This window comes from Rhodobacter sp. SGA-6-6, assembly GCF_011043545.1.
In the GTDB taxonomy this organism is placed as follows: domain Bacteria; phylum Pseudomonadota; class Alphaproteobacteria; order Rhodobacterales; family Rhodobacteraceae; genus Pseudogemmobacter.
Genome location: NZ_JAAKGP010000004.1, coordinates 52,685 through 108,439, shown reverse-complemented (window position 1 = coordinate 108,439; position 55,755 = coordinate 52,685). Strand labels below are relative to the sequence as shown.

General features: G+C 70.2%; 49 protein-coding genes (2 of these 49 only partly in view). 33 read left to right on the top strand and 16 right to left on the bottom strand.

Annotated features, from left to right (window positions below):
• Together G5B31_RS09515 and G5B31_RS09510 are read right to left on the bottom strand one after the other, a co-directional pair.
• A protein-coding gene (locus tag G5B31_RS09515) for an NAD(P)/FAD-dependent oxidoreductase (protein WP_165016580.1) crosses the window boundary here: on the bottom strand, positions 1-865 show its 5' portion. 692 nt of this gene lie to the left of the window's left edge; the window shows 865 of its 1,557 coding nt (coding positions 1-865); it begins with the start codon at positions 863-865; the stop codon falls past the left edge of the window.
• Positions 866-869: 4 nt separating this feature from the next.
• Entirely contained in the window at positions 870-1,661 is a 792-nt protein-coding gene (locus G5B31_RS09510) for a cyclase family protein (RefSeq protein ID WP_165016577.1), read from the bottom strand.
• A gap of 192 nt (positions 1,662-1,853) precedes the next feature.
• On the opposite strand from G5B31_RS09510, the gene G5B31_RS09505 reads away from it, so the two are divergent.
• The 6 genes from G5B31_RS09505 to G5B31_RS09480 all read left to right on the top strand — a co-directional run bounded on the left by G5B31_RS09505 (position 1,854) and on the right by G5B31_RS09480 (position 8,599).
• A complete protein-coding gene (locus G5B31_RS09505) occupies positions 1,854-3,422 on the top strand; it encodes an NAD(P)/FAD-dependent oxidoreductase (RefSeq protein WP_165016574.1) in 1,569 nt (522 codons plus the stop codon).
• Between the two features lie 35 nt (positions 3,423-3,457).
• On the top strand, positions 3,458-4,978 hold the full coding sequence (locus G5B31_RS09500) for an ABC transporter substrate-binding protein (RefSeq protein ID WP_165016570.1): 1,521 nt from the start codon (positions 3,458-3,460) through the stop codon (positions 4,976-4,978).
• Between the two features lie 104 nt (positions 4,979-5,082).
• A complete protein-coding gene (locus G5B31_RS09495) occupies positions 5,083-6,093 on the top strand; it encodes an ABC transporter permease (protein ID WP_165016568.1) in 1,011 nt (336 codons plus the stop codon).
• Positions 6,094-6,103: 10 nt separating this feature from the next.
• Positions 6,104-6,937: an ABC transporter permease gene (locus G5B31_RS09490; RefSeq protein ID WP_240904359.1), complete on the top strand. Its 834-nt coding sequence runs from the start codon at positions 6,104-6,106 to the stop codon at positions 6,935-6,937.
• A complete protein-coding gene (locus G5B31_RS09485) occupies positions 6,934-7,806 on the top strand; it encodes an ABC transporter ATP-binding protein (RefSeq protein WP_165016564.1) in 873 nt (290 codons plus the stop codon). The genes G5B31_RS09490 and G5B31_RS09485 overlap by 4 nt, the downstream gene beginning before the upstream one ends.
• The gene (locus G5B31_RS09480) at positions 7,799-8,599 is read left to right on the top strand and encodes an ABC transporter ATP-binding protein (RefSeq protein WP_165016562.1); all 801 of its coding nucleotides are present in this window, start codon (positions 7,799-7,801) and stop codon (positions 8,597-8,599) included. Before G5B31_RS09485 ends, G5B31_RS09480 begins: the two co-directional genes overlap by 8 nt.
• Positions 8,600-8,603: 4 nt before the next feature.
• Here G5B31_RS09480 and G5B31_RS09475 read toward each other — a convergent pair whose 3' ends face one another.
• The 3 genes from G5B31_RS09475 to G5B31_RS09465 form a co-directional block, all read right to left on the bottom strand.
• Positions 8,604-9,821, bottom strand: a complete 1,218-nt coding sequence (locus G5B31_RS09475) for a winged helix-turn-helix domain-containing protein (protein ID WP_165016560.1) — start codon at positions 9,819-9,821, stop codon at positions 8,604-8,606.
• Between the two features lie 104 nt (positions 9,822-9,925).
• A complete protein-coding gene (gene rlmN, locus G5B31_RS09470) occupies positions 9,926-11,113 on the bottom strand; it encodes a 23S rRNA (adenine(2503)-C(2))-methyltransferase RlmN (protein ID WP_165016558.1) in 1,188 nt (395 codons plus the stop codon).
• A gap of 120 nt (positions 11,114-11,233) precedes the next feature.
• Positions 11,234-11,752 carry an invasion associated locus B family protein gene (locus G5B31_RS09465; protein WP_165016556.1) on the bottom strand — a complete coding sequence of 173 codons (519 nt, stop codon included), beginning with the start codon at positions 11,750-11,752 and terminating at the stop codon, positions 11,234-11,236.
• A gap of 182 nt (positions 11,753-11,934) precedes the next feature.
• Here G5B31_RS09465 and G5B31_RS09460 point away from each other — a divergent pair, with 182 nt between their 5' ends.
• A complete protein-coding gene (locus G5B31_RS09460; protein ID WP_165016554.1) occupies positions 11,935-12,939 on the top strand; it encodes an asparaginase in 1,005 nt (334 codons plus the stop codon).
• Positions 12,940-13,287: 348 nt separating this feature from the next.
• Positions 13,288-13,629: a DUF2794 domain-containing protein gene (locus tag G5B31_RS09455; RefSeq protein WP_394352126.1), complete on the top strand. Its 342-nt coding sequence runs from the start codon at positions 13,288-13,290 to the stop codon at positions 13,627-13,629.
• A gap of 56 nt (positions 13,630-13,685) precedes the next feature.
• On the opposite strand, the gene G5B31_RS09450 is transcribed toward G5B31_RS09455, so the two are convergent.
• From G5B31_RS09450 to G5B31_RS09440, 3 genes are all read right to left on the bottom strand, one after another.
• Complete coding sequence (locus tag G5B31_RS09450; protein WP_165016550.1) at positions 13,686-14,501, bottom strand: NlpC/P60 family protein; 816 nt, start codon at positions 14,499-14,501, stop codon at positions 13,686-13,688.
• Between the two features lie 2 nt (positions 14,502-14,503).
• Entirely contained in the window at positions 14,504-15,883 is a 1,380-nt protein-coding gene (locus tag G5B31_RS09445) for a M17 family metallopeptidase (RefSeq protein ID WP_165016548.1), read from the bottom strand.
• 140 nt (positions 15,884-16,023) lie between these two features.
• The gene (locus tag G5B31_RS09440; protein ID WP_165016546.1) at positions 16,024-16,404 is read right to left on the bottom strand and encodes a hypothetical protein; all 381 of its coding nucleotides are present in this window, start codon (positions 16,402-16,404) and stop codon (positions 16,024-16,026) included.
• A 152-nt stretch (positions 16,405-16,556) separates the two neighbouring features.
• On the opposite strand from G5B31_RS09440, the gene G5B31_RS09435 reads away from it, so the two are divergent.
• Complete coding sequence (locus G5B31_RS09435) at positions 16,557-17,204, top strand: carbonic anhydrase (RefSeq protein ID WP_165016544.1); 648 nt, start codon at positions 16,557-16,559, stop codon at positions 17,202-17,204.
• Positions 17,205-17,289: 85 nt separating this feature from the next.
• Complete coding sequence (locus G5B31_RS09430; RefSeq protein WP_165016542.1) at positions 17,290-17,916, top strand: hypothetical protein; 627 nt, start codon at positions 17,290-17,292, stop codon at positions 17,914-17,916.
• Between the two features lie 114 nt (positions 17,917-18,030).
• Here G5B31_RS09430 and mnmD read toward each other — a convergent pair whose 3' ends face one another.
• Entirely contained in the window at positions 18,031-18,702 is a 672-nt protein-coding gene (mnmD, locus tag G5B31_RS09425) for a tRNA (5-methylaminomethyl-2-thiouridine)(34)-methyltransferase MnmD (protein ID WP_165016540.1), read from the bottom strand.
• 43 nt (positions 18,703-18,745) lie between these two features.
• Between mnmD and G5B31_RS09420 the strand changes: the two genes are divergently transcribed.
• The 4 genes from G5B31_RS09420 to G5B31_RS09405 all read left to right on the top strand — a co-directional run bounded on the left by G5B31_RS09420 (position 18,746) and on the right by G5B31_RS09405 (position 22,410).
• The gene (locus tag G5B31_RS09420) at positions 18,746-19,789 is read left to right on the top strand and encodes an FAD-binding oxidoreductase (RefSeq protein ID WP_165016538.1); all 1,044 of its coding nucleotides are present in this window, start codon (positions 18,746-18,748) and stop codon (positions 19,787-19,789) included.
• A gap of 256 nt (positions 19,790-20,045) precedes the next feature.
• Positions 20,046-20,957 carry a 2-dehydro-3-deoxygalactonokinase gene (locus tag G5B31_RS09415; RefSeq protein WP_165016536.1) on the top strand — a complete coding sequence of 304 codons (912 nt, stop codon included), beginning with the start codon at positions 20,046-20,048 and terminating at the stop codon, positions 20,955-20,957.
• Complete coding sequence (locus tag G5B31_RS09410) at positions 20,954-21,559, top strand: 2-dehydro-3-deoxy-6-phosphogalactonate aldolase (RefSeq protein WP_165016534.1); 606 nt, start codon at positions 20,954-20,956, stop codon at positions 21,557-21,559. Before G5B31_RS09415 ends, G5B31_RS09410 begins: the two co-directional genes overlap by 4 nt.
• Positions 21,556-22,410 carry an SMP-30/gluconolactonase/LRE family protein gene (locus G5B31_RS09405; protein WP_165016532.1) on the top strand — a complete coding sequence of 285 codons (855 nt, stop codon included), beginning with the start codon at positions 21,556-21,558 and terminating at the stop codon, positions 22,408-22,410. Before G5B31_RS09410 ends, G5B31_RS09405 begins: the two co-directional genes overlap by 4 nt.
• A gap of 221 nt (positions 22,411-22,631) precedes the next feature.
• Here the strand turns inward: G5B31_RS09405 and G5B31_RS09400 are convergent, their stop codons facing one another.
• Complete coding sequence (locus tag G5B31_RS09400) at positions 22,632-24,242, bottom strand: alpha-amylase family glycosyl hydrolase (RefSeq protein WP_165016529.1); 1,611 nt, start codon at positions 24,240-24,242, stop codon at positions 22,632-22,634.
• A gap of 200 nt (positions 24,243-24,442) precedes the next feature.
• Here G5B31_RS09400 and G5B31_RS09395 point away from each other — a divergent pair, with 200 nt between their 5' ends.
• Together G5B31_RS09395 and G5B31_RS09390 are read left to right on the top strand one after the other, a co-directional pair.
• Entirely contained in the window at positions 24,443-25,681 is a 1,239-nt protein-coding gene (locus tag G5B31_RS09395) for an MFS transporter (protein WP_165016526.1), read from the top strand.
• A 326-nt stretch (positions 25,682-26,007) separates the two neighbouring features.
• Complete coding sequence (locus G5B31_RS09390; RefSeq protein WP_165016523.1) at positions 26,008-27,504, top strand: trimethylamine methyltransferase family protein; 1,497 nt, start codon at positions 26,008-26,010, stop codon at positions 27,502-27,504.
• Positions 27,505-27,821: 317 nt separating this feature from the next.
• Here G5B31_RS09390 and G5B31_RS09385 read toward each other — a convergent pair whose 3' ends face one another.
• The gene (locus G5B31_RS09385; RefSeq protein ID WP_165016520.1) at positions 27,822-28,868 is read right to left on the bottom strand and encodes a DUF4424 family protein; all 1,047 of its coding nucleotides are present in this window, start codon (positions 28,866-28,868) and stop codon (positions 27,822-27,824) included.
• Positions 28,869-29,021: 153 nt separating this feature from the next.
• Between G5B31_RS09385 and G5B31_RS09380 the strand changes: the two genes are divergently transcribed.
• The 4 genes from G5B31_RS09380 (at position 29,022) to G5B31_RS09365 (ending at position 33,981) form a co-directional block, all read left to right on the top strand.
• A complete protein-coding gene (locus tag G5B31_RS09380) occupies positions 29,022-30,194 on the top strand; it encodes an MFS transporter (protein WP_165016517.1) in 1,173 nt (390 codons plus the stop codon).
• Between the two features lie 94 nt (positions 30,195-30,288).
• Positions 30,289-31,311, top strand: a complete 1,023-nt coding sequence (locus G5B31_RS09375; protein WP_165016514.1) for an aspartate-semialdehyde dehydrogenase — start codon at positions 30,289-30,291, stop codon at positions 31,309-31,311.
• 159 nt (positions 31,312-31,470) lie between these two features.
• Entirely contained in the window at positions 31,471-32,259 is a 789-nt protein-coding gene (locus G5B31_RS09370) for an aldo/keto reductase (protein WP_346763904.1), read from the top strand.
• A 108-nt stretch (positions 32,260-32,367) separates the two neighbouring features.
• Positions 32,368-33,981, top strand: coding sequence for a DUF4139 domain-containing protein (locus G5B31_RS09365; RefSeq protein ID WP_165016505.1), 1,614 nt, complete (start codon positions 32,368-32,370; stop codon positions 33,979-33,981).
• 274 nt (positions 33,982-34,255) lie between these two features.
• Here the strand turns inward: G5B31_RS09365 and G5B31_RS09360 are convergent, their stop codons facing one another.
• Positions 34,256-34,891 carry a LysE family translocator gene (locus G5B31_RS09360; protein WP_165016502.1) on the bottom strand — a complete coding sequence of 212 codons (636 nt, stop codon included), beginning with the start codon at positions 34,889-34,891 and terminating at the stop codon, positions 34,256-34,258.
• Positions 34,892-34,999: 108 nt separating this feature from the next.
• On the opposite strand from G5B31_RS09360, the gene G5B31_RS09355 reads away from it, so the two are divergent.
• The 6 genes from G5B31_RS09355 to G5B31_RS09330 all read left to right on the top strand — a co-directional run bounded on the left by G5B31_RS09355 (position 35,000) and on the right by G5B31_RS09330 (position 41,646).
• The gene (locus G5B31_RS09355) at positions 35,000-35,884 is read left to right on the top strand and encodes a DMT family transporter (protein WP_165016499.1); all 885 of its coding nucleotides are present in this window, start codon (positions 35,000-35,002) and stop codon (positions 35,882-35,884) included.
• Positions 35,881-36,789: a DMT family transporter gene (locus tag G5B31_RS09350; RefSeq protein WP_165016496.1), complete on the top strand. Its 909-nt coding sequence runs from the start codon at positions 35,881-35,883 to the stop codon at positions 36,787-36,789. The genes G5B31_RS09355 and G5B31_RS09350 overlap by 4 nt, the downstream gene beginning before the upstream one ends.
• Positions 36,790-37,137: 348 nt before the next feature.
• Positions 37,138-38,661, top strand: a complete 1,524-nt coding sequence (gpmI, locus tag G5B31_RS09345; protein WP_165016493.1) for a 2,3-bisphosphoglycerate-independent phosphoglycerate mutase — start codon at positions 37,138-37,140, stop codon at positions 38,659-38,661.
• Positions 38,661-39,794 carry a peptidoglycan DD-metalloendopeptidase family protein gene (locus G5B31_RS09340; RefSeq protein WP_165017145.1) on the top strand — a complete coding sequence of 378 codons (1,134 nt, stop codon included), beginning with the start codon at positions 38,661-38,663 and terminating at the stop codon, positions 39,792-39,794. Before gpmI ends, G5B31_RS09340 begins: the two co-directional genes overlap by 1 nt.
• Positions 39,795-39,800: 6 nt before the next feature.
• A complete protein-coding gene (locus G5B31_RS09335; RefSeq protein WP_165016490.1) occupies positions 39,801-41,144 on the top strand; it encodes a S41 family peptidase in 1,344 nt (447 codons plus the stop codon).
• A 4-nt stretch (positions 41,145-41,148) separates the two neighbouring features.
• Complete coding sequence (locus G5B31_RS09330) at positions 41,149-41,646, top strand: RNA pyrophosphohydrolase (protein ID WP_165016487.1); 498 nt, start codon at positions 41,149-41,151, stop codon at positions 41,644-41,646.
• A 257-nt stretch (positions 41,647-41,903) separates the two neighbouring features.
• On the opposite strand, the gene G5B31_RS09325 is transcribed toward G5B31_RS09330, so the two are convergent.
• Positions 41,904-42,662 carry a DeoR/GlpR family DNA-binding transcription regulator gene (locus G5B31_RS09325; RefSeq protein ID WP_165016484.1) on the bottom strand — a complete coding sequence of 253 codons (759 nt, stop codon included), beginning with the start codon at positions 42,660-42,662 and terminating at the stop codon, positions 41,904-41,906.
• 180 nt (positions 42,663-42,842) lie between these two features.
• Between G5B31_RS09325 and G5B31_RS09320 the strand changes: the two genes are divergently transcribed.
• From G5B31_RS09320 to G5B31_RS09300, 5 genes are all read left to right on the top strand, one after another.
• A complete protein-coding gene (locus G5B31_RS09320; protein ID WP_165016481.1) occupies positions 42,843-43,781 on the top strand; it encodes an ABC transporter substrate-binding protein in 939 nt (312 codons plus the stop codon).
• 76 nt (positions 43,782-43,857) lie between these two features.
• Positions 43,858-44,868, top strand: coding sequence for a glycine betaine/L-proline ABC transporter ATP-binding protein (locus G5B31_RS09315; protein WP_165016478.1), 1,011 nt, complete (start codon positions 43,858-43,860; stop codon positions 44,866-44,868).
• Positions 44,865-46,820, top strand: a complete 1,956-nt coding sequence (locus G5B31_RS09310; RefSeq protein ID WP_240904358.1) for a proline/glycine betaine ABC transporter permease — start codon at positions 44,865-44,867, stop codon at positions 46,818-46,820. The genes G5B31_RS09315 and G5B31_RS09310 overlap by 4 nt, the downstream gene beginning before the upstream one ends.
• Positions 46,817-47,695: a phosphotransferase gene (locus tag G5B31_RS09305; protein ID WP_165016475.1), complete on the top strand. Its 879-nt coding sequence runs from the start codon at positions 46,817-46,819 to the stop codon at positions 47,693-47,695. The genes G5B31_RS09310 and G5B31_RS09305 overlap by 4 nt, the downstream gene beginning before the upstream one ends.
• Positions 47,688-50,129: an FAD-dependent oxidoreductase gene (locus tag G5B31_RS09300; RefSeq protein WP_165016472.1), complete on the top strand. Its 2,442-nt coding sequence runs from the start codon at positions 47,688-47,690 to the stop codon at positions 50,127-50,129. Before G5B31_RS09305 ends, G5B31_RS09300 begins: the two co-directional genes overlap by 8 nt.
• A gap of 54 nt (positions 50,130-50,183) precedes the next feature.
• Here the strand turns inward: G5B31_RS09300 and G5B31_RS09295 are convergent, their stop codons facing one another.
• A complete protein-coding gene (locus tag G5B31_RS09295) occupies positions 50,184-50,723 on the bottom strand; it encodes an NADPH-dependent FMN reductase (protein WP_165016469.1) in 540 nt (179 codons plus the stop codon).
• A 93-nt stretch (positions 50,724-50,816) separates the two neighbouring features.
• Here G5B31_RS09295 and G5B31_RS09290 point away from each other — a divergent pair, with 93 nt between their 5' ends.
• Complete coding sequence (locus G5B31_RS09290; protein ID WP_165016466.1) at positions 50,817-52,475, top strand: thiamine pyrophosphate-binding protein; 1,659 nt, start codon at positions 50,817-50,819, stop codon at positions 52,473-52,475.
• Here G5B31_RS09290 and G5B31_RS09285 read toward each other — a convergent pair.
• On the bottom strand, positions 52,462-53,175 hold the full coding sequence (locus G5B31_RS09285; RefSeq protein WP_165016463.1) for an LrgB family protein: 714 nt from the start codon (positions 53,173-53,175) through the stop codon (positions 52,462-52,464). The genes G5B31_RS09290 and G5B31_RS09285 overlap by 14 nt on opposite strands.
• On the bottom strand, positions 53,168-53,527 hold the full coding sequence (locus tag G5B31_RS09280; RefSeq protein ID WP_165016460.1) for a CidA/LrgA family protein: 360 nt from the start codon (positions 53,525-53,527) through the stop codon (positions 53,168-53,170). The genes G5B31_RS09285 and G5B31_RS09280 overlap by 8 nt, the downstream gene beginning before the upstream one ends.
• A gap of 290 nt (positions 53,528-53,817) precedes the next feature.
• Between G5B31_RS09280 and smc the strand changes: the two genes are divergently transcribed.
• Positions 53,818-55,755, top strand: the 5' portion of a protein-coding gene (smc, locus tag G5B31_RS09275; RefSeq protein WP_165016457.1) for a chromosome segregation protein SMC. The gene runs 1,518 nt beyond the window's last position; only the first 1,938 of its 3,456 coding nucleotides appear in the window; it begins with the start codon at positions 53,818-53,820; its stop codon lies beyond the right edge, outside the window.

The window sequence follows — 55,755 nt, the reverse complement described above, 5'->3', positions numbered from 1 at the left end:
GCGCGACCGAGGCGAGGACGGATTTCGTGGCGATCTCCTCGCCATTCGCCAGCCGGACGCCGGTCACCCGGCCATTGTGAACGGTTATCCGGTCCACATCCGCACCGCAGCGGACCTCGCCGCCCTTTTCGGCGATCAGCGCCGCGAAGGCGCGGGCGGCATGGCCCGAGCCGCCCTTGACGATGGGCGCGCCGGCGGCTTCCAGCGCGAAGGCGACGACGCGGCCCATGGCGCCGGAATAGGCGTCGCTGACCGTCAGCCCGCAATGCAGCGCCCAGGGGGCGAACAGGGCCTTGGTGGTGTCGCTGTCGAAGCGGCTGTCCAGCCAGCCGCGCATCGGGTCCAGCTGCTGGCCGAACCAGCCGGCAAGGCCCCGCAGGCCCCGCTTGCGGACCTGCCCGAACAGCAGTTTCGCCATCGGCCAGGACCACAGCCTTTGCCCCAGCAGCGCGAACAGGAACGGCGCATCCGCCGCCACCCTGTCGGCATCCGCGGCGAAGGCATCGCCGTCGCCCGGGGCCAGCGCGTTCAGCGCCGCCAGATTGGCCGCCCGGTCCATCGCCAGCACCGCGGCCTCGCCGCCCGGCCGCAGCACGGCGGTCGGGTGCGGCGTATGGCAGTAGTCGAAGCCGTGACGGGCCAGGTGGGGGCCGAGCGTGGCCCCCGCCGGAGAGGTCATGAACAGCACGAAGGTGGCCGCCATCACGTCATGCAGGTAGCCGGGGGCCAGTTCCTCGGTCCTCATGCAGCCGCCGGGGACGCTTTCGCGTTCCAGCACCAGCACCCGGTCGCCCTTCAGCGCCAGCAGGCTGGCCGCGACCAGCCCGTTGATGCCCGACCCGATGACGACGTGATCGACGGCCACGGCCTTACCCCCGCGGAACCAGCGCCAGCGCCCGGATGGGCGAGCCGGTGCCGTTCTTGATCTTCAAGGGCGCCGCGATCAGGATCGCGCCCTTGGCCGGCAGCTTGCCGAGGTTGGCCAGCGAGGCCAGACCGTAGCGGTTGTTCTTGTGCAAGAGGTTGTGCGCCGGGAAGGGCGGGGTCATGCCGCCGGCCTGCCCCGCGTCGGTGCCGATGCACTGGCTGCCCCAACCGACGATGCCTTTTCCGATCAGGTATTCGATCACCTCGGCGGTCGGCCCCGGGGTATGCGGGCCGGTGGCGTCGGCGTTCAGGAACAGGTTCTCGTCATGGGCGCGGCTGTCCCAGTCGGAGCGCAGGACGACCCACTCGCCGGCCTTGATCTCGCCGTGCCTGGCCTCCCAGGCCTTCACATGGTCGATGGTCAGCAGGAAGTCGGGGTTTTCCGAACATTCCTTCGAGAAATCCAGCACGTTGACCGGCGCGATCAGCCGCTGCACCGGCAGGGTGTCGGTATAGCCGTCGGCATAGTCCTTGCCGGTGATCCAGTGGTGCGGCGCGTCGAAATGGGTGCCCGAATGCTCGCCCAGTTCCAGCCAGTTCCAGGCCCAGAACGGCCCGTCCTGATCGTATTCGCTGATGCGGTGAATCTTGATCGGCGGGGTGTCCTTCGCCAGCTCCGGCGGCAGCTTCAGGAGCGGCGTCTCCGGGCCGAGGATGCCCGTGCAATCCACCACCTCGATCCCGCCCGAGGCGATCATCCCGGCAAGCTCAGTCAGCACATTCGCTGAAGTCATCTCTCTCTCCCTCTGCGGCCTTCGGCCTTTCTGCGATGCAGCGTGACGACGGAAGGAAGGCGCGGGGAGACGGAAGGAAGATGGCTGGCCCCTGCGGCGATCCGGCTGTCGTCTGCCAGAATCATGCTAGACAGATTTAGATGCATTTGCAATTATCATAACGTCAAGCGGGCAAGCCAGGCAGGGGTGGGGATGGCCGAGACCTTCGATGCGGTGCTGATCGGGGCAGGCCACAACGCGCTTGCCGCCGCGCTGTATCTTGCCGCCAGGGGCTGGAAGGTCGGGGTCTTCGAGCAGGCCGCTGTGGCCGGCGGGGCGGTGAAGACTGGCGAATACACCTTGCCCGGATACCGCCACGACTGGGCGGCGATGAACCTGTCGCTTTTCGCCGGATCGGCGTTTTTCAAGGCTTATGGCGCGGAACTGGCGGCGAAGGGCTGCGATTTCGTGCCGGTGTCGCGCCCCTTCGCCTCGGCCTTTCCCGATGGCTCCTGGGTCGGGGTATCGACCGACCTGGCCGAGACCAGGGCCGCCATCGCCGCGCATTCGGCGCAGGATGCCGCGACATGGGTGTCGCTGCTGGCCGGCTTCCCGGCGCGGGCCGAATCGCTGTTCGGGCTTCTGGGCAGCCCGATGCGGTTTCGTGCAGTTGCATCTTTCATGTTCAAAACACTTCGCAGCCGCGGCATTTCGGGCAGCCTCGATCTGGCGCAGTTCCTGCTGCAGTCGCCGCGCCGTTTCCTGACCGGGACCTTCGAGTCGCCGAAGGTGCAGGCGATGCTGGGTGCCTGGGGGCTGCATCTGGACTTCGCGCCCGACATCGCCGGCGGCGGGCTGTTTCCCTATCTGGAGGGCATGGCGGGCCAAGCCTTCGGCATGGCGCTCGGCAAGGGCGGGGCGGATACCATCGTCAAGGCGCTGGTGGCGGCCATCGAGGCGCGCGGTGCCGTGGTGGAGATCGGGGTGGCCGTCACCCGCATCCTGCATGACGGCACCCGTGCCACCGGGATCGAGCTGGCGGACGGCCGGCAGGTGACGGCCGCGAGGGCGGTGATCGCCGGCGTCGCGCCCTCGGGCCTGTTGCGGTTGACCGGGGAGACCAAGCCTGCCTTCGATCAGGCGATGCGCGGCTACGTCCATGCGCCGGGGACGATGATGATCCATCTGGCGATGGAGGGCCTGCCGGACTGGACCGCCGGAGCGCAGTTGCAGCGCTATGCCTATGTCCATCTGGCCCCGAGCCTGGACCAGATGGCGAAGACCTACCAGCAGGCGGTGGCGGGGCTGTTGCCGGACGAGCCGGTTCTGGTCGTCGGCCAGCCGACCGGGCAGGACCCTTCCCGCGCGCCGGAGGGCAAGCACGTGCTGTGGGTGCAGGTGCGGATGGCGCCCGGCGCGATCAGGGGCGATGCCGCCGGGCAGATCGCCGCGACCGACTGGGCCGAAGCGGCGGAGCCCTTCGCGGAACGCGCGCTGGACATCCTGGAGCGCTATGCGCCCGGCACGCGGGCGAAGATTCTCGGCAAGCGGATCGTCTCGCCGGCGGAGCTGGAGGCCGACAACCCCAACCTCGTCGGCGGCGACCAGGTCTGCGGCAGCCATCACCTGAGCCAGAACTTCCTCTTCCGCCCGGCGCGGGGCCATGCCGACGGCTCCACCGCGCTGCAGAACCTGCACCTGACCGGGGCGGCCGTCTGGCCCGGGGCAGGCACCGGGGCCGGGCCGGGATGGATGCTGGCGCAAAGGCTCGCCGGCAAGTGAACAAAGACAAAAGAACCACCAACAGGGAAACGACCATGAACCTCAACCGCAGAACGATGCTGAAACTGTCAGTGGCCGGCACCGCGCTTGGCGCCTTCGGCCTGCCGGCGCTGGCGCAACAGATCGACGAGCTGGTGATCGCCTACAACGTCACCCTGCCCAGCTGGGACCCGACCGTCGGGCCGAGCGCGGTGAACCCGACGATCCAGGGCATCTACCAGTCGGTCTTCGACCAGTTCATCCTGCAGCAGCCCGACCTGAAGCCCGCCCCCGGCCTGCTGACCGAATGGGGCTGGAACGAGGATTACACCCAGGTCTGGATGACCGTCCGCGAGGGCGTGAAATGGCATGACGGATCGGACTTCACCGCTGAGGACGTGGCCTGGAACCTGGCCCGGGTGGCCAACCCGGAAACCGGCAGCCCGATCCAGTTCGTCTGGGGCACGCTGGCCAACCACCGGGTCGAGGGCAACAAGGTCATCGCCGATGTGGTGCAGTTCGACCCGACCATCTTCAAATGGATGTATTTCCTGACCGGCTACGTCCTGCCGAAGGCCTATTACGAGAAGGTCGGCGCCGAGGGCTTCGAGGCCGCTCCCATCGGCACCGGCCCCTATATGGTGGAGAAGTTCGAGCGCAACGCCTTCGTCCGGCTGAAGGCGAACGAGAATTACTGGGGCGGCGCGCCCGAGTTCAAGACGGTGACGATCAAGTTCGTCACCGACGCCGCGGCCCGGGTGGCCGAGGTGGAATCGGGCAACTCCCACGTCACGCTGGAGGTGCCGTATGAGGAATACGACCGGCTGAAGGCCACGCTGACCGGGGTGGCGGCGCCGGTCTCGGACATCGGCATGATCTTCCTGAACGACATCGAAGTGATGACCGATCCGAACGTGCGCAAGGCTGCGGCCCATGCCATCGACAAGCAGACCATCATCGACCGGCTGCTGTCGGGCTACGGGGTGAAGATCGACACGCTGGAGACGCCGGAATACGACGCCTACGACCCGTCGATCACGGTGGACTACAACCCCGAGAAGGCGGTGGAGCTGCTGGCGGCCTCGGGCTACTCGGTCGACAATCCGGTGAAGTTCAAGATCCAGACCACCAAGGGCTTCAAGCCCAAGGATTACGAGATGGTGCAGGCCATCGTCGGCCTGTGGCGCAAGGTCGGGATCGAGGCCGAAATCGAGGTCTACGAGATCGCCAAGCACTACGAGTTGCGCGCGGCCGACCAGCTGGCCCCGGCGGCCTTCTACAACTGGGGCAACTCGGTCGCCGATCCGACCACCTCGACCGGGTTTGCGATGTATGGGCCGTCGCCGCACTCGGTCTGGGACGGGCAGGAGCTGATCGACATGATCAACCCGCTCTGGGGCGAGAAGGACGAGGCCAAGCGGATCGAGGGCTGGAAGGCGGTCAGCAAGTATATCGCCGATGAGGCGCTGGTGATCCCGCTCTTGCAATACGTGCAGCCGATCCTGTCGGCGAAGGGCGTGGTGGTGACGCCCCATGCCTCGGGTGCGCTGTTGCCGCATCTGATGAAGCGGGCGTAAGGGTGGAAAGCGCCGGGGGGACTTCGCGTCCCCCCGGACCCCCCCTGCGGGATACTTGTGGACAGATGAAAGGCGGGGCCCTTGCCCTGTCCTGATGGGGCGTGATGCAGCTTTTGCGGGCGGTTCTTCTGCGGCTGGCGACCACGGCGGTGACGCTGCTGGGGGTGGCGGTCATCGTCTTCGTGGTGATCCGGGTGGTGCCCGGCAACCCGATCGCGATGATGCTGCCCCCCGGCGCGACCGAGGCCGATGTGGCGCGGCTGACGGCGCAATACGGGTTGGACAAGTCGCTGCCGGAGCAGTTCCTGATCTGGGCCGGCGGCGTCTTGCGCGGCGATTTCGGCCTGTCGATCACCGCGCGCCAGCCGGTGCTGGACCTGGTGCTGGGGCGGCTGCCCGCCACGCTGGAGCTGTCGGTGATGGCCTTGGTGATCGCCTGCCTGCTGGGCGGTTTCGCGGCGCTGACCGGCACGCGGGCGCGCGGCACCGGGGGCGAGGCCGCCATCGACGTGGCCAACGGCATGGCGCTGTCGATCCCGGATTTCCTGTGGGGCCTGATCCTGGTGCTGCTGTTCGGGGTGCTGTGGCCGCTGTTCCACATCTCCGGCCGGGTGACGCCCAGCCTGGAGCTGCCCTTCACCACCGATTTCTACCTGTTCGAAAGCGTGTTGCGGCTGCGCTTCGACCTTTGGGCCAACATCGTGTCCCACATGTTCCTGCCCGCGCTGGCGCTGGCGATTCCTCTGGCGGCGATCATCGGCCAGCTGTTGAAGCAGAGCCTGAAGGAAACCATGCACCTCGATTACGTCACGCTGGCCCGCACCAAGGGCTATGGCGAGAACCATGTCATCCTGCGCGAGGCCTTGCGCAACGCCATCCTGCCGACGCTGACGCTGGTGGGGGTGCAGTTCACCTTTCTGATCGGCGGCACGGTGATCATCGAGCGGCTGTTCAGCTACGAGGGGCTGGGCAACCTTGCCATCGACGCGGTGATCAACCGCGACCTGCCGCTGATCCAGGGCATCGTGATCCTGTTCGCGGTGATCTTCACCGCGGTGAACCTCTGCGTCGACCTGCTCTACGCCGTGCTGAACCCGAGGCTGCGCCATGGCTGACGCGCGGGGAATGGTAAAACGCAAGGCCGGGCTGAAGCTCTGGCTCTCCGGCGGCTGGCTGGCGCTGGTGGTGCTGGCGGCGCTGCTGGCCCCCTGGATCGCGCCACAGGACCCGCTGGCACAGGACCTGTTCCTGGGCCGGATGCCGCCGGCCTGGGTCTCGGGGGCGGAGCCGGGCTACTGGCTGGGCACCGATTCCCTAGGCCGCGATGTCCTCAGCCGCATCCTGCATGGCGCGCGGATCGCCCTGACCGTGGCGCTGGTGGCGGGTGGCATCACCTGCCTGATCGGCGCGGCGCTCGGCCTGCTGGCCGGGTTCCTGCGCGGCTGGGTCGACCTGGCGATCAGCCGCCTGATCGACATCTGGATGGCCTTCCCGCCGGTTCTGTTCTCGATCCTGCTGATCGCCGTCCTCGGCCCCGGGTTGAGTTCCATCGTCATCGCCATCGTCGTCATCGACTGGACCCGCTTTGCCCGCGTGGTCCGCGCCGAGGCGATGGCGCAGGGGGCGATGGATTACGTCGCCTCGGCGCAGGTGGCGGGGCGGGGACGGCTCTCGACCATGGTCACCGAGATTCTGCCCAACGTGCTGCCCACCATCGTGGTGCTGCTGACGCTGGAGATGGGCATCGCAGTGATCGTCGAGGCGATCCTTTCCTTCGTGAACCTGTCGATCTCCACCGACGATCCCACATGGGGCGGCATGATCGCCGAAGGGCGGACCTCGGTCCATCAGGCCTGGTGGGTGCTGGTCTTCCCGCTGGTCACCCTGTTCCTGACCGTCCTTGCCTTCTCGCAACTCGGCGAGGGGTTGAAGGACCGCTTCGACCCGGTGCTGAGATGAGCTTCCTTCGGGTCAACGGCCTTTCGGCGCGGTTGAAGGGGGCGGGGCATCCGATCCTGCGCGGGGTGTCGCTGTCGGTCGCGGCCGGAGAGGTGCGCGGGCTGGTCGGCGAAAGCGGCGCCGGCAAGTCGATGATCGGCAAGGCGGTGCTGGGCATCCTGCCGAAGGCGGTCGAGGTCTCGGGCGGGGAAATCCTGCTGGGCGGGGTGGACCTGCTGCGCCTGCCGCCGAAGGAGCGGCGTGCCCGGATCGGGGCGACTTGCGCGCTGATCCCGCAGGACCCGCTGACCGCGCTGAACCCTTCCCGCCGGATCGCGCCGCAGATCACCGACCGGCTGGTGGACATCCTCGGCTGGGACCGCGGCCGTGCCTTGGCTCGCGCCGAAGAACTGCTGGCCGAGGTGCATATCCCCGACCCGGCCCGGGTGCTGCGGGCCTATCCGCATGAGCTGTCGGGCGGGATGCGCCAGCGCATCCTGATCGCCAGCGCCTTCGCGGCGGAGCCGAAACTGATCGTCGCGGACGAGCCGACCACGGCGCTGGACGTGACGGTGCAGAAGCAGGTCTTGAAGCTGATCGCCGAGATGCAGGCCCGCCATGGCACCGCGCTTCTGTTCGTGACCCATGACCTTGGCGTGGTCAGCAAGGTCTGCGACAGCCTGACCGTGCTTTACGGCGGGCTGGTGGTCGAGGACACCGATGTGCGCAGCTTCTTCGCCGGCCCGGCCCATGCCTATTCCCGCGCGCTGCTGGCGGCCACGCCGAAATACACCGACCCGCAGGCCAGCCTGACCCCGGTGCCCGATGCGGTGATCCGCGACGTGCAGGCCGAGGTCGCCGCCGCCGACCGGAGGGCCCGCCATGGATGAGCTTTACCGGATCGAGGACCTGCACCTGTCGCTGCCCGACCTGAACCGCAAGCCGATCCTCGGCCCGGCGCCGCGGATCGAGATATTGAAGGGCATCTCTTTCACCCTTCGCCGGGGCGAGGTGCTGGGGATCGTCGGCGGCTCCGGCTCGGGCAAGTCCACGCTCGGCCGGGCGATGGTGCGGCTCCTGGAGCCGACCGGGGGCAGGGTGGTCTTCGACGGCGCCGACATCACCCATCTGGGCGAGGCCGGGCTGCGGCCGTTGCGCCGGCGGTTCCAGATGATCTTCCAGGACCCGATGAGCAGCCTGAACCCGCGCCACCGCGTCGGCCAGATCGTCGCCGCGCCCTTGCGGCTGCATGGGGTGGGCGACGTGCCGGCAAAGGTGGCCGAGGCGCTGGAGCATGTCGGCCTGCCGCAGCATTTCGCTGCCCGCTACCCGCACGAGCTGTCGGGCGGCCAGCGCCAGCGGGTCGGCATAGCCCGCGCCATCGCGCTGCGGCCGGATTTCATCCTGGCCGACGAGATCGTCTCGGGCCTCGACGTGTCGAGCCAGGCGCAGGTGCTGAACCTGCTGGAACGGCTGGTGGCCGACCTCGGCCTGACGCTGGCCTTCATCAGCCACGACCTTTCGGTGATCCGAAGGCTGTGCAGCCGGGTGCTGGTGCTGCATCACGGGCTGGTGGTGGAAGAGGCGGCGACTGACCGGCTCTTCGCCGATCCACAGGCCGCCTATACACGGGAGTTGCTGGACGCGATCCCGCTGCCCGATCCCGATCAGGTCTGGACCTGACCCGTCACCGATGCGGGTCCGGCACCGACGCCCGTTCCCAGCCCTCCGCGAATTCCACCCTCTCGCAGCCGGCGAAGCGGGCCAGCCGCTCCAGCTCGGCCTCCAGCCGGGCCTTGCGCTGCTTGCCCAACTTCTGCCCCGGCTCCGGCCAGTAGGCCGCCACCCGCAGCACCCCCGCATCGCGGAAGGCCTTGGCGTCGATCCGGCCGACGATCCTTGCGCCTTCCAGCACCGGGAAGACGTAATAGCCGAAGACCCGCTTCGGCTCGGGCACGAAGATCTCGATCCGGTAGCGGAAGCCGAACAGATGCTCGGCGCGCTTGCGGTCGCGCAGCGCCGGGTCGAAGGGCGACAGGATGCGCAGCCGCGACGGCGGCTCGGGCGGCACTTCGGCCAGCGTGTCCGGCCAGGCCAGCGCCTTGCGGAGGCTGCCGTCGGCGCCTTCCACGCCCACCTCCACCACGTCGCCCCGGGCCAGCGCCTGTTGCGTCCAGACCTTCGCCTCGATGGGAGAGATCGCCGCCCAATAGGCCGCCAGCTCTCCGCCGGTGGCGAAGCCCAGCCGGTCCAGCGCCGAGCGGCAGGCCCAGTCCACCGTCTCCTCGACCGTGGGCGAGAACGCCCGCGCCGCCGCCGGGATCACCCGTTCGGTCAGGTCATAGACCTTGCGGAAGTTGTCGCGGCGGCTGACCGACAGCTCGCCGACCCGCCACAGGTATTCCAGCGCCGCCTTCGACGGATGCCATTCCCACCAGCCGCCCTTCGACCGCGCCTCGTCCTCGCCGACATCGGCGCTGCTGACCGGGCCGCCGTCGGCGACCCGCTTCAGCACCTCGTCGAATTTCTCGTGGAAGCCGGGTTTCTGCCAGCCGGTCCAGCGTTCGACCAGCCGGTCCCGGTCGCGGGCGAAACGGTGCTTCCAGTGGCCGAAGGTCGCCATCGGCAACACGCTGGCGTCATGCGTCACATGCTCCCACAGCGCGCGGTCGCGGTCGTGCAGCCGGGCCAGCGCCTCGGGGCGGAAACTTCCGCGGCGCGACCACAGGATCATGTTGTGCGCGCGTTCGACGGTGGAGATGCTGTCCAGCTGGACGAAGCCGATGCGGTCGATCAACTCCGCCAGCGCTACGCCCTTCGCCGGCCCCACCGGAGGCCCGGCCAGCGCGTGGCGGTCCAGAAACAGGCGGCGGGCGGTGGCGTTGGGGATCAGCGGCAAGGTCATGCGAAAGTGTTAGCAGCGCGCCGCAAGGAAGAAAAACAAAATGTGAACTTCCTTTCGACCCAAATACTCCCGCCGGAGGCGCAGGCCGGCCAGAGGCGCGGCGGTCAGGCCGGAAGCCCCGCCTCGGCGGCGATCTCCGCCCGGCTTTTCCTTGCCCGTTCGGTGGCGGACTTCAACTGGCCGCAGGCGGCCATGATGTCCTCGCCGCGCGGGGTGCGGATCGGGCTGGCGTAGCCGGCCTTGTAGATGATGTCCGCGAAAGCCTCGATCCGCTCCCAGCTGGAGCGCTGGTAGGGCGACCCGGGCCATTCGTTGAAGGGGATCAGGTTGATCTTGGCCGGGATGCCGGCGATCAGCTTCACCAGCCGGCGGGCGTCGGCGTCGCTGTCGTTCACCCCGTCCAGCATGACGTATTCAAAGGTGATCCGTTCGGAGTTCGACAGTTTCGGATAGTCGCGCAGCGTGTCCAGCAGCGCCTTGATGTTCCAGCGCTTGTTGATCGGCACCAGCCGGTCGCGCACCTCGTCGGTGGTGGCATGGAAGCTGACGGCCAGCTGGCAGCCGATCTCCTCGGCGCAGCGGGCGATCTCCGGCACCACGCCCGAGGTGGACAGGGTGATCCGGCGGCGGCCGAGCGCGATGCCCTCGCCGTCCATCACCACCCGCATCGCGTCGCGCACGGCGTCGAAGTTGTAGAGCGGCTCGCCCATGCCCATCAGCACGATATTGGAGACCAGCCTTTCGCCGGTCGCCCCCTGCCCGGGCTGCGGCCATTCGCCCAGGTCGTCGCGGGCCAGCATCACCTGGCCGACGATCTCGCCGGCGGTCAGGTTGCGCACCAGCTTCTGGGTGCCGGTGTGGCAGAAGGAGCAGGTCAGGGTGCAGCCGACCTGCGACGACACGCACAGGGTGCCGCGGCCTTCCTCGGGGATGTAGACCACCTCGACCTCATGCCCGCCGGCGATGCGGACCAGATACTTGCGGGTGCCGTCGGCGCTGATCTGGCGCGACACCACCTCGGGCACCGCGATCTCGAACCGCTCGGCCAGCAGGGCGCGGTAGTCCTTGGCGAGGTTGGTCATCGCGTGGAAGTCGCGCACGCCCCAGCCGTAGATCCATTGCCAGACCTGCCCGAGCCGCATCTTCGCCTGCTTCTCCGGCGTTCCCGCTTCGATCAGCGCGGCGCGCAGCTGGTCGCGGGTCAGGCCGACGAGGTTGGCCTTGCCGCCTTCGGGCAGCTTGCGCGGAAGAGTGAGGACATCCTGCGTGATGGGCGCAGAGGCTTCGGTCATGGGGCAGATCTTTCGATAAGGGCCTTGTCACAGGCGATCTGGGATGGCGGGGATATAGGCGATTCCCCGGAAAAGCGAAAGCGCCCCGCGAGGGGGCGCCTGCATCAGGGTCCGGGCGGCTTACTTGCAGCGCTTCTCGGCGTCGGTCATCGCGGCGGTGAAGCCGCGCAGGCTGAAGGTGTCCTTGGTCTGGGTGCCCTTGCCCGACCGCGCCTGCACCACCGCCGAAGCGCCGGCCTTCATCGCCTTCAACAGCGCGGCATCGTCCGCGGCGCTGCCCGGCCAGGCCCATTCGCCATCGGTGAACAGCTTGAAGGTGTTGCCGTCCACCGTCACGTCGACGGTCGAGCCCTGGGCGAAGGGATAGCCGCCGGTGAAGCTGATCTCGCCCGGCTTGCCGGGGCGGAAGGTGACGAACATCAGGATATCGCCGCGGCGGACCGAGACGGGCTGGCCGTCGCGGGTGTTCACGGTTTCCTTCGGCTTCGACACACCCCAGCATTCCTTGGGGCTTTCCTCGGTGAAGACGTTCCAGTCCGTCATGGTGGCGACGCGGTTGGTCGATTCCTGCGCCAGCGCCGGCACGGCGACCAAGGCGATGGCGGCGGCGCCAAGGGCGCGGGAAAGGTGGGACATCATCTCTGACGCAGCCTCCAAGCTGTCTTTTGCCTCTGTCAGCCCGCCGCCCCGGCCTTTGGCCTTTTTCGTCTGGCGGGGGCGCTCTGAACCCGATACGCCAGCTTTACGCAAAAAAGCCCTTGTGCGAAAGCCCCCGGGGGAGGGGCCGGGCATAAAATCGCGGATCTGTGAGGGAGGACGGCATGGCAGAGGTGAATCGGGGGGCGGTTCCGGTGGCCGAGCTTTGGCGCGGCGGCGTGCTGGAAGGGGTGCATCTGGGCCACGCGGTGATCTGCGATGCGCAGGGCGTGGTGGAGGCCTGGGGCAACCCCGGGGCGGTGATCTTCCCGCGGTCGTCCTGCAAGATGATCCAGGCCCTGCCGCTGCTGGAGACCGGCGCGGCGGCGGCGCGGGGGCTGACGGACGCCCATCTGGCGCTGGCCTGCGCCAGCCACCAGGGAGCCGCGCTGCATGTGGACATGGCCGGCCGCTGGATCGCCGACCTCGGGCTGACCGAGGCCGACTTGCGCTGCGGCGCGCATGAGCCGATGGACCGCGAGGAACGCGACCGGCTGATCTGCTCGCACGAGAAGCCCTGCCAGCTGCACAACAACTGCTCGGGCAAGCATTCCGGTTTCCTGACGGTGACGCAGCACCTTCGGGCGGGGCCGGAATATGTGGAGATCGACCACCCGCTGCAGAAGGCGATCCGCGCCGCCACCGAGGAGGTGTGCGGCGAGAGCATCGCCGGCTGGGGCGTCGACGGCTGCTCGGCGCCGAATTTCGCGCTGACGCTGGAAGGGCTGGCCCGCGGCATGGCGAAATTCGCCGTGGCGCGGGAAGGCCACGGCGCGCGCGAGGATGCGATGCACCGGCTGGCCCGCGCGATGGGGGCCTACCCCGAGCTGGTGGCGGGCGAGGGCCGGGCCTGCACCGAGCTGATGCGGGCCATGGGCGGCCGCGTGGCGATCAAGACCGGGGCCGAGGCGGTGTTCGTGGCGATCCTGCCGGAAAAGGGCCTCGGCATCGCGCTGAAGGTGGTGGACGGCGCCACCCGCGCCTCGGAGGCGGCCATCGCCCATCTCTTGGTGCGGGCGGGTGTGCTGGAGGCCGGCCATCCGGCCACGGTGAAGCGGCTGAACCCGGTGCAGCGGAACTGGCGCGGGATCGAGACCGGGGTGCTGCGGATCGCGCCGGGGTTCGGCTGAGGCGGACCGGCTTTTCATTCCGGTGTCCACGGTTCATCTGGCGAAGGCGCGTGCCTTCGCCACGGCGCACCATCTCACCGGACAGGCCGGGCCTCCAAGGCCCGGCCTGCGCCCGCCCCGCCCTCGGCGGGCGCTTCTCGCCCGCCGGGTCGGGCGCTGGCCTCTCGGGGTCTCGTGCCGACAGGTCTCCGGTTGACATGTTGCGCACGGGCGGGGGCGAGGCAGTGCCTCGCCTTCTCCCGCCCGGTACAAACCTCTGCCCCGGACGCTGCCCCTCCCTCCTAACGCCCCGGAATCACGGCGCGCTTGATTTGCCGGGCCAAGTGCCGCAAGCTTCCGCCCATGAACATGGAAGCGCCCGTTCCCTTCCCTCTGGGAGAGCGTCAGCCCGAGCAGGTGGTCTTCGACCGGCGGGAGCTTTCGGTGATCCTGCGGCTCTACGGCCAGTTCGTCGCCGCCGGCGAATGGCGCGACTACGGCATGTCCTTCGGCCGCGAGGTGGCGGTCTTCGCCATCTACCGCCGCACCGCCGAAGTGCCGCTCTACCGGATCGAGAAGCGGCCGAAGCTGCGTGACAGGCAGGGAATCTATGCCGTCCTCGGCGCCGAGGGCCAGGTGCTGCGTCGCGGGCAAGAGCTGGAGGCGGTGCTGAAGGTGCTGGAGAAGAAGCTGATCCGTCCGGTGGATTGAGGCGTTGCAGCGGGGGCCAGCCCCCGCACCCCCGGGATATTTATGGCAAGATGAAATCAGGGGCGGCGGCGGGCAACGAGGCCGCCTTCGCCCTGCGCCTCGATCCTTGCCAAGGCCTCGGCCAATCCCTCATAGGCCACCGACATCGTGCCGCCGTTGGCGTGGATGATCCGGTCCGGCGCGGTCATCAGCGCGACATGGCCCTTCCAGAAGATCAGGTCGCCGCGGTGCAGGGGCGCGCCCTCAGGGATCGGTTGCCCGACCGCCTGCTGGAGGTCGCTGTCGCCGGGGCAGGGCAGGCCGGCGGCCAGCAGGGCGGCCTGCGCGAGGCCGGAACAGTCGATCCCCGCCGCGGAATTGCCGCCCCAGTAATAGGGCGTGTGCAGGAACATCTCGGCCACCGCCACCGGGTCCGTCGCATGGTCGCCGATGGGCGCAAGGTGCATCGCCGGGATGTATCCCTCCGGGGTCTGCGCCCATTTGCCCTCGATCCCGGTGACGACCACCCGCGCGCCGAGGTAGAGCGGCATCAGCGCCGGGCTTTGCGCCTTCGGCCCTTCGTAGAGATGCGTCGCCGGGGTCCTGACACGGTGGGTGGGCGCGAAGGCCGGGGCCAGCGCCGCCTCGGGCAGCCAGCCGCAATAGCCGTCCTTCGCCGCCATGACATGGGCATGGCCGTCCTGCCTGTCGATTACCGTGACCGCCTCGCCATGGATCACCTGCCGGTCCCGGGGTCCGTGCGGCCGCGCCAGCAGGTCGGCCAAGGCGGGCGCGACCGAGGCAGGTTCGCCCTCGGTCAAGGGCGCGTCGATCCGGCCCTTCAGCGAGACATGGGCGACGCGGCCGGAGAAGGGGGTGGTGCGGCGGTCCATCCTCACAGCTCCAGCATCGCCGGCAGCGCGCCGAGGATCGCCCGCGCGCCCTGTCCCGCGCCGCCCTTCGGCCGGGCCGGGGCCTCGTTCGGGGTGTGGCCGTAGATGTCGAAATGCATGTAGCGCGGGTGGTCGGCGAAGCGGCGCAGGAACAGCGCGGCGGTGATCGACCCGGCGAAGCCGTAGCCCGGGGCGTTGTCGAGGTCGGCGATGCCCGGCTCGATCACCGCGTCGTAGGGATCGTGGAAGGGCAGCCGCCAGACCGGATCGAAGCCCGCCCTTGCGCCCGCCTCCAGCGCCTGCGCCATGCCCTCGTCGTCGGTGTAATAGGGGGCGAGGTCGGGCCCGACCGCCACCCGCGCCGCGCCGGTCAGGGTGGCCATCGAGATCAGCGCGTCGCAGCCGTCCTCAACGGCCAGCGCCAGCGCGTCGGCCAGCACCAGCCGCCCCTCGGCATCGGTGTCGTTGACCTCGACGGTCAGGCCCTTGCGGCTGGTCAGGATGTCCTTCGGCTTCTGCGCATTGCCCGCGATCACGTTCTCCACCGCCGGGATCAGCACCCGCAGCCGCAGCGGCAGGCGCAGCGCCATGATCATCTGCGCCAGACCCAGCACGGTGGCCGCCCCGCCCATGTCCTTCTTCATCAGGCTCATGCCCGAGGAGGGCTTGATGTTCAGCCCGCCGGTGTCGAAGCAGACGCCCTTGCCGACCAGCGTCAGCCGGGGGCCGGTATCGCCCCAGCTCAGGTCGATCAGCCGCGTCGCGCGGGGGGAGGCGCGGCCGACGGCGTGGATCATCGGGAAGTTCTTCGCCAGCAGGTCGTCGCCGGCGGTGACTTTCACCGTGGCGCCATGGGCGGCAGCAAGGTCGCGGGCGGCCTGTTCCAGCTCCGCCGGCCCCATGTCCTGTGCGGGCGTGTTGATCAGGTCGCGGGTCAGGAACTCGCCCGCCGCCATCGCCTCGATCCGGGCGGCGTCCACCCCGGCCGGGGCCTTGATCCGCGGCCCGGGCTTCGCCGCCTTGCCGGGGCGGTAGCGGTCGAAGCGGTAAGAGGACAGCAGCGCCGCCAGCGCCGCCTCGTCGGCCTGTTCCGGGGTCAGCGGGCCGTCCAGATGCCAGTCGCCCGGCGGCAGGGCCGCAAAGGCGCGGGCGAGGCCGAAGCGGCTGCGGCGGCGGGCCTTGTCGGTGCCGAGGCCGGCGACGGCGCCAGAGAGGCCATCGGGGCCGGGCAGCAGGATCAACTCGCCCAAAGCCGCCTCGAACCCGGCGGCGCGCAGCCATCCGGCATGGGGGCTGGCGGCGAGGAAGGCATCCAGCCCCTCGGAACCGATGATGTGCAGCGGCAGCGAGGGCGCGTCGGGCGGGGCGAAAGCGGGGGTCATGCAGGCATCCGTTGATCTGGGGACGCCCGGACCCTAGAGCCTGTCCGACAAAAGTGGAATCCGGTTTTGTCGGAAAGACAGGCGACCACCATGAAGACAGCGCAGCGCCGCCGCCCGCGCCATGGGGTCGGATGCCCCCGTCACCCCGACAGGCCGGCGAAGTCCTTGTCGGTGGCCAGCGACCGCTCCGCCACCCGCAACAGCCGCGCCCAGACCGCGGTGAAGGCGGTGCCGTCGCAGCGGTCCAGGCAGATGCGGGCGTCCTGCGCCACCGCCGACAGGCTGATCATCCCCAGGTTCTCGGCCATCCTCTGCAGCTTCTTCAGCTGCCGCGGCAGGTCGGCCAGTTCCACCGCCTTCACCTGCGCGGCCAGTCCGGCCATGGCCAGCGCCAGTTCTCCCAAGGCCCGCGTCACCATCTGCTCGGCCGCCGCGGTGCCGAGATTGCGGTAGATCGCGGCGATCGCCTCGCCGTCCTGACGCACCCGCTCGCGCAGGGGCAGGGCCGTTACGTTTTCCATGGTCTTTCCCACACTTGCCGTCTTCACACCCGCCGCCATCATCTCCGCCCGTGCTTTATGCTTCCTTACGGGCCGCGGCCCGGCGGGCGATTTTGCCTCTCGAATTTTCTGCGAATGCGGCATAGATGACGGGCAACCGCGACGGAGGTCCCATGGAGTTCGCCCGCCCCCTTCCCACGTATCTGGTGCAGCGTTTCCACGGCTGGAAGGCCACCACCTATCAGGACAACCGCGCCTGGTTCCGCCGGCTGGCCGAAAGCGGCCAGCATCCGCGGGCGATGGTGATCTCCTGCTGCGATTCGCGGGTGCATGTCACCTCGATCTTCGGGGCCGACGAGGGCGAGTTCTTCATCCACCGCAACATCGCCAGCCTGGTGCCGCCCTATACCCCGGACGGCCAGAACCACGGCACCTCGGCCACGGTGGAATTCGCCGTCACCTCGCTGGGGGTGGCGCATATCGTGGTGCTGGGGCATTCCAACTGCGGCGGGGTCAAGGGCTGCCACGACATGTGCCGCGGCCTCGCGCCCGAGCTGGAGCAGAAGACCAGCTTCGTCGGCCGCTGGATGGACATCCTGCGCCCGGGGTTCGAGAAGGTGTCCTCGCTGCCCGACGACCAGATCCTGCAGGCGCTGGAGAAGCAGGCGGTGCTGACCAGCCTGGAGAACCTGATGACCTTCCCCTTCGTCAAGGCGGCGGTGGAGGGCGAGCGCCTGACGCTGCACGGCCTCTGGACCGACACCGGCGAGGGCGGGCTGGAGCAATACGACCCGGCGAAGGGCCGTTTCGTGCCGGTGTAGGGGCGGGGCCCGGAAGCCGCCCGACCAGCGCCCCGGACCGGCCGCAATCCTGCGGCAGGACTCGCGCAAAAGTTGCGAGTGTCGCATGACCCTGTTCCGCCTTCTTCCGCTGCTCCTGCTGCCCCTGTTCCTTTCCGCCTGCGACGAGCGGTGGGGCTGGCGGCAGAAGGTGACCGTCACCGTCGAGACGCCCGAGGGCGAGCGGGTCGGCGAAAGCGTGCTGGCGGGCAGCCTGCGCCATAGCGACAGCGCCATCCCCGAGGCACGCGGCGCCTTCTTCTACCTGCGCGGCGAGGCGGTGGTGGTCGAGGTCGCCCCCGGCAGATACCTCTTCGCCCTGCTGAACGGGATGCCGACGCCCTTCCCGGTGTTCTTCCCTGGCGAGGCCCCGGTCGAGATGGCCGGCCGGCTGGAGGACCTGCGCGAGAGCCGCGAGGTGCCGCCTGACCTCTACCCGCTGCTGGTGACCTTCGACGATGTGGCGGACCCGAAGACGGTGCGGCGGGTGGAGCCCTCGGACCTTGTGGCCAGCTTCGGGCCGGGGGTGGCGCTGACATCGGTGACGCTGGAGATCACCGACGAGGCGGTGACGGAGGGAAGGGTGGAGGAGGTGCTGGGATGGATTTCGGACAAGACCTATCGGACGAATCCCGTGTGGGCGTCACTTCCCAGCCTGCTGCAGGAAACGATATCGGGATTGGTGAAAGGTTGAGGGCATCGGAGGAAAGTCTCCAAGGAGTGGTCTCTTGCCACTTCCACGGCGCTTCCACCTCCCCCGCTAACACCACCCACCTTGCCGACAAGGTGCGGCGGGGTGAACCCCGCCCTACATCCACCCCGCCGTCATGTGCCGCTTGCGGGCGTAGCCGGGCAGGCGGGTGACGGTGAAGCCGGCCTCGGTGAGGGCGCGGCGGACGGCTCCGGCGGCGGTGTAGGTGGCGAAGCTGCCGCCCGGCGCGGTGTGGCGGGCGACCTCGGCCATCAGCCCGGGCGACCAGAGTTCGGGGTTCTTCGCCGGCGAGAAACCGTCGAGGAACCAGGCCTCGGCTTGCTCCTGCCAGCGCGGCAGGGTGTCGCGGGCGTCGCCGGGGATCACGGTCAGCCGTAGCCCGGGCAGGGCGATCTCCGCGGCCCCCGTGTCCCATTGCCGCAGCAGTTCGTCGGAGATCGCGGCGGTCTCCGGGAAGGCGGCATGGGCGCGGGCCATGTCCTCCGTCGTCATCGGAAAAGCCTCGAAACTGGTGAAGCGCAGGGTGCCCGGTGCGCCCATCCGCTGCCACAGCAGCGCGGTGGCCAAGAGGTTCAGCCCGGTGCCGAAGCCGAGTTCGGCGATGTGGAAGCCGTCGCGCAGCCGCTGCTCCAGCCGGTTGCCGGACAGGAAGACATGGCGGGTCTCCTCCAGCCCGCCGGCCAACGAGAAATAGGGGTCGTCGAAGGCGCGCGACACCGGGATACCGTCGCGCCAGTCGAGATCGGGTGCTTGCGGGGAAGGCGGCATGGGGCGTAGTCCTTTCGCCCGTGAATGGACGCGGGGGCGGCGGATGGCAAGGGTGGACGTGACAGTGCGCGGCGCGGGCGTGTTCGGCCTGTCGGTCGCCTGGGCCTGCGCCCGGCGCGGGGCGAAGATGCGGGTGATCGCGGCCGAGGGGCTGGGCACCGGCGCCTCCGCCGGGCTGGTCGGCGCTTTGGCTCCGCATGTGCCCGAGGCCTGGAATACGCTGAAGCAGTTCCAGCTGGACAGCCTGCTGATGGCGGAGGGCTGGTGGCAGGCGGTGCGGCAGGCGGGCGGGGTGGACCCGGGCTACCTGCGCTCGGGCCGGGTGCAGCCCTTGGCCGATGCGGCGGCGGTGGAGCTGGCGCGGGCGCGGGCGGCGGGGGCCGCGGCGCATTGGGGCAAGGCGGCGGAGTGGCGGGTGGAACCGGCCACCGGCGGGGAATGGGAGCCGGTCTCGCCGAGCGGCTGGCTGTTGCGCGACACGCTCACCGCCCGGCTGTCGCCCCGCGGTGCGGGCCGGGCGCTGACGGCAGCGCTGCGGGCAAGTGGCGCCGAGGTGGTGGAGGGCGAGGGGGCGGAGGAGGGCCTCGTTGTCCACGCCACCGGTTGGCAGGGCCTGCTGGCGCTGTCCGACTGGTTCGGGCGAAAACTGGGCGGCGGGGTGAAGGGGCAGGCAGCCTCCCTTCGTTTCGCCGCGCAGGACCTGCCGCAGATCTACGCCGGCGGCTTGCACATCGTCCCCCATGCCGACGGCACCGTGGCGGTCGGCTCGACCAGCGAGAGCGACTGGCAATCCGAAGCCCCCGACGGGCAGGTGGAGACGCTGATCGCCCGCGCCCGCGCGGTGCTGCCCTGTCTTGCGGCGGCCGAGGTGGTGGAGCGTTGGGCCGGCATCCGCCCCCGCGCCGCCAGCCGCCAGCCTTTGCTGGGCGCCTGGCCCGGCCGGCCCGGGCATTTCATCGCCAATGGCGGCTTCAAGATCGGCTTCGGCCTGGCCCCCGGGGTGGCGGAGGCGATGGCCGGGCTGCTGCTGGAGGGACGGGACGACCTGCCCGAGGCATTCCGGCCGGAAACCCTGCTCGGGTCCTGACGCCGGTCTCCCGGCGGATCGCGGCGGATGCCTCCGGCGGGGATATTTGCTGTCCAGAAAGAGGGCAAATACCACCCTCTCCTCTTTCTGGACTTAAATATCCTCAGGGGGTTTGGGGGCAGAATGCCCCCATCAGTCCGACAGCAGCTGTGGAGAGACTCCGCCAGCCGCAACGACAAGACCTGCCGCGGCAGCGGCGCCTTCGGTCCCCGCTTCGGGCTTGCGGGCGGGCAGGCGCGAAGGCTAGACCTTTCCCATGAGCATTCTCCCTTCCCCTCCCCGCTGGATCGCCGCCGACTGGGGCACCTCGAACCTGCGGGTGCGGGCGGTCGGCCCCGGAGGGCAGGTGCTGGCCGAGGCGGAGTCGGAGGAGGGCATGGGCAGCCTGGCGCCCGAAGCCTTCGAGCCGGCGCTGCTGCGGCTGGTCGGCCCCTGGCTCGGCCCCGGCGTCACGCCGGTGCTGGCGGCGGGGATGGTCGGCGCAAGGCAGGGCTGGGTCGAGGCGCCCTACCGCGCCGTCCCCTGCGCGCCGCTGGCCGCCGGCGGGCTGGTCCGGGCGCCCGCGCGCGACCCGCGGATCGCGGTCTTCATCGCCCCGGGGCTTTCCCAGGCGAAACCCGCCGATGTCATGCGCGGCGAAGAAACCCAGATCGCCGGGGCGCTGGCCCTGCACCCGGATTTCGATGGTGTTTTCTGCCTGCCAGGCACCCATTCCAAATGGGCCCGGGTCAGCGCGGGCGAGGTGGTCGGCTTCCAGACCTACATGACCGGCGAACTCTTCGCCCTGCTCTCGCGCCAGTCGGTGCTGCGCCACAGCCTGGGCGGCGAGGAGACCGACGAGGCCGCCTTCGACGAGGCGCTGTCCGATGCGCTGTCGCGGCCCGAACGGGGGGCGGCGAAGCTGTTCTCGATCCGCGCCGAAAGCCTGCTGACCGGACTGGCGCCCGCCGCGGCACGGGGCAGGCTGTCGGGTCTGCTGATCGGGATGGAACTGGCCGGCGCGCGGCCCTGGTGGCTGGGGCAGCGGGTGATGCTGATCGGCTCCCCCGGCCTTTGCGCCGCCTATGCCCGCGCGCTGGCGGCGCAGGGCAACCCGGCCGAAACCCTGCCCGCCGCCGCGTGCAGCCTTGCCGGCCTTGCCACCCTCCTGCCCGGGATAGAGCCATGACCCACCGACCGCTGATCGCCATCCTGCGCGGCCTGACCCCGGCCGAGGCCCTGCCGGTGGCCGGGGCGCTGGTGGAGGCCGGGATCACCCGGATCGAGGTGCCGCTGAACTCGCCGCAGCCCTTCGCCTCGATCGGGGCGATGGCGCGGGACTTCGGCGACCGGGCGCAGATCGGCGCCGGGACGGTGCTGACGCCGCAGGACGTGCGGGCGGTGGCCGAGGCCGGCGGGACGCTGGTGGTCTCGCCCGACGCCAACCCCGAGGTGATCGCCGAGACCCGGCGGCTGGGGATGGAAAGCTGGCCCGGGGTGATGACCCCGACCGAATGCTTCGCCGCGTTGCGGGCCGGGGCGACCGGGCTGAAGCTGTTCCCCGGTTCCCTGATCGGGCCGGAGGGGCTGAGGGCGATCCGGGCGGTGCTGCCGAAGGGGACACAGGTCTATGCCGTCGGCGGCGCGGGGCCGGCGAATTTCGCGCAGTGGATTGCCGCCGGGGCGGATGGCTTCGGCATCGGCACGGCGCTTTACAGCCCGGGCCTGCCGGCCGCGGAGATCGCCGTCCGCGCGAAGGAGATCGTCTCCGCCTGGGGGGCCGCCCGATGATCTTCGATCCCCGCCCCTGCGAGTTGGGAGAAGGGCCGTTCTGGCACCCGGAGCGCGGGCAATTGTTCTGGTTCGACATCCTGCACTGCCGGCTGCTGTCGCAGGGCCCGGCGGGGGGCGAGGAATGGGTCTTCCCCGAGATGGTCTCGGCCGCCGGCTGGATCTCGCGCGACGAATTGGTGATCGCGGGGGAGGGCGGGCTTTTCCGCTTCGACCTTGCCTCCGGGCGGCGCGAGCGGCTGGCAACGGTGGAGGCCGGGTTCGGCACCCGGTCGAACGACGGCCGCGCCGACCGGCAGGGCGGGTTCTGGTGGAGTACCATGGGCAAGCGCGGCGGCGAGGACCCCGGCAAGGGCGCGGTCTGGCGCTGGTATCGCGGCGAGGTCCGCTGCCTGTTTCCCGGGCTGACCATCCCGAATTCAATCTGCTTCACCCCGGACGGCCGCTTCGCGCATTTCTCCGACACCGCGGCGCAGCGGGTGATGCAGGTGGCGCTGGATGCCGAGGGCTGGCCGGCGGCGGAGCCGGAGCTGTTCCTGGACCTCTCGGTTGAGGATCTCAACCCCGACGGCGCGGTGATCGACGCCGAGGGGGCGATGTGGCAGGCGCAATGGGGCGCGGGCCGGGTGGCGGCCTACGGCCCTGACGGCCGTTTCCTGCGGGCGGTGGAGGTGGGGGCGCCGCATAGCTCCTGCCCGGCCTTCGGCGGCCCGGGGCTGGACCGGATGTTCGTCACCACCGCGCGGGAGGGGATGTCGCCGGCGGCGCTGGCGGCCTGCCCGGATGCCGGCAAGGTCTTCGCCCTGCCGGGCGTGTCTCGCGGGCTGCCGGAGCCGCGGGTTCTGGTCTGATCCAAATGGAGCGGCTGCCGCCGCAAGCCTTGTCGTGGCGGCTGGCGGAGTCTCCCTTGGCCGCTGTCGGCCGATGGGGGCATTCTGCCCCCAAACCCCCTGAGGATATTTGTGGCAGGTGAATTTCAAGAAGAGAGCCTCTTTCCATTCACCTGCCCCAAATATCCCCGCCGGAGGCGAAGGTCGGAGACGGGCGCTGCCGATGCAGGGGCGGGAGCCGGTCAGGCCCCCAGCCGCACCGTTCCGATCACCGGCAGGAAGGCCGCGGCATTGGGGCCGAGGTGGAGGGTGGGGCCGTCCAGATGGGCGGAAAGCGAGGGGCCTTCGGGCGGGGCCGCCCCTTCCACCGTCACCGCCGTTGCCGCCGGGGAGAGGTTGAACACGCAGAGCAGCGCCCCCGGCCCCTCGCCGCGCTGGAAGGCCAGAACCGGGCCGGGGCTGTCGAAAAACCGGGTCCGGCCGGATTTCAGCGCCTCGGAGCCTTGGCGGTATGCCAGCATCGCCCGATAGTGCTCCAGCACCGAACCCTGCCGTCCCTCCTGTCCCGCCACGTTCCGCGCCCGTTGCGGCGGCTTGACCGGCAGCCAGGGCTTGCCGGTGGTGAAGCCGCCCTGATCCGACCCGTCCCAGACCATCGGCGTCCGCGTCCCGTCCCGGCCCATCGGCGCGGGCCAGAAGGCGATGCCCTGCGGGTCGGTCAGCTCGCCGAAGGCGAGGTCGGTGTCGGTCTGGCCCAGTTCCTCGCCCTGCCAGAGGCAGATCGAGCCCTCGAAGGACAAGAGCAGCGCCGCCGCCTGCTTCGCCAGCGCCTCCGGGCTGGCGCCGTGCTTCGCCCAGCGTCCGGCGTGGCGCGGCACGTCGTGGTTGGAGAAGGCCCACATCGGCCAGCCCTGCGGCGCGCCGGCGAAGAAGCCCTCGATCCGGCTGCGGAAGAAGGCGGGGGAGAAGTCGTTGCCCAGCATCTCGAAGCTGTAGCATTGCTGCAGCCGGCCGGGGGCGGTGTAGTCGCCCATCATGCGGATGGCGTGGTGGGATTCGCCCATCTCGCCCACTGCCGCCGCGCCGTATTCGTCCAGCACGCCGCGGATGCGCTCCAGCCAGGCCAGGTTCTCGGGCCGGTTCTTGTCGAAGAGGTGGTATTGCATCCCGTAGGGATTGTCCTCGGGCTTGGTCTTCACCCGGTAGTCGGCCGGGTTGTCGCGGAAGAGCGGGTCGTGGAAGAAGTAGTTCACCGTGTCCAGCCGGAAGCCGTTCACCCCGCGGTCCAGCCAGAAGCGCAGGGTGGACAGCGCCCAGTCCTGCACCTCGGGGTTGTGGTAGTTGAAGTCGGGCTGGCTGCTCAGGAAGTTGTGCAGGTAGAACTGGTGGCGGCGGGCGTCCCAGGTCCAGGCCGGGCCGCCGAAGACGGAAAGCCAGTTGCTGGGCGGGGTGCCGTCGTGGCGCGGGTCGGCCCAGACATACCAGTCGGCCCTGGGTCCCGTCCGCGCGGCGCGGCTTTCGGCGAAGAAGGGGTGCCGGTCCGACGAATGGCTCAGCACCTGGTCGATGATCACCTTCAGGCCAAGGGCATGGGCCCGCGCCACCAGCGCGTCGAAATCGGCCAGGGTGCCGAAGACCGGGTCGACGTCGCAATAGTCGCTGACGTCGTAGCCCATGTCCTTCATCGGGCTGCGGAAGAAGGGCGACAGCCAGATGCAGTCCACCCCCAGCCCGGCCAGATAGGGCAGCCGCGCGGCGATGCCCTTCAGGTCGCCCACCCCGTCGCCGTCGCTGTCCTGGAACGACCGCGGATAGACCTGATAGGTCACCGCCCCCTTCCACCACTCCGCCATGCCTGCCCCCTTCGCGCCCTCCGCCCTTCCTAGCCGCCGCCTTGCGGGCCGCAAGGGGCAAGCGGGCGCGCGGGGCGGAACCGATGATTGTCTGCATCACAATTCTGCATTTGACCATTCCGGCGGGGGGCTGCACCTTCCGCCCCGCGCGACGGATTTTCGCCGAAAATCCGTATCCGGCGCCCGGCAGGAGATGTCCGATGCAGAGCAAGGCCCCGCTTTTCACCCCGGTGCTGATCGCCGGATCGGTGATCCTGATGCTGGGCTTCGCCATCCGCGCCAGCTTCGGCGTGTTCCAGATTCCCATCGCCGAGGGTTTCGGCTGGGCCCGGGCCGAGTTTAGCCTGGCCATCGCCATCCAGAACCTGGCCTGGGGCATCGGCCAGCCGCTGTTCGGCATGGTGGCCGAGCGTTTCGGCGACCGGAAGGCCATCGTGGCCGGGGCGCTGATGTATGCGGCGGGGCTGGTGCTGTCGTCCTTCGCGGTGACGCCGGGGCAGCATCAGCTGCTGGAGATCCTGGTCGGCTTCGGCATCGCCGGCACCGGCTTCGGGGTGATCCTGGCCATCGTCGGCCGTGCCGCAGCGCCCGAGCATCGCAGCATGGCCTTGGGCATCGGCACCGCCGCCGGCTCGGCCGGGCAGGTGATCGGCGCGCCTTTCGCCGAGCTGCTGCTGCAGCACATGCCATGGCAGTCGGTGTTCCTGGTCTTCGCCGCGATCATCCTGTGCAGTCTGTTCGCGCTGCCCTTCATCCGCTCGCCCAGGCTGGCCTCGCGGCAGGAGCTGGAGGAGAGCATGGGGCAGGTGCTGGTCAAGGCGATCCGCGACCCTTCCTATACGCTGATCTTCCTGGGCTTCTTCTCCTGCGGCTACCAGCTGGCCTTCATCACCGCCCATTTCCCCGCCTTCGTGACCGAGCTTTGCGGTCCGATCGACCCCGGCGGGATGCTGAGCATGATCGGCATCACCGCGACCTCGACGCTGGGCGCGGTCTCCATCGCGGTGATCGGGGTGTTCAACATTGTCGGCACGGTGCTCGCAGGCTGGCTGGGCAAGCGCTACACCAAGAAATACCTGCTGGCGGCGATCTACACCGGGCGGACGCTGGCGGCGGCGGTGTTCATCCTGTTGCCGATCACGCCGGCCTCGGTGCTGGTGTTCTCGGCGGTGATGGGGGCCTTGTGGCTGGCGACGGTGCCGCTGACCTCGGGCTTGGTCGCGCATATCTACGGCATCCGCTACATGGGCACGCTTTACGGCTTCGTCTTCCTGAGCCACCAGATCGGCGGCTTCCTGGGGGTCTGGCTGGGCGGCAAGCTCTACGACCTGAACGGGGATTACACGCTGGTCTGGTGGATCGGCGTCGGCGTGGGCGCCTTCTCGGCGCTGGTGCATCTGCCGGTGCGGGAGCGGCCGCTGATGGCGCAGGCGGCTTGAGGGGCGCCTCGTTCTTTCCCGCGCTTCTCTGGCGAAGGCCATCGCCTTCGCCACGGCGCAACGGTTCAACCATCCCGGCCGGGACCACAAGTCCCGGCCAGCGCCCGCCCCGCCCTCGGCGGGCGCTTCTCGCCCGCCGGGTCGGGCGCTGGCCTCTCGTAGTTTCGCGTGACCGATGTCTCCGGGTGCCGCTGCTGCGCACGGGCGGGGGCGAGGCAGTGCCTCGCCTGATCCCGCCCGGCCGGGTCGTGGCGAGTTCCGATCCCGCCTGAACGAGGTGTCGCTTTCCGGCAAGCATCCCGCCCGGGCGCCGCTAGCCTCACCCCATGGCACGCAAGAGAATCCGCACCCTCCGCGCAACCGATTACACCCATCTGGCCAACCCCTTCGCGCCGCAGCCGCTGTGGCCCGAGGAACGGGTGGCCCGGCTGCACGAGGCGGCGCTGGAGGTGCTGCGCGACCTCGGCCTGCGCATCCTTCTGCCCGAGGCGCGCGAGATCCTTGCCGCCGCCGGGGCGCGGGTGCAGGAGGACATGGTCTTCATCGGCCTCGAGATCGTCGCCGAGGCGCTGCGCACCGCGCCGCGCTCCTGGCGGCTGATGGCGGCCAACCCGGCCCGCGCCCGCGACTATGCCCCCGGGCAGGTGCTGTTCGGCCCCGGCTCCGGCTGTCCCAACGTGACCGACCGGCGGCGCGGCCGCCGCCCCGGAAGCCTGGAGGCGTTCCACGAGACGTTGATCCTCCAGCAGCATTTCGACGTGATCCATTTTCTCGGCTCCGCCGCCGAGCCGCAGGACATCCCGCCGCATCTGCGCCACTACGCGATGACCCGCGGCCAGATGGTCCATTCCGACAAGCCGATGTTCGTCTTCTCCCGCGGCCGCGGCCAGGTGGAGGACTGCTTCGAGATGATCCGCACCGGCCTTGACCTGTCCGAGGACGACTGGCGGGCGGGCAGCTGGTGTTACACGGTGATCAACTCCAACTCGCCGCGGATGCTCGACAAGCCGATGGCGCAGGGGGTGATCGACTTCGCCCGCGCCGGGCAGATGGCGGTGATCACGCCGTTCTGCCTTGCCGGCGCCATGGCCCCGGTCACCGTGGCCGGCGCGCTGGTGCTGCAACATGCCGAGGCGCTGGCGGGGATCGTGCTGTCGCAGATGGCGAAGCCGGGGGCGCCGGTCAGCTATGGCGGCTTCTCCTCCAACGTCGACCTGAAGTCGGGCGCCCCGGCCTTCGGCACGCCCGAGCATCTGAAGATGCAGCTGGGCAGCGGCCAGCTGGCCCGGCACATCGGGCTGCCCTGGCGCTCGGCCTCGGGCTCGGCCTCGAACACCGCCGACATGCAGGGCGCGCAGGAGACCGACCATGCCCTTTGGGGCGCGATGCTGGCGCAGGCGACCATGGTGCTGCACGCCGCCGGCTGGCTGGAGGGCGGGCTGACCTTCGGCTACGAGAAGTTCGTCAACGACATCGAGACGCTGCAGGTGCTGGCCGAGATGTGCCGCCCCACCGGCGCGGAAGAGCCGGACCTGGCGCTGGAGGCGCTGGCCGAGGTGGCCCCCGGCGGGCATTTCTTCGCCGCCGCCCATACGATGGAACGCTACGAGGGCGCCTTCTACGCGCCGCTGCTGGCCGACCTGACCAACCACGGCACCTGGGAGGCCGCAGGGGCGCAGGGGTCCGACCAGCGCGCCACCGCGGTCTGGCAGCACATCCTGGCCGAGGCGCAGCCCCCGGCCGGCGCGGCGGAGGCGGAGGAACGGCTCGCCCCTCTGATCGCCCGCCGCACCGCCGAGGGCGGCGCGCCGCCGCTGGACTAGGGTGCGGAGCCGGAGCCGCTTCTTTCGTGCGATGGAGACATCGGCACAAAAGCCTTTCGCCGCCATTGGGAATGGAGTGCCTGCGCGCAACGCCGGATTGAAGTCCCGGCCGGGTTAACAGCGGCGCCAGCCGCCCCGGCCAGCGCCCGACCGCCCACCGGGCGGGCGCTTCCGCGCCGTTGGTCTCCGCTCCACCCGGGGAGAGGCCGCACCATAAAGCGCTGTCCGCGCACCGTTGGCAGCGCCCACCCGCGGTCGGGCGCCGGCCTCCGTTGCGCGGATGGCCACATTCTCCGGGCGGGCCTTCCCGCCCCGCCCTAATCCCTGATCGGCACCACCACCAGCACCTGCAGGTCACGCTCCGGGGTGTAGTCGGTCTTCTCCACCACGAAGGTGGTCGGCCCGGTCTTCCTCACCCCCTCCGCGCAAAGCGAGATCACGTTCTCCGCCGCGCCCTTGTCCAGCGTCAGGCGGAACTTGCCGATGGGTCCGGCCCAGCTGTTCGCGGTGCGCAGGACGTAGGAGATGTTGAAGGCGGTGCCGTAGTTGCCGGACTCCGGGTCCGGCTGTTCCAGCGCCTTGAGGATGGCCTTCGAGGTGCCCTGGTCGATGCAATACATCTCGCGCAGGTAGTGCTGCCAGTCCTCGGGCGGCTCGGACCAGTAGAACAGCCCGCCCGGCGGCAGGTTCAGGTAGTCGTGGTGCACCCGCACCTCCTGCCCGGCCGGGAAGGTCTGGGTCCAGTGGTAGCGGGTGACGATGGACCAGGCGGCCCAGACCTCCGCGGGGAGGCCCGCGGCCGGATCGGCGGGAATGTATTCCGCCAGCCCGAGTGCGGAGACCTCGGCCTGCTGCTCGGGGCCAAGCGCCATCAGCGCCGCGCGCAGGGTCTCCACCTCCAGCGTCAGCGGCAGGCCCAGCCGGTCCAGATCGGCGGTCACCTCGCGGCCCGGGTTGTCGTATTGCGCCGAGGGCGGACGGTTCTCGTCCCAGGGCTCCTCCAGCACGGCGATGCGGTCGATCTTCACCGCCACCGGCAGGCCGTCCACCGTGGCGGTGAATTCCACCAGGTTGTCGCGGGTCAGGTCCTCGGGCAGGTTCATCATCCCCTCGTAGCCGGACCAGACCGGGACCGGGGGAAGGGGGAAGATCACCTCGCCGGTGATATCGGCATCGGTGGTGTTGCGGAAGAGGTAGTCGACCGAGACCTTCCCGGGGCTGATGAACAGGTCTTCCTCCAGCATCGCCACAGCATCGGTCCGGCCGAAGGTCAGCCCGGTGGCGGAGAGGCCGCCCCAGCCGTCGTTGGCCGCGGCAGGCAGGGACAGTGCGAAAAGCGCGGCGAGGGCGGGCAAGGGGCGCATGGAAACTCCTGTGGGGCAATGCCGCCGCATCTGAGGCCCTCGCCCGGATTCGCGCAAGGCCGGCAAAGCCTGCCCCGGACGCCCGCGATGGCCCCGGCCCCTTGCACCTGCCCGCCCGGCGGGCGACAAGGTCCGGCCGAACGGAGGTTTCCCATGCGCGCCGGCATCGCCACGCTGATCCTCAGCTATGTCCTCAGCCAGTTCTACCGCGCCTTCCTTGCGGTGCTGACGCCCTGGCTGGAGGCCGACCTCGGCGCAAGCAAGCAGGATCTCGCCTCGGCCTCGGGCTGGTGGTTCCTGGCCTTCGCGCTGACGCAGCTGCCGGTGGGGGCGGCCTTCGACCGGATCGGCCCGCGGCGGACCACCGCGGCCTGCCTGGCGGCGACGACGCTGGGCGCCGCGGTCTTCGCCACTGCCGCCGGGCCGGGTCAGATCAAGCTGGCGATGGCGCTGATCGGCCTGGGCTGCGCGCCGATCCTGATGGCCAGCTATTTCATCTATGCCCGCCAGTTCCCGGCGGCGCTGTTCGGTACGCTGGCCGGGATGACGGTGGGGATCGGCTCGCTGGGCGACATCCTCGGCTCCTTGCCGCTGGCGATGGCGGCCGAGGCCTTCGGCTGGCGCAATGCCATCTGGGCGGTGGCGGCGGTGACCGCGGCGGCGGCGGCCGGGGTCTTCCTGCTGGTGCGCGACCCCGAGCGGCTGGAGACCAAGGGCGCCGGATCGGTCTGGACCGTGCTCGCCACGCCGCAGATCTGGCCGGTGCTGGCGATGATGCTGGTCTGCTATGCCGCGCCCTCGGCGCTGCGGGGGCTGTGGCTCGGCCCCTATTTCCACGACGTCTGGGGCTTCGACCGGGCCGAGATCGGCTGGGTCGGCATGGCGATGGGGCTGGGGCTGGTGACGGGCAGCCTGCTGATCGGGCCGGTGGGCCGGTTGCTCGGCACGATCAAATGGGTGGTCTTCGGGTCCAACCTGATCATGCTGGCGGCGGTGGCGGCGCTGTGGCTGCTGCCCTTCGGCGGGGCGATGGCTCCGGCGGTGCTGTTCGTGCTGATCGGGGTGTTCGGATCGACCTTCCCGATGGTCACCGCCCATGCCCGCGGCTTCATCCCCGCCGCGGTGATGGGGCGCGGGGTGACCATGGTCAACCTCTGCGGCATGATCACCGTCGGGCTGGCGCAGCAGGTGACCGGCCGCCTGCACGCCGGGCTGGAGGGCGCGGCCGATCCCGCCACGCCCTTCCTTGCCGTCTTCGGCTATTTCGCCCTGACCACCGCCGCCGGGCTGGCGGTCTACCTGTTCTCGCGCGAGCGCCGGCCCTGACCAGGCCGCGCCGACAATTCCGCTTTCCCCCCCTTGGGCTTTAGGCTAACAGGCCCCGTCCCCGAAGGGCGGGGACGGATCAGGAGATACCCCGATGGGCTACAAGGTCGTCGTCGCGGGTGCCACGGGCAACGTGGGCCGCGAAATGCTGAACATCCTCGCCGAGCGCGAGTTTCCGGTGGACGAGATCGCCGTGCTGGCGTCGCGCAAGTCCCTCGGCACCGAAGTCAGCTTTGGCGACAAGACCCTGAAGACCAAGGACCTGGCCACCTTCGACTTCACCGGCTGGGACATCGCGCTCTTCGCCGTGGGCTCCGGCCCGACCAAGGAATATGCGCCCAAGGCCGCGGCGGCGGGTTGCATCGTGATCGACAACTCCTCGCTCTACCGCTACGACCCGGACATTCCGCTGATCGTGCCCGAGGTGAACGCCGAGGCGATCCACGGCTATGCCAAGCGCAACATCATCGCCAACCCCAACTGCTCGACCGCGCAGATGGTGGTGGCGCTGAAGCCGCTGCACGACCGGGCGAAGATCAAGCGGGTGGTGGTGTCGACCTACCAGTCGGTCTCGGGCGCCGGCAAGGAAGGCATGGACGAGCTGTGGGAGCAGACCAAGGCGGTCTACAACCCGGTGCAGGAGGTGCCCCCGGCGAAGTTCTCCAAGCAGATCGCCTTCAACGTGATCCCGCATATCGACGTGTTCCTGGACTCGGGCGAGACCAAGGAAGAATGGAAGATGGTGGCCGAGACCAAGAAGATCCTCGACCCCTCGATCAAGGTGACGGCCACCTGTGTGCGGGTGCCGGTCTTCGTCGGCCACAGCGAGTCGATCAACATCGAGACCGAGGATTACCTGGACTGGCAGGAGGCGCAGGACATCCTGCGCGAGGCGCCGGGGGTGATGCTGGTCGACAAGCGCGAGGCCGGGGGCTACGTCACGCCCATCGAATGCGTCGGCGAATACGCCACCTACATCAGCCGGGTGCGGCAGGACAGCACGGTGGAGAACGGGCTGAACCTGTGGTGCGTTTCCGACAACCTGCGCAAGGGCGCGGCGCTGAACGCGGTGCAGATCGCCGAGGTGCTGGGGCAAAGGGTGCTGAAGAAGGGTTAACCCTTCTTTCATCACGGCTTCGATAGGGTCTCGGCCATGGCCGAGACCCTTTTCCATTGCGACGATGCACTGTGGCACAGGTTCGCCACCCTGTGCCGGGCGCGGGACGAAACCCCCGGCGCGACCTCCCCCCTCCTCCCCCTCAACGACGGCCGCCAGATGCCGCAGCTCGGCTTCGGCCTCTGGCAGGTGCCTGCTGCCACGACAGCCGCCACCACCGCCACCGCCCTGCGCCTCGGCTACCGGCTGGTCGACGGCGCCGCCGCCTACCGGAACGAGGAGGGTCAGGGTGCAGGCCTCCGCGCCTCCGGCCTGCCGCGCGATGAGGTCTTCGTCACCACCAAGATCTGGAACAGCGATCAGGGCTTCGACAAGGCCCTGCGCGCCGCCGAGGCCAGCCTTGCCCGCCTCGGCCTCGACCATGTCGACCTCCTGCTGATCCACTGGCCCTGCCCCTCCCGCGACCTCTACACAGACACCTGGCGCGCGCTGATCCGCCTGCGCGACGAGGGCCGCGCCCGCTCCATCGGCGTGTCGAACTTCAACGAGCCGCATCTGCAGCGGATCATCGGCGAGACCGGGGTCGTGCCCGCGGTCAACCAGATCGAGATCAACCCCCGCCTGCAGCAACCCGCCCTGCGCGCCTTCCACCGCGCCCATGGCATCGTCACCCAGAGCTGGACACCGCTCGGCGGCGGCCACAGCTTCGCCGCCCCGCCGGTCATCGCCGCTGCCGCCCGCACCGGCCGCAGCCCGGCGCAGGTCATCCTGCGCTGGCATATCCAGATCGGCGCCTCGGTCATCCCCCGGTCCACCCGCGAGGCCGGGCTGGCCGAGAATTTGAACCTCTTCGACTTCACGCTGACGCCGGGGGAAATGGCCGCCATCGCCACGCTGGACGAAGCCAGCCGAACCGGCCCCGATCCGGCGGCCTTCGAGATGCAGTAACCCCCTGCAACGCATCCCGCGCGCCGGTCCTTGGGCCGGGTATCCCTGCCTTGCCGACCCGGGCGCAGGGGCCTAGCCTCGCCCCAGTCCCTTTCGCGAGGTTTCCCCATGCGCCGCCTTCTCGCCGCCCTTCTGGCCACCACCGCCTTTCCCGCGCTGGCCGATACCCTGACCGCCGAAAGCACCGTCACCGCGGTGACCGTCTATCCGCAGGGCGCCAAGGTCACGCGGCTGGTCACCGTCACCCTGCCCTCGGCCGGGTCGCACGAGCTGCTGGTCACAGACCTGCCCGCCGACACCCGCGCCGGGCTGATGCAGGTCGCCGCGCCCGAGGGGGTCAGCCACGGCGCCTTCAGCCTGCGCGCCGACCGCCTGCCGCCGCGGGAGGAGCCGCTGACCGCGGAGCAGCAGGCGGCCAGGGCCGAGGTCGAGCGGCTGGAGGCGGCGGAGCGCGAGGCCTTCGCCGCGCTGGAGCAGGTGCAGGCCCGGATCGACGCCGCCAATGCGCGGGCGGGCTTCCTGTCGTCCTTCACCGGCGGGCTGCCCGACAATGCCACGCCGGAAAGCCTGCAGGCGATGGCGGCGATGATCGGCGCCGAGACGCTGGCGGCGAAGGCGGAGGCCGCCGCCGCGCGCAAGGACCTCTGGCCGGCGCAGAAGGCGCTGGCGGAGGTGCAGGAGGCGCTGGTCAAGGCGCGGGACGCCTTGGCGGCGCTGCCCGCGCGCGACGGCGACTATACCGCGCTGGTCATGGCGCTGGAGGCCGAGGCCCCGGGCGAGGCGGTGCTGACCCTGACCCATTACATCGACGCCGCTGGCTGGCGGCCGTTCTACGAGGTCGACCTGACCCGCAAGGGCGAGGCCGCGCTGGCGCTGGACCGTTCGGTCCTGGTCACCCAATACACCGGCGAGGACTGGACCGGGGTGGACCTGGTGCTGTCGTCCTCGCGCCCTTCGGAACAGGCCTGGCCCTCCACGCTCTGGCCCGAGCTGCGCAGCATCGGGCCGGAGGAGCCGCCGGCCGCCTATGACAGCGCCCGCGCGGCCGGTGCGGCGCCGGAGATGGAGGCCGTCCCCGCCGCCCCGGTCACCGCCGAGGCGGCGATGGAGGGCGACACGGTGGTCTACATCTACCCGCGCAAGGTCGATGTCGCCTCGGGGGTAGAGGACCTGCGCCTGCCGCTGGACCGGGTGGACTTCGCCCCGGTGGTCGAGGCCCGCGCCGTGGCCCGCTGGGACGCCAGCGCCTTCGTCATGGCGCGCTTCGTCAACGGCGACGAGCCGGTGCTGCCCGGCGAGGCGCTGCTGTTCCGCGAGGGCGTGCTGGTCGGCGCCGCCTCGCTGCCGCTGATCGCGCCGGGGGCAGAGACGGAACTGGCCTTCGGTGCGCTGGACACCCTGCGGATCACCCGCGAGATGCCGCAGCGGAGCGGCGGCGAGACCGGCATCCTGACCACCTCCAACCGGCAGAGCGAGGAGGTGGTGATCAAGGTCGAGAACCTCGGGGCCGAGGCCTGGCCGGTGCGGCTGATGGACCAGGTGCCCTATTCGGAGCAGGACGACCTGGAGATCGAGACCACGGCCAAGCCTGTGCCCACGGAGACCGATGTCGACGGCCAGCGCGGCATCCTGGCCTGGGACTTCACCCTGCAGGCGGGCGAGCAGAAGACGGTGACGTTGGGCTATACCATGACCTGGCCGGAGGGGATGGTGCTGCGGTGAGCGCAGCATCTTCCCGGTAACGCCTGCCTTGGCGAAGGCGCGTGCCTTCGCCATAGCGCACCGTTTCAGCTGGACCGGCCGGGCCTCAATGGCCCGGCCAGCGCCCGACCCGCCCTCGGCGGGCGCTTCTCGCCCGCCGGGTCGGGCGCTGGCCTCTCGGGGTTCAGGGCTGCCGGTGTTTCCGGGTGCAACCGTCCCGCACGGGCGGGGGCGAGGCAATGCCTCGCCTGATCCCGCCCGGACCGGGCTTCGGGCACAGACGAAGGCCGTATCCTCACCCCCGCCGCGCCACCGCCACGGCCGCCTGCCCCAGGATCAGCGCACCCGTCCCGCCGATGATCCCTGCCGCCAGCCGGTTCAGCCGGGCCACCGCGGCGGGGCGTTTCATCATGCTGCGGGCGCGGGCGGCCAGCACCGCATAGGGCGTCAGCGTGGCGAAGAGGACGCAGACCGTCACCGCCGCCAGCAGCGCCCATTCGGCCGGGCCAACGCTGTGCAGGTCCAGCACCGTCGGCAGCAGGGCGAGGTAGAAGATGATCGTCTTGGGATTGCCCATGGTGACGGAGAACCCGCTGAGGAAGGCGCCGAGGCCGCTGCGCCTCTGCCCGTTCCCGGCCTCGGTCACCCCGGCGCGGCTGGTCCAGAGTTTCACCGCCAGGTAGATCAGGTAAAGCCCGCCGAGCAGCTTCACCGCCAGGAACACGCCGGAGAAGGTCTGGGCTATGGCGGACAGTCCCGCCACGGCGACGGTCAGGTAGATCACGTCGCCGAGCGCGATCCCGGCCAGCAGGAACAGCGCCGCCCGCAACCCGCCGCCCATGGATTGCCCGACCAGCGCGGCCACCCCCGGGCCGGGAATCGCCGCCGCGAGGCCGAGCGCGGCGGAATAGGCCAGAAGCGATGCCAGCATGTCCGGGTCCCCCTTCGGCGCGCACCATAACCGAAGGCCGCGGCGGTGCAATCCGCCTCCGCGGGCCGCCCTTCCGCCTGCCCCTGCGGCATGGTATCGGGCGGCATCATGTCGATCGTCGCCCCCGCCGCCTCGAAGAACCCGCGCCTCGGCATCCTGCTGATGGTCGCGGCCGTCGCCACCTTCGCGGCGCAGGACGGCTTCAGCCGCGGGCTGGCCGGGGAATACAACACCTTGATGGTGGTGATGATCCGCTACTGGGCCTTCGCCGGCTTCGTCGTCCTCCTGGCGCTGCGGCGGCCCGAGGGCGCGCGGGCGGCGGTCCGGTCCTCGCGGCTGCCGGCGCATGTGCTGCGCGGCGCGCTGCTGGTGGCGGAGATCTGTCTGATCGTCTGGGGCTATACCCTGATCGGCCTGATCGAGAGCCATGCGATCTTCGCCATCTGCCCGCTCGTGGTGGTGGCGCTGTCCGGGCCGGTGCTGGGCGAAAGGCTCAGCTGGCAGCGCTGGGCGGCGGTGGCGGCGGGGATGCTGGGCGTGCTGGTGATCCTGCGGCCGGGGATGGGCGTGTTCAGCTGGGCGGCGCTGCTGCCGATGGGCTCGGCCTTCCTCTTCGCGCTCTATTCGGTGCTGACCCGGATGACCACGCGGGCGGAGCCGACCTTCCCCTCGCTGTTCTGGCCCGGCGTGGTGGGCGCCGTGCTGATGACCGCCCTCGGCCTGCCGAACCTGGAGCCGGTGGCGGCGGAGCACATCCTGCCGCTGGCGGTCTACAGCGGGCTGTCGATCTTCTCCCACTGGCTTCTGCTGAAATGCTACGAGCAGGTGGAGGCGGCGCGGGTCCAGCCCTATGCCTATCTGCAGATCGTCTTCGTCACCCTGATCGGGCTGACGGTCTATGGCGAAAGGCTGTCGCTGCCGGTGGCGCTGGGCACCGGCATCATCGTCGCCGCGGGGCTGTTCGCGCTGGCGCAGGAAAGGCGGGGCAGATGAGGCAGGCGACGCCGCAGAACATGCGGGCGGGCATCTGGCTGATGATCTTCACCAGCCTGATCTTCGCCGCGCAGGACGGCATCTCGCGCCACCTGGCCGAGACCTACAATGTCTGGATGGTGGTGGCGATCCGCTTCTGGGCCTTCGCCGCCTTCGTCCTCGTGCTGGCGCTGCGGGCGCCGGGCGGCATAAGGGGCTCGGTGCGGACCGAGTTCCCGCTGCTGCAACTGGCGCGCGGGGTGATCCTGGTCTTCGAGATCTGCGTGATGGTCTTCGCTTTCACGAAGCTGGGCCTGATCGAGAGCCATGCGGTCTTCACCATCTATCCGCTGCTGGTCGCGGCGCTGTCCGGCCCGGTGCTGGGCGAGAATGTGGGCTGGCGGCGCTGGGCGGCCATAGGGGCCGGCTTCGTCGGTGTGCTGATCATCCTGCAGCCGGGGGCGGGGGTGCTGTCGGTCTGGGCGCTGGTGCCGCTGGCGGGGGCCTTGCTCTATGCGCTCTACAACCTGCTGACCCGCTATGTGGCGCGGGGCGACAGCGCGCTTGTAAGCTTCTTCTGGACCGGGGTGGTCTGCGCCGCGGCGATCACGCCCTTCGGGCTGATGCACTGGCAGCCGATGACCGGGCAGGACCAGATGCTGATGGCGGTGCTGTGCTGCACGGCGCTGCTGGGGCACTACACGCTGATCCGGGCCTATGCGCTGGCCGAGGCCTCGGCGATCCAGCCCTTCGCCTATATCCAGCTGGTCGGGGTGGCGGCGATCGGGCTTTTGGTCTTCGGCGAGGTGCTGCGGCTGAACGTGGTGATCGGCGCCGCGGTGGTGGTCGCGGCAGGGGTCTTCACGCTCTGGCGCCAGCGGGTGCGCGAGAAGGAGGCCGAGTGGCGGGCTGCCGGTCGGCCGTAGGGCGGGGTTCACCCCGCCGTTCCGCGGCTTCCATGGCGAAGGCGCGTGCCTTCGCCACGGCGCGCCGTTTCAACCGGGACCGGCCGGGCCTCAATGGCCCGGCCAGCGCCCGCCCCGCCCTCGGCGGGCGCTTCTCGCCCGCCGGGTCGGGCGCTGGCCTCTCGGGGTCTCGTGCCGCCACCGTCTCCGGTTGATGCGTTGTGCACGGGCGGGGGCGAGGCAGAGCCTCGCCTTCTCCCGCCCGGCCGGATGTCCTTTCCTGCCGACGAGCGCGAGGACGGATGCCGCAGGTTGCCGCCGCGGCGCGGGGGGCGTAAAACCCGGGCCGAGGCCGCCAAGGAGATGCCCATGCCCGCCCCGAGACCCGTCGTCCTGTGCATCCTCGACGGCTGGGGCATCGGCCCGGACCCGGCCGCCAGCGCCCCGGCGCAGGCGCGGGTCCCCACCTTCAACCGGCTCTGGGCGACCTGCCCGCATTCCACCCTGACCACCTTCGGCCCCGATGTCGGCCTGCCCACCGGCCAGATGGGCAATTCCGAGGTCGGCCATACCAACATCGGCGCCGGCCGGGTGGTGGCGATGGACCTCGGCCAGATCGACCTCGCCATCGAGGAGGGCTCCTTCGCCACTGTCCCCGCCCTGCGCGAGTTCATCGCGTCGCTCCAGGCCAGCCGCGGCACCGCGCATCTGGCCGGGCTGACCTCGCCCGGCGGGGTCCATGCCCATCAGGCGCATCTCTTGGAAGCCGCCCGCATCATCGCCGCCGAGGGCGTGCCGGTGGCGATCCACGCGATCACCGACGGCCGCGACGTCGCCCCCGCCTCCGCCGCCAGCCAGCTGGCCGAGGTGGAGGCCGCGCTCCCCCCCGGCGCCCGGATCGTCACCGTCACCGGCCGCTACTTCGCCATGGACCGCGACAACCGCTGGGAGCGGGTGGCGCTGGCCTATGCCGCCATGGTGCAGGGCCGGGGGCAGGCCCGCGCGGACAGCGCGCAGCAGGCCGTCGCGCAGTCCTATGCCAGGGAGATCACGGACGAATTCATCCCGGCCACGGTGATCGGCGATTATGCCGGGATGAAGGACGGCGACGGCCTGTTCTTCCTGAACTTCCGCGCCGACCGCGCGCGCGAGATCCTTGCCGCCATCGGCGACCCGGGCTTCGCCGCCTTCGCCACCAGCCCCCGCCCGCAGCTGGCGGCGCGGCTGGGGATGGTGGACTACTCCGCGGCGCACGATGCCTACATGACCACGATGTTCCCCAAGCAGGACATCGTGAACACGCTGGGCGAATGGGTGGCGAAGCAGGGGCTGCGGCAGTTCCGGCTGGCGGAGACCGAGAAATATCCCCATGTCACCTTCTTCCTGAACGGCGGCCGCGAGGCGCCCTTTCCGGGCGAGGACCGCTTCATGCCGCAATCTCCTAAGGTGGCGACCTACGACCTGCGACCGGAGATGTCGGCGCCGGAGGTCAGCGACCGTTTCGTGCAGGCCATCGAGGCGGGCTACGACCTGATCGTGGTGAACTACGCCAACCCCGACATGGTGGGCCACACCGGCAGCCTGCCCGCCGCCATCAAGGCGGTGGAGGCGGTGGATGCCGGGCTGGCCCGCGCCGTGGCGGCGCTGGAGAAGGCGGGCGGCGCGATGGTGATCTGCGCCGACCATGGGAATTGCGAGGTGATGGTGGACCCGGTGACGGGCGGCCCGCATACCGCCCATACGCTCAGCCCGGTGCCGGTGATCCTGGTCGGCGGGCCGGGGGGCGCGCGCTTGCGTGACGGCGGGCGGCTTTCCGACCTGGCGCCGACGCTGCTGGCGCTGATGGGTCTGCCCCAGCCGGCGGAGATGACCGGGAAAAGCCTGCTGGCATGATCCTGCGCGCCGCCCTCCTTGCGCTTCTGCTGACCGCCCCCGCCGCCCGGGCCGGGACGGTGGCCGACCAGGCCGCCGCGGCCTCGGCCTCGCTGGCCGAGGCGGTGCAGGCGCTGGAGACGGCGACCAAGGCCCGCGACCGGGTGGCCGCGCTGACCAAGACCATTCGCGCCTATGAGGAGGGTCTTGCCGCCCTGCGCGAGGCGCTGCGGCAGGCGGAACTGCGCGAGGCCACGCTGGAGCTGAGCTTCAACGCCAAGCGCGACCAGATCGGCCAGTTGCTCGGCGTGCTGGCGCGGATGGAAGCCGAGCCGGGGCCGCTTCTGCTCCTGCATCCCGACGGCCCGCTGGGCACGGCGCGATCGGGGATGATCCTGGCCGAGGTCACCCCGGCCCTGCAGGCCGAGGCCGACCAGCTGAAGGCGGAACTGACCGAACTGGCCGAGCTGCGCGCCCTGCAGACCGCGGCGGGCCAAACCCTGGCCGAGGGACTGAAGGCGGCGCAAGAGGCGCGGGCGGCGCTGAGCCAGGCGATCTCGGACCGCACCGACCTGCCGAAACGCTTCACCGAGGACCCGGAGGTGCTGAAGGGCCTCTTGGAATCCGCCGACACGCTGGAGGCCTTTGCTGCCGGCCTTGCCGTCACCGACGATCCCGACGCGGGTTCCAGCTTCGCCACCGCGAAGGCCACGCTGCCGCTGCCGGTCTTCGGCGCCATCCTGCGCCGCCCGGGCGAGGCCGATGCGGCCGGCGTCCGCCGCCCCGGCCTGACGCTGGCCACAAGGCCAAGGGCGCTTGTCACCGCGCCCTGGCCGGCGACGATCCGCTACCTCGGCCCGCTGCTCGACTACGGAAATGTGATCGTGCTGGAGCCGGGCGACGGCTATCTTCTCGTTCTCGCCGGGCTCGACAGCCTATATGGCGAGGTCGGAGAAGTGGTCGCCGCCGGGGCGCCGCTCGGCCTGATGGGCGGCGGCGTGCAGGACACGGGCGACGGCACGGAATTCACCACGGGCGGCCAGGATGGCTCTGGCGCGCAGGGGACGGAAACGCTTTACTTGGAACTGAGACAGGGCGCAGAGCCGGTGAACCCGATGCCGTGGTTCGCCGCCACCGCCGCGACAGGAGAGTGAGAGACGATGAAGAAGCTGATCCTTGCCGCGGCGGGCGGCACCCTGGCCGGGGCGCTGTTCACCACGCAGGTGGCCGGGCCGCTGATCGCGCAGAACGCCGCCCATGACAGCAGCGTCTACGAGCAGCTGGACCTGTTCGGCGATATCTTCGAGCGTATCCGCGCCCAGTATGTGGAACCCGTCGAGACCGACAAGCTGGTCGAGGCGGCGATCAACGGGATGCTCACCTCGCTCGACCCGCATTCCAGCTATCTGTCCGCCAAGGACTTCGAGGACATGCAGGTCCAGACCAAGGGCGAATTCGGCGGCCTGGGGATCGAGGTCACCCAGGAAGAGGGCTTCGTCAAGGTGATCTCGCCGATGGACGGCACCCCGGCGGCGGATGCGGGCATTCAGGCCGGAGACTATATCACCCATGTGAACGGCGAATCCATCTCGGGCCTGATGCTGGACCAGGCGGTGGACCTGATGCGCGGCCCGGTCGGGTCCGAGATCATCATTACCGTGGTCCGCAAGGGCACGGCCGAGCCCTTCGACGTGTCGATCATCCGCGACACCATCAAGCTGACGGCGGTCAAGGGCCGGGTGGTCGGCAAGGCGGTGGTGCTGCGCGTCACCACCTTCAACGACCAGACCACCCCCGGGCTGAAGGCCGAGCTGCAGAAGGGCATCGACGAACTGGGCGGGATCGAGAATCTGGAAGGCGTGGTCATCGACCTGCGCAACAACCCGGGCGGTCTTCTGAACGAGGCGATCTCGGTCTCCGACGCCTTCCTGGAGACCGGCGAGATCGTCTCGACCCGCGGCCGCAACCCGCAGGACGACGAGCGCTACAACGCCACCCCGGGCGACCTGATCGGCGGCAAGCCGGTGGTGGTGCTGATCAACGGCGGCTCGGCCTCCGCCTCCGAGATCGTGACGGGGGCCTTGCAGGACCACCGCCGGGCGATCGTGGTGGGGACCAAGAGCTTCGGCAAGGGCTCGGTCCAGCAGCTGATCCCGCTGAAGGGCGACGGGGCGATGCGGCTGACCACGGCGCGCTACTACACCCCCTCGGGCCGGTCGATCCAGGCGCTCGGCATCTCGCCCGACATCGTGGTGCAGCAGCCGTCGAAACCTGTGGATCCGGCGGCGGCCGATGCGGCGAAGGAGGAGCGCCGGCTCACCTCCGAGGCCGACCTGCGCGGCGCGATCACCAACGACTCGATGACCGAGGACGAGAAGAAGCTGTATCAGGAAGAGCAGACCAAGGCCGAGGACGCCGCCAAGCTGCGCGACGAGGATTACCAGCTGGCCTATGCCGTCGACATCCTGAAGGGCCTGTCGACCATCGCCATGGCGACGCCCTGAGCCGATGGCGGAGGGGAGGGATCCGAAGGGCCCCGGCGGCCTGCCTTACCGCCCCTGCGTGGGGGTGATGCTGGTCAACCGCGACGGCCTGGTCTTCGCCGGCCAGCGCAAGGACAGCCCGGTGCCGGCCTGGCAGATGCCCCAGGGCGGCATCGACGACGGCGAGAAGCCGCGCGAGGCCGCCTACCGCGAGCTGTGGGAGGAGACCGGCGTCACCCGCGACCTGGTGGACTTCGTCGGCAAGACCCACGGCTGGGTCACCTACGACCTGCCGCCCGAGCTTCTGGGCAAGGTCTGGGGCGGCAAATACGGCGGGCAAAGGCAGAAGTGGTTCCTGTTCCGCTTCACCGGAACCGACGATCAGATCCGCATCGACACCGATCATCCCGAATTCGAGAGCTGGCGCTGGATCGACGTGGACGAGATGATCGCCGCCATCGTCCCCTTCAAGCGCGCGGTCTACGAAGAGGTCGTCCGCAGCTTCCGCGCCTATCTCGCCTGAAGGAAATTGTGCGGCTTCGCCGCAAGCCTTTTGTCTCGCCTCTGCGCGCAAGCGCGCAACCGGCTCGGGGTTTTGCCTCCGGCGGGGATATTTGGGGGCAGGTGAAATGGAGAAGAGGTCTTCTTCAAATTCACCTGCTCCAAATATCCTCAGGGGGTTTGGGGGCAGAATGCCCCCATCAGTCGACAGCGGCCATAAGGAACTCCGCCAGCCGCAACGAAAGGAATGCGGCGGCAGCCGCGCAATCGGATGCCGGATCAGGCCAGCGTCACCCTGGTGCCGTGGACGGTCAGCAGGGCGGCCAGGTCGCCCTCCGGCGGCTGGTCGGTGACCAGTTGCGCGAAGCGGTCGGGCGGGGCGATGGCGATCGGGGCGGAGCGGCCGAATTTCGAGGCGTCGGCGGCGACGATGGTCTCCTCGGCCCGGTCGATGATCGCGCGGGAGAATTCGGCCTCGCGCAGGTCCTGCAACAGGAAGCCGGCGGGCGCGGCGATGGCGGCGACCGACAGCACGGCGTAGCTGACGCGGAACTGCTGCACGAAGGCCAGCGCCCCGGCCCCGAAGGCGCCGCCGTCATGGCTGCGCAGCTCGCCCCCCGCCATGAAGACCTGGTTGCCGTTCACCCCGGTCAGCGCCTGCGCCACCGCCAGCGAATTGGTCACCACCAGCAGCTCGCGCCGCACCCGCAGCGCCTGCGCCACATAGGCGGTGGTCGAGCCCACGTCGAGGAAGAGCGAGGCGCCGTCCGGCAGCATCCGTGCCACCGCCTCGGCGATGCGGCGCTTCGGCCCGGGGTTCTGCACCATCCTCTGCGCGAAGCTGGGCTCCGGCCCCCAGTCTTTCAGATGCACGCCGCCATGCACCCGGGTCACCATGCCTTGCGCCTGCAACCGCTTGACGTTCCTGCGGATGGTCTCGTCCGTCACCCCCAGCCGGGCGGCCAGCGCGTCGATCCGGGCCGAGCCGGTTTCCTGCAGCAACTGGAGGATGGCGGCTTCGCGCGGGCTGGACAGCATGGCGGACAGGGCCTCCGTTGATTTCGCAGGCATATAGCGTGGCAATCCACGGAAATCCAACAGGAACCCACAAAATCCCACAAATGTTTTGACAGGGCCGGGGATTCGGCCGCAGCCTTCGCGGCAAGGGGCACTGCCGGGCAACGGCGGGCCGATCACCCAACAGCAGAGGATTGCGGAATGAAGCATTTGTTCCTGACCACCGCGCTTGCCCTTGCCCTGGCCGCCCCGGCCCTGGCCCAGGTGGAAAGCGACGATCCGATCAAGCTGACCCTGCACGACTGGACCGGCCAGCTGATCACCACCAACCTGATGGCCGCCGTGCTGGAGGAAGCCGGCTACAACGTGGAACTGGTGCAGGCCGACTACCTGGCGCAGTTCGCGGGGCTGGAGACCGGCGACCTGCATGTCGCGATGGAGATGTGGGAGACCACCGGCCGAGATGCCATGGACGCCTCCATCGCCACCGGCAATGTGGTGAACCTGGGCGAGACCGGCATGAAGGCCATCGAGGAATGGTGGTATCCCTCCTACATGAAGGAGAAATGCCCCGGCCTGCCGGACTGGACCGCGCTGAACGATTGCGCCGAGCTGTTCGCCACCGCCGAGACCGCGCCGAAGGGCCGCTATCTGGGCGGGCCGGTCACCTGGGGCGGCTTCGACGAGGAGCGGATCGCCGCCCTTGACCTCAACTACGAGGTGATCCATGCCGGCACCGACGCCGCCATGTTCGCCGAGCTGGAGGCCGCCTACCAGCGCCAGGACCCGATCCTGCTGTGGATCTACGCCCCGCACTGGGCGCCGCAGAAGTTCCAGGGCGAATGGGTCGCCTTCCCGCCCTACGAGCCCGCCTGCTACACCGATCCGGCCTGGGGCTCGAACCCCGATGCCACCCATGACTGCGGCAAGCCGACCGGGCCGATCTGGAAGGTGGCCTGGAAGGGCTTCGGTGAGAAATGGCCGGGCGCGGCGGCGGCGGTGACGGCCTTCACCATCGACAACGACACCATGGGTGCGATGATCGCCAAGGTCGACCTGGACGGCGAGTCCATCGAGGACGTGGTCGACGAATGGATGGACGCGAACGAGGCCACCTGGTCCGCCTGGATCGCCCAGTAGGCCCCGGGGCGGGGCGCGGGCGGGAAAGCCCCCACGTCCTCCTGCGCCCCGCCGGACCCGATCACGGAAGATGCAGATGACGCCACCCGTCAAGCTGGCCTGCCGCCATGTGTGGAAGGTCTACGGCCCGCACCCCGAACGGCTGGCCGCCGCCGGAGCCGACCTCGACGCCATCCGCGCCTCCGGCCATGTCGGTGCGGTGCGCGACGTGTCGCTGGAGGTGGGCGAGGGGGAAATCTTCGTCATCATGGGCCTCTCCGGCTCCGGCAAGTCCACGCTGGTGCGCTGCCTGTCGCGGCTGGTGGAGCCGACATCAGGCGAAATCCTCTATGACGGCGAGGACCTGCTGAAGGCCAGCCCGGCCCGGATGATCGAGATCCGGCGGCACCGGATGGGGATGGTGTTCCAGAACTTCGCCCTCTTGCCGCACCTGACCGTGCTGGAGAACGTCGCCTTCCCGCTGGAGGTGCAGGGCCTTGCGCGCGAGGCCCGCGAGGCGCGGGCGCGCGAGGTGGTGGCGCTGGTCGGGTTGCAGGGGCGCGAGCGGCATTTCCCCCGCCAGCTGTCGGGCGGGCAGCAGCAGCGGGTGGGGATCGCGCGATCCCTGGCGGTGGAGCCGGACCTGTGGTTCCTGGACGAGCCGTTCTCGGCGCTGGACCCGCTGATCCGGCGCGAGATGCAGGACGAGTTCCTGCGCATCCAGCGCCAGCTGAAGAAGACCATCGTCTTCATCACCCATGACTTCGACGAGGCGATAAGGCTGGCCGACCGCATCGCCATCATGAAGGACGGCGCGCTGGTGCAGGTGGCCTCGCCCGAGGATCTGGTGCTGGCCCCCGCCGACGATTACGTCCGCGCCTTCACCGCCCATGTCGCCCGGGCCAAGGTGGTGACCTTGGGCCGGATCGCCGCGGCCGGGGTGCCGGAGGGGATCGCCGGAACCCTGCCCGCCGCCGCACGGGTGGAGGACGTGGCCGAGCAGGTGGTGGCCGCGAATGCTCCCTTCGCGGTGGAGCGCGACGGGCAGGCGGTAGGCCATGTCACGCCCGCTGCGGTGATCGCCGTGCTGGTAGGGCGGGGCGGATGATGCTCTGGCGCGGCATATGGGCGCTGCTGGCGGTTGCGGCGCTGGTGTTGGCGGTGCTGCTGCCGGAAGGCTGGATGTGGCCGGCGAAGGAGATGCAGCTGCCGATGGCGCGCTGGATCAGCGCCGGGATGAAGTGGCTAACCGACAGCGCCGCCATCGGCCCGGTCAGCTTCAAGGACCTGACCCGCGGCTTCGCCGCCGTGGTCGAGGCGCCCTACGAGGCGGCGCGGGTGCTGCTGGTCGACGGCATCACCGAGGGCAAGGGCCGCCGCGCGGCGACCATCGTGCCGCCGCTCAGCTGGGTGGCGGTGACGGTGGCGGCCGTCGCTTTGGGGCACTATGCCCGCGACCTGATGCTGGGCCTGCTGGCCGGGGCGCTGATGATCTATCTGGCGGTGTTCGGCCAGTGGGAAAGCGCCATGGTCACGCTGGCCTCCATCGTCATCGCGGTGCCGATGGGGGTGGCGGGCGGGCTGGCGCTCGGCATCGCCGGCTGGCGCTGGAAGCCGGTGGAGCGGGTGCTGATGCCGCTTCTCGACCTGATGCAGACCATTCCGACCTTCGCCTATCTGGTGCCGGTGCTGGTGCTGTTCGGCTTCGGCCCGGTGGCGGCGCTGCTGGCGACGGTGATCTATGCCATGCCGCCGATGGTTCGGGTGACGCTGGTGGCGCTGCGGGCGGTGCCGGCGGAGATCATGGATTTCGCCGCCATGGCCGGCTGCACCCCCGGGCAGCGGATGCGCAAGGTGATGCTGCCGGTGGCGCTGCCCGACCTGATGGTGGGGGTGAACCAGGTGATCATGCTGTCGCTCAACATGGTCATCATCGCCTCGATGATCGGTGCCGGCGGCCTCGGCGCCGATGTGCTGGAGTCCTTGCGGCGCCTGAACATCGGCGGCGGGATCGAGGCCGGGCTGGCGATCACCGCGCTGGCGGTGGTGCTGGACCGGTTGGGGCAGGCGCTGGCCGAACGGGCCGGGGGGCGGCAGGCGCTGCAGGGCCCGTGGTGGAGGCGGCATCCGCGGCTGGTGCTGGTGCTGGCGGTGGCGCTGGCGACGGGGCTCCTCGGCCTTGTCCTTCCGGCGGTGCAGGACTGGCCCAAGGGCTGGACCGTCACCACCAAGGGCTTCTGGTCGGGCCTGATGGAATGGATCAACGTCAATTACTTCGACCAGCTGGAGACCTTCCGGGTCTGGATGCTGGAGCACCTGATGCTGCCGGTGAAGCGCTTCTTCTTCGCCCTGCCCTGGCCCTTCGTGCTGGCCGTGCTGGCGCTGGCCGGGTGGAGGTTGGGCGGCTGGCGGCTCTCGGCGCTGGCCGCGGCGCTGTGCCTCTTCGTCGCCGTCACCGGGCTGTGGGAGCAGGCGATGATGACGCTTTACCTCTGCGGCATCTCGGTGCTGGTCGCGATGGCGATCGGGGTGCCGCTGGGGATCTGGGCGGCCTCCAGCCCCTCGGCGGGGCGGGGGATCGGCGGGGTGGTGGACACGCTGCAGACGCTGCCGAGCTTCGTCTACCTGATCCCGGTGGTGATGCTGTTCCGGGTCGGCGACTTCAGCGCCATGGTGGCGGTGGTGCTGTTCGCGCTGGTGCCGGCGGTGAAATACACCGCGCACGGGCTGCGGTCCGTGCCGGCCGAGCTGATCGAGGCGGGCGTGGTCTCCGGCGCGACCCGCGGGCAGATCCTGCGCAAGATACGGCTGCCGATGGCGGTGCCGATGATCCTGCTGGGGCTGAACCAGACCATCCTGCTGGCGCTGTCGATGCTGGTGATCACCGCGCTGGTCGGCACCCGCGACCTGGGGCAGGAGGTCTATATCGCGCTGACCAAGGCCGATGTCGGCCGCGGGCTGGTGGCGGGGCTGTCCATCGCCGCCATCGCCATCCTGGCGGACCGGCTGATCGGCGCGGCGGCGAAGGGGGCACGGGAAAGGCTGGAGGGCGCGGGATGACGCCGGAGGACAGGGTGCGGGCACTGGCCTGCTGGACCGGGCCGGTCTCGGTGGAGCCCCTGGGCGGCGGCATCACCAACCGCAACTTCGTGGTGCAGGACGGCGCCCGCCGGGCGGTGGTGCGGATCGGCGACGACATTCCGGTGCATCAGATCCTGCGCTTCAACGAGCTTGCGGCCTCGAAGGCCGCCCATGCCGCCGGGGTCTCGCCGCCCGTGCTGCACCACGAAGCCGGCGCGCTGGTGATCGGCTTCATCGACGGCCGGACGCTGGCCGCCGAGGACCTGCGCCAGCGGCCGATGCTGGAGCAGGCGCTGGCGCTGGTCGCCCGGGCGCATCGGGAGATCCCGCGCCACCTGCGCGGGCCGGTGCTGGCCTTCTGGGTCTTCCACATCTGCCGCGACTATGCCGCCACGCTGGCCGAGGGCCGCAGCCGCCACCTGCCGCTTCTCCCCGGCCTTCTGGCCGATGCCGCGCGGCTGGAAACGGCGGTCGGCCCCGTCGAACTGGTCTTCGGCCACAACGACCTGCTGCCGGCGAACTTCCTGCATGATGGCAAAAGGCTCTGGCTGGTCGACTGGGACTATGCCGGCTTCAATTCGCCGCTCTTCGACCTTGGGGGCCTTGCCGCCAACAACGGGCTGACGCCGGAGGACGAGGGCTGGATGCTTGCCCATTACCACGGCCGCGACCCCGACCCGGCGCTGTGGCGCGGCTACCGGGCGATGAAGGCGGCGGCGGCCCTGCGGGAGACGATGTGGTCGATGGTCTCGGAACTGCATTCCGACCTCGACTTCGACTTCGCGGCCTATACGGCCACCAATCTGGAAACCTACCGCGCGGCGCTGGCCGCCTTCGAGGACCGTCATGGCTGAGCTTCCCACCACCGCGAAGGCGGTCATTATCGGCGGCGGCATCGTCGGCTGCTCGGTGGCCTATCACCTGGGAAAACTCGGCTGGACCGATACCGTGCTGCTGGAGCGGAAGAAGCTGACCTCGGGCACCACCTTCCATGCGGCGGGGCTGGTGGGGCAGCTGCGGACCAGCGCCAACATCACCCAGCTTCTGGGCCATTCGGTAGCCTTGTATCGGACGCTGGAGCAGGAGACCGGGCTGCAGACCGGGTGGAAGATGAACGGCGGGCTGCGGCTGGCCTGCAACGCCGAGCGGTGGACCGAGGTGAAACGGCAGGCGACCACGGCGCATTCCTTCGGGCTGGAGATGCATCTGCTGACGCCGAAGGAGGCGCAGGAGCTGTGGCCGCTGATGACCATCGACGATCTGGTCGGCGCGGCCTATCTGCCGACCGATGGGCAGGCCAACCCGTCCGACATCACCCAGTCGCTGGCGAAGGGCGCCCGGATGGCGGGGGTGAGGATCTTCGAGGACACGCCGGTGACGCGGGTGATCGTCGAGGACGGCCGTATCCGCGGGGTGGAGACGCCCTTCGGCACCATCGAATGCGAGAAGGTGGTGTGCTGCGCCGGGCAATGGACCCGGGTGCTGGCCGGGACGGTGGGGGTGAACGTGCCCCTCGTCAGCGTCGAGCACCAATACATGATCACCGAGAGGATCGAGGGCGTCACTTCCGGCCTGCCGACTTTGCGCGACCCGGACCGGCTGACCTATTGGAAGGAAGAGGTCGGCGGGCTGGTCTGGGGCGGCTACGAGCCCAACCCGAAGCCCTGGGCGGTGGAGGGCATCCCCGAGGGCTTCCATTTCGAGACCCTGACCCCCGATTGGGAGCACTACGAGCAGTTCATGGAGAACGCCATCGCGCGGGTGCCGGCGCTGGCGACGGCGGGGGTGAAGCAGCTGCTGAACGGGCCGGAGAGCTTTACTCCCGACGGCAACTTCATCCTCGGCGAGGCGCCGGAGTTGCGGAATTTCTACGTCGGCGCCGGGTTCAACGCCTTCGGCATCGCTTCGGGCGGCGGGGCGGGGATGGCGCTGGCGGAATGGGTGGCGAAGGGGGAGCCGCCCTTCGACCTCTGGCCCGTCGACATCCGCCGCTTCGGCCGCGTCCACCGCGACACCGGCTGGGTGCGGCAGCGGACGATGGAAGCCTATGGCAAGCACTACACCATCGCCTGGCCGGCCGATGAGATGAAGTCCTGCCGCCCCACCCGCCGCTCGCCGCTCTATGCGCATCTGCAGGCGGCGGGGGCCTGCTTCGGCGAAAAGCTGGGGTGGGAGCGGCCGAACTGGTTCGCCGACCTGGCGGCGGGGGAGCAGCCGGTGGACCGCTATTCCTACGGCCGCCCGGGCTGGTTCGCGGCGGTTGGGCGAGAGCACAAGGCGGCGCGAGAGGCGGCGGTGCTGATCGACCAGACCTCCTTCGCCAAGTTCCGGCTGAAGGGGCCGGGGGCGCTGCGCGACCTGGACCGGATCGCCGCGGGCAATGTCGACCGGCCGGCGGGGGCGCTGGTCTATACCCAGATGCTGAACCGCAAGGGCGGCATCGAATGCGACCTGACCGTGGCCCGGCTGGCGGAGGACGAGTTCCACATCGTCACCGGCACCGGCTTCGCCACCCATGACTTCGACTGGATTTCCCGCAACCTGACCGGCGATTGCCAACTGTCGGACGTGACCTCGGGCTACGCCGTGCTGTCGCTGATGGGGCCGCAGGCGCGGACGATCCTGAGCGCCGTGTCGCCGGACGACCTGTCGAACGAGGGCTTCCGCTTCGGCACCGCGCGCTGGATCTCGGTGGCGCACTGCCCGGTGCTGGCGCTGCGGGTGACCTATGTCGGCGAGCTGGGGTGGGAACTGCACATGCCGGTCGAGGTGGCGGTGACGGTCTACGAGGCCTTGATGGCCGCGGGCGCCCCGCTGGGGCTGGTGAACGCCGGTTATCGCGCCATCGAGACGCTGCGGCTGGAAAAGGGCTACCGCGCCTGGGGCGCCGACATCGGGCCGGACCATACGCCGGTGGAGGCCGGGCTGGCCTGGGCCTGCAAGATGAGATCCAACGCGGATTTCATCGGCCGGGCGGCGGTGGAGGCGCAATTGTCCGGCGGGGTGAAGAAGCGGCTGGCCACCTTCACCGCGGCGCCGGAGGTGGTGCTGCTGGGGCGGGAGACGATCTACCGCGACGGGCAGCGGGTGGGCTGGCTGTCCTCGGGCGGGTTCGGGCATACGGTGGGCCGCGCCATCGGCCTGGGCTATGTGCGGCATCCCGAAGGGGTGACGGAAGGGTTCCTGCGCGAGGGCGTCTACGAGCTGGAAGTGGCCTCGGAGCGGGTGCCGGCGGAGCTGCATCTGGAGCCGCTCTACGATCCGAAAGGCGCGCGGGTGAAGGCGTAGGACCGGGGGTTCACACCCCCGGACCCCCGTGGGATACTTTCAGACAGAAAATGATCAGGGGCGTTCGGCTTCCTGGCGAAGCTGGCCCATCAGATCGTCCAACGCCTTCTGGTAGCGGGCGTCCTTCAGGCGGCCCGCTTCGTCGAAGGCGTTGGAACTGTCGGCCACCAGCACCTCGGGCCCGGTCAGCAGGCGGGGGCGGAAGGGTGTCAGCATCAGCCGCAGGGCAAATTGCGAACGGTCTCCGCCGCCGCGGCCTCCGGCGGCGGAGACGATGGCGACCGGCTTGTCCTTCCACGGGTTGCCCTTGACCCGGCTCACCCAGTCCAGCGCGTTCTTCACCACGCCGGGCGGGGCCTTGTTGTATTCCGGGCAGGCGATCACCACCGCATCCGCCGCCGCGATCTGGTCGACCAGCCGCTGCACCCCTGCCGGGATGCCCTCGGCCTCCTCCAGGTCGCCGTCGTAGAGCGGCAGGCGCAGGTCGGCCTCGTCCTGGCGGGCCTCGCCGAAGGAGAGCCGGGCCTGCGCCAGCAGCAGGCGGTTGGTCGAACCGGCGCGCAAGGCGCCGGGGATGCCGAGAAGGATGGGCATGGGAACCTCCGTTTGCCCGCAGGCTAGCGTCTGCCGGGGCTTGTGCAAGCGGCGATCCGGGGGCAGGGTCGCCGCGCGGCGAGGGAGGTGACGATGCGGCATGGCGGGCGGATCCTGGCGGATCATCTGGCGGCTTACGGGGTGGAACGGGTGTTCTCGGTCCCCGGCGAGAGTTTCCTGGCGGCGCTGGACGGGCTGTATGAACGCGGCATCCCGAACATCGTCTGCCGGCACGAGGGCGGGGCGGCGATGATGGCCGAGGCGACCGGCAAGCTGACCGGCCGGCCGGGGATCGCCTTCGTCACCCGCGGGCCGGGGGCGACCAATGCCGCGGCGGGCGTGCATGTGGCGAAGCAGGATTCGACGCCGATGATCCTGTTCGTCGGCCAGATCGCCCGGGCGCATCGCGACCGCGAGGCGTTCCAGGAGGTGGATTACCGCGCCACCTTCGGCCCCATCGCCAAATGGGCGGCCGAGGTGGACCAGGTGGAGCGGCTGCCGGAATACATCTCCCGCGCCTTCCACGTGGCGATGTCGGGCCGCCCCGGCCCGGTGGTGCTGGCGCTGCCGGAGGACATGCTGTCGTCGGAGGCCGATGTCCCGGACCTGCCGCCCCCTGCCGCCCCGGTGGGCGGCGTGACCGAGGCGCAGGTGACGGCGATGGCCGCGGCGATCCGGGGGGCGGAGAAGCCGCTGCTGGTGGTCGGCGGGCCGCATTGGTCGGCCGAGGCCGCCGAGGAACTGGAGGCTTTTGCCGAAGGCTGGGGCCTGCCGGTGGCGGTGACATTCCGGCGGCAGGACCGGCTGGACAATGTCTCGCGCGCCTATGCCGGCGACCTGGGGGTGGGGATGAACCCGAAGCTGGCGGCGCGGCTGAAGGCGGCGGACCTGCTGGTGGTGCTGGGGTCGCGCCTCGGCGACATCGCCACCGGGGGATATGAGATCCTGGACCCGGCAAGCCCGCCGCGGATCGTGCATGTCCATGCCGATGCCGGGGAACTCGGCCGGGTGTTCCGCCCCGAGGTCGCAGTCTGTGCCACCGCACCGGCGATGGTGAAGGCGCTGGCCGGGCTGACGCCGCCGAATGCGAAGGCATGGGACCAATGGGCGGCGGAGGCGCGGGCGGAGTATGAGGGCTGGCAGAAGCCGGTCGCCACCCCGGGCGCGGTGCGGATGGAGGAGGTGGTCGGCTGGCTGGCGGCCAACCTGCCCGAGGACGCGATCCTGACCAATGGCGCGGGGAACTACGCCGCCTTCCTGCACCGCTATTACCGTTTCCGCCGGCACGGGACGCAGCTGGCGCCGACTTCCGGCTCGATGGGCTACGGCTTCCCGGCCGCCATCGCGGCCAAGCTGGCGCGGCCGGAACAGGTGGTGGTCTGCATGGCGGGCGACGGCTGCTTCCAGATGACGCTGAACGAGATGTCCACCGCCATGCAGCACGGCGCGGCGGTGATCGTCATCGTGGCGAACAACGGCCGCTACGGCACGATCCGGATGCACCAGGAGCGGGAATATCCCGGCCGCGTCTCCGGCACCGATCTGGCCAACCCGGATTACGCCGCGCTGGCGCGGGCCTATGGCGGGCACGGCGAGACGGTCGAGCGGCAGGAGGACTTTCCGGCCGCCTTCGCCCGGGCGCAGGCGGCAGGCCGGCTGGCGGTGATCGAGCTGCGGCTGGACCCGGCGATGCTGTCTACCAGCATGACGGTGGAACAGATGCGGGCGGCCGGGCAGGCTAGAAAAGGCTGAGTATCCAGGGGGCGATCAGCGCGGTCAGGATGGCGTTCAGCGCCATGCCGAGGCCGGCGAAGGCCCCGGCGACCGGGTGGACCTGGAAGGCCCTTGCGGTGCCGATGCCGTGGCTGGCGGTGCCGGTGGCGAAGCCGCGGGCGCGCCAGTCGGTCAGCCGCAGCAGGTTCAAGAGCGGCGTGGCGATGACGGCGCCGGTGATGCCGGTCAGGATCACCAGCACCGCGGTCAGCGTCGGCGAGCCGCCGAGCGAGTCGGAGATGCCGATGGCGACCGGGGCGGTGGTGGACTTCGGCGCCAGCGTCGCCAGCAGGACCTGGTCCGCTCCGAAAGCCCGGGCGATGGCCAGCGCGGTGACGATGGCCGTCAGCGACCCGGCCAGCAGCGCCGCGATCACCGGCAAGAGCGCGCTTTTCAGCCGCGGCAGGTTCAGCGCCAGCGGCACCGCCAGCGCCACGGTGGCGGGACCGAGCAGGAAGTGGACGAACTGCGCCCCCTCGAAATAGTCCGCATAGGGGGTGCCGGTCGCCCAGAGCAGGGTGCCGAGCAGCGTGACGGCGATCAGCACCGGATTGACCAGCGGCATCCGGTTGGCGGCGCGGAAACAGGCGTCGCCGATGGCATAGGCGGCCAGGGTGGCGGTCAGCCACAACAGCGGCTCGCGGCTCAGGTAGCTCCAGATGTCGATGAAGTCAGTCATCGGCGGGCTCCGATCCCACGGCCTTGGCGACTGCGACGAAGATCAGCGCCCCCACGGCGATGGCGGCGGCGGTGGAGATCAGGATCGCCAGCGCCAGCCCCGGCCCCATGGCGCCAAGCGCGTGGAGATGGCCGATGACGCCCACTCCGGCGGGCACGAACAGCAGCGACAGATGCGCCAGCACCCCTTCGGCCAGCGGGCGCATCAGCGCCATCAGCCGGGGCGAGGCGGCAACGGCGACGGCCAGCCCGATCATGCCGAGGACGGGGCCGGGAACGGGCAGCGCCAGCGCGCGGACGAGGATTTCGCCGGCCAGCTGGAAGCCGAGGAGGATCGGAAGGGCTTGGATCATGCAAGGCAGGCCTTTGCGACAGGGGGAACCGAAGAGCATCGGACGGCGGATTCTCTCCGCTTGCAACCGGCGGCGGTTCGGGCCGCGGCAACAGGTTGAAACGGCGGGACATTCGGCAGGGCGGGGCCGCGCCGGGGGAAGCCGCGCCCGAGGTGCGGTGCGAATCGGGAAAGAGGCTGCCCGCAAGATGTTGGGGATAAGCTGCGAAGATTCGCCATGGGTTGGGGTGGGCCGGTTGACTCGGGGGGCGAAAGCGGGACGATTGGGCGATTGCGAGTCGTGAGGGGCAGGTGCGGTTCACCCGGCTGAGGCTGAACGGGTTCAAATCCTTCGTGGACCCGACGGATCTGGTGATCCATGACGGGCTGACGGGTGTCGTCGGCCCGAACGGCTGCGGCAAGTCCAACCTGCTGGAGGCGCTGCGCTGGGTGATGGGCGAGAACCGCCCCACGGCGATGCGCGGCGGCGGCATGGAGGACGTGATCTTCAACGGCGCTGCCACGAGGACGGCGCGGAACTTTGCCGAAGTCTCGCTGGTGATCGACAACCAGGACCGGCTGGCGCCTTCCGGGTTCAACGACGCCGACCAGATCGAGATCGTGCGGCGGATCACCCGGGATGCGGGGTCGGCCTACAAGGCGAACTCCAAGGACGTGCGGGCGCGCGACGTGCAGATGCTGTTCGCCGATGCCTCGACCGGGGCGCACAGCCCGGCGCTGGTGCGGCAGGGGCAGATTTCCGAACTGATCAACGCCAAGCCGAAGGCGCGCCGGCGGGTGCTGGAAGAGGCGGCGGGGATCAGCGGGCTTTATGCCCGGCGGCACGAGGCGGAGCTGAAGCTGGCGGGGACGGAGCAGAACCTGCTGCGAGTGGACGACGTGCTGGAACAGCTGGCGCAGCAGCTGTCGGTGTTGAACCGGCAGGCCAAGCAGGCGGCGCGCTACCGCGAGATCGGCGAGGAACTGCGACTGGCCGAGGGGATGCTGCTCTATCGCCGCTGGCGCGAGGCGGACGAGGCGCGCGGTGTCGCCGAAGCCAGCTTGCGCGAGCGGCTGCTGGCGGCGGCGCAGGCCGAGGGCGCGGCGCGGACCGCCGGAAAGGCGCGGGAGGCGGCGGAGGCGGTGCTGCCGTCGCGGCGCGAGGAAGAGGCGATTGCGGCGGCGGTGCTGCAACGGCTGGTGTTGCAGCGCGACGCGCTTGGCGACGAGGCGACGCGGGCGGCGCAGCGGATCGAGGCGCTGGTGGCGCGGATCGCCCAGCTGGGCGCGGACATCGAGCGCGAGGCCGGGCTGAACCGCGACGCGGGCGAGGTGATCGGCCGGCTGGAATGGGAGATCGAGCAGGTCGCCCGTGCCCATGAGGGCCATGAGGAGCGGCTGGCCGAGGCGGCGGAGGCGGCGCGCGAGGCGGGGGCGATCCTGTCGGACCGCGAGACCCTGCTCAGCGAGGCGACCGAGGATGCCGCACGGCTGGCGGCGCGGCACCAGTCGGCGGCGCGGATGGTGCAGGACACCGCGGTGACGCTGGAGCGCGCCGAGGGCGAGGCCGAGCGGGCCCGGGGCGCGGTGGAGGCGGCGGAGGATGCCCTGCGCGCGGCCGAGGAGGGCTTCGAGGCGGCGGGCGAGGCGCGGGAAGCGGCGGCAGAACTGGTGGAACGCACCGAGGAGGCGCTGGCAAGCGCCGAGGAGGCCCGGGCCGAGGCGCAGCTGCGCGAGGCCGAGGCGCGGGCGGTGCGGTCCGAGGCCGAGGGCGAGGCGAGCGCCCTGCGGGCCGAGGTGCAGGCGCTGGCCCGGCTGGTGGAGCGCGAGGCGCAGGCGGGGCATCAGCTCTTGGACCGGCTGGTGGTGGCGCCGGGCTACGAGAAGGCGCTCGGCGCGGCGCTGGCCGACGACCTGCGGGCGCCGGAGGTGGCGGCCGGGGTGCGCTCGGGCTGGGGGGTGCTGGAGCCCTATGCCGCGCCGCAGCCTCTGCCCGCGGGGGCGGGGCCCTTGGCGGCGCATGTCGAGGCCCCGGCGGTGCTGGCGCGGCGGCTGTCGCAGATCGGCCTCGTCAGCCGTGAAAAAGGTTTTCAGTTGCAGCCGGAGCTGCAGCCGGGGCAGCGGCTGGTCAGTCCGGAGGGCGATCTCTGGCGGTGGGACGGGTTCCGTGCGGGGGCGGAGGATGCGCCCTCTGCCGCGGCGCTGCGGTTGCAGCAATTGAACCGGCTTGTGCAGCTGAAGCGCGACCTG

Coding starts and splice junctions, on each gene's coding strand:
- G5B31_RS09420 (WP_165016538.1), top strand. CDS start 18,746: ATGGCAAGGGTGGACGTGACAGTGCGCGGCGCGGGCGTGTTCGGCCTG.
- G5B31_RS09445 (WP_165016548.1), bottom strand. CDS start 15,883: ATGACCCCCGCTTTCGCCCCGCCCGACGCGCCCTCGCTGCCGCTGCAC.
- G5B31_RS09305 (WP_165016475.1), top strand. CDS start 46,817: ATGACGCCGGAGGACAGGGTGCGGGCACTGGCCTGCTGGACCGGGCCG.
- G5B31_RS09385 (WP_165016520.1), bottom strand. CDS start 28,868: ATGCGCCCCTTGCCCGCCCTCGCCGCGCTTTTCGCACTGTCCCTGCCT.
- G5B31_RS09355 (WP_165016499.1), top strand. CDS start 35,000: ATGTCGATCGTCGCCCCCGCCGCCTCGAAGAACCCGCGCCTCGGCATC.
- gpmI (WP_165016493.1), top strand. CDS start 37,138: ATGCCCGCCCCGAGACCCGTCGTCCTGTGCATCCTCGACGGCTGGGGC.
- G5B31_RS09290 (WP_165016466.1), top strand. CDS start 50,817: ATGCGGCATGGCGGGCGGATCCTGGCGGATCATCTGGCGGCTTACGGG.
- G5B31_RS09315 (WP_165016478.1), top strand. CDS start 43,858: ATGACGCCACCCGTCAAGCTGGCCTGCCGCCATGTGTGGAAGGTCTAC.
- G5B31_RS09510 (WP_165016577.1), bottom strand. CDS start 1,661: ATGACTTCAGCGAATGTGCTGACTGAGCTTGCCGGGATGATCGCCTCG.
- G5B31_RS09430 (WP_165016542.1), top strand. CDS start 17,290: ATGACCCTGTTCCGCCTTCTTCCGCTGCTCCTGCTGCCCCTGTTCCTT.
- G5B31_RS09450 (WP_165016550.1), bottom strand. CDS start 14,501: ATGGACCGCCGCACCACCCCCTTCTCCGGCCGCGTCGCCCATGTCTCG.
- G5B31_RS09280 (WP_165016460.1), bottom strand. CDS start 53,527: ATGATCCAAGCCCTTCCGATCCTCCTCGGCTTCCAGCTGGCCGGCGAA.
- G5B31_RS09320 (WP_165016481.1), top strand. CDS start 42,843: ATGAAGCATTTGTTCCTGACCACCGCGCTTGCCCTTGCCCTGGCCGCC.
- G5B31_RS09495 (WP_165016568.1), top strand. CDS start 5,083: ATGCAGCTTTTGCGGGCGGTTCTTCTGCGGCTGGCGACCACGGCGGTG.
- G5B31_RS09440 (WP_165016546.1), bottom strand. CDS start 16,404: ATGGAAAACGTAACGGCCCTGCCCCTGCGCGAGCGGGTGCGTCAGGAC.
- G5B31_RS09300 (WP_165016472.1), top strand. CDS start 47,688: ATGGCTGAGCTTCCCACCACCGCGAAGGCGGTCATTATCGGCGGCGGC.
- G5B31_RS09375 (WP_165016514.1), top strand. CDS start 30,289: ATGGGCTACAAGGTCGTCGTCGCGGGTGCCACGGGCAACGTGGGCCGC.
- G5B31_RS09500 (WP_165016570.1), top strand. CDS start 3,458: ATGAACCTCAACCGCAGAACGATGCTGAAACTGTCAGTGGCCGGCACC.
- G5B31_RS09390 (WP_165016523.1), top strand. CDS start 26,008: ATGGCACGCAAGAGAATCCGCACCCTCCGCGCAACCGATTACACCCAT.
- G5B31_RS09325 (WP_165016484.1), bottom strand. CDS start 42,662: ATGCTGTCCAGCCCGCGCGAAGCCGCCATCCTCCAGTTGCTGCAGGAA.
- G5B31_RS09415 (WP_165016536.1), top strand. CDS start 20,046: ATGAGCATTCTCCCTTCCCCTCCCCGCTGGATCGCCGCCGACTGGGGC.
- G5B31_RS09350 (WP_165016496.1), top strand. CDS start 35,881: ATGAGGCAGGCGACGCCGCAGAACATGCGGGCGGGCATCTGGCTGATG.
- G5B31_RS09380 (WP_165016517.1), top strand. CDS start 29,022: ATGCGCGCCGGCATCGCCACGCTGATCCTCAGCTATGTCCTCAGCCAG.
- G5B31_RS09490 (WP_240904359.1), top strand. CDS start 6,104: ATGGTAAAACGCAAGGCCGGGCTGAAGCTCTGGCTCTCCGGCGGCTGG.
- rlmN (WP_165016558.1), bottom strand. CDS start 11,113: ATGACCGAAGCCTCTGCGCCCATCACGCAGGATGTCCTCACTCTTCCG.
- G5B31_RS09330 (WP_165016487.1), top strand. CDS start 41,149: ATGGCGGAGGGGAGGGATCCGAAGGGCCCCGGCGGCCTGCCTTACCGC.
- G5B31_RS09455 (WP_394352126.1), top strand. CDS start 13,288: ATGGAAGCGCCCGTTCCCTTCCCTCTGGGAGAGCGTCAGCCCGAGCAG.
- G5B31_RS09400 (WP_165016529.1), bottom strand. CDS start 24,242: ATGGCGGAGTGGTGGAAGGGGGCGGTGACCTATCAGGTCTATCCGCGG.
- G5B31_RS09480 (WP_165016562.1), top strand. CDS start 7,799: ATGGATGAGCTTTACCGGATCGAGGACCTGCACCTGTCGCTGCCCGAC.
- G5B31_RS09465 (WP_165016556.1), bottom strand. CDS start 11,752: ATGATGTCCCACCTTTCCCGCGCCCTTGGCGCCGCCGCCATCGCCTTG.
- G5B31_RS09310 (WP_240904358.1), top strand. CDS start 44,865: ATGATGCTCTGGCGCGGCATATGGGCGCTGCTGGCGGTTGCGGCGCTG.
- G5B31_RS09475 (WP_165016560.1), bottom strand. CDS start 9,821: ATGACCTTGCCGCTGATCCCCAACGCCACCGCCCGCCGCCTGTTTCTG.
- G5B31_RS09295 (WP_165016469.1), bottom strand. CDS start 50,723: ATGCCCATCCTTCTCGGCATCCCCGGCGCCTTGCGCGCCGGTTCGACC.
- mnmD (WP_165016540.1), bottom strand. CDS start 18,702: ATGCCGCCTTCCCCGCAAGCACCCGATCTCGACTGGCGCGACGGTATC.
- G5B31_RS09410 (WP_165016534.1), top strand. CDS start 20,954: ATGACCCACCGACCGCTGATCGCCATCCTGCGCGGCCTGACCCCGGCC.
- G5B31_RS09370 (WP_346763904.1), top strand. CDS start 31,471: ATGCCGCAGCTCGGCTTCGGCCTCTGGCAGGTGCCTGCTGCCACGACA.
- G5B31_RS09285 (WP_165016463.1), bottom strand. CDS start 53,175: ATGACTGACTTCATCGACATCTGGAGCTACCTGAGCCGCGAGCCGCTG.
- G5B31_RS09365 (WP_165016505.1), top strand. CDS start 32,368: ATGCGCCGCCTTCTCGCCGCCCTTCTGGCCACCACCGCCTTTCCCGCG.
- G5B31_RS09360 (WP_165016502.1), bottom strand. CDS start 34,891: ATGCTGGCATCGCTTCTGGCCTATTCCGCCGCGCTCGGCCTCGCGGCG.
- G5B31_RS09435 (WP_165016544.1), top strand. CDS start 16,557: ATGGAGTTCGCCCGCCCCCTTCCCACGTATCTGGTGCAGCGTTTCCAC.
- G5B31_RS09485 (WP_165016564.1), top strand. CDS start 6,934: ATGAGCTTCCTTCGGGTCAACGGCCTTTCGGCGCGGTTGAAGGGGGCG.
- G5B31_RS09405 (WP_165016532.1), top strand. CDS start 21,556: ATGATCTTCGATCCCCGCCCCTGCGAGTTGGGAGAAGGGCCGTTCTGG.
- G5B31_RS09460 (WP_165016554.1), top strand. CDS start 11,935: ATGGCAGAGGTGAATCGGGGGGCGGTTCCGGTGGCCGAGCTTTGGCGC.
- G5B31_RS09335 (WP_165016490.1), top strand. CDS start 39,801: ATGAAGAAGCTGATCCTTGCCGCGGCGGGCGGCACCCTGGCCGGGGCG.
- G5B31_RS09505 (WP_165016574.1), top strand. CDS start 1,854: ATGGCCGAGACCTTCGATGCGGTGCTGATCGGGGCAGGCCACAACGCG.
- G5B31_RS09395 (WP_165016526.1), top strand. CDS start 24,443: ATGCAGAGCAAGGCCCCGCTTTTCACCCCGGTGCTGATCGCCGGATCG.